The organism is Bradyrhizobium sp. CCBAU 45384, from assembly GCF_028128665.1.
In the GTDB taxonomy this organism is placed as follows: domain Bacteria; phylum Pseudomonadota; class Alphaproteobacteria; order Rhizobiales; family Xanthobacteraceae; genus Bradyrhizobium; species Bradyrhizobium manausense.
Genome location: NZ_LBIZ01000106.1, coordinates 111708 through 168565, shown reverse-complemented (window position 1 = coordinate 168565; position 56858 = coordinate 111708). Strand labels below are relative to the sequence as shown.

Below are 56858 nucleotides of genomic sequence, written 5' to 3'. Positions count from 1 at the left end.
CTTCCTGTGGTGCCGCCTCGCCCACGGACAGGACGCCACCGCGGTTGCGCGCGCTGCGCTCGAAGAGGATGTGGTGCTGGCACCGGGCAATGTGTTCAGCGTGTCGCAGACCGCGCAAAACTTCCTGCGCTTCAACGTCGCGCATATGAATGATCTGCGCATGTGGGATGTGCTGCGGCGGGCGTTGAAGGCGCAAGCTGGTTAGTACCACGGCTCCTCATACACGGGCTCGCCGTCGAGCAGCAGCCGCTTGATCGCGGCGCGGCCCGAGGGGAGCACGGCGGCGACGACGCGCAGCTTCTGCTGGTTGCGGGCTTGCTCGAGCTTTTTGCCCTCGCCTTCCGGCACGAAATAGCTTTCCAGGCCGTACCTGATCGTCAGCCTGTCGCAGAAGATGCGGCCGGTTGAGCCGCAGGAATAGCTGACGCGGCCGCGGATCAACACCTCGGACGCCGTGACCGCGACAGGAGCCGCATGCACCGAGACGGCCCGATAGAGGCCATCGGCATCGGGCGCCAGCTTGACGAACACGACCGGATTGCGCTCGGCGGACGGCTGGCCGGCAAGCGCACCCGCCGGCAGTTGCGTAATGTCGTAGCCGAGCGTGACGTAATCGCCGCGCAGGAGGTCGCGGGGATCGACCGGCCGGGTCTGCAAGGTCACCTCGCGCCCCTCGCGCAGGATCTGCGTGCGATCAGCGACCATCAGGATCAACAGCGCGCATTGCAGCAGGATCGCGCCGCCGAACAGCACGGCTTTCGGGATGCGCTGCCAGAGTGCGGAGAGCTTCATCATCGCCCGGCCCTCGGCAGCATGCGATTGAGCGCTGAGGCGAACACGACGGCGATGACGCCGGCCGCGGCCAGGAAGGCCGAGCGGCGCAGCAGCGAGCCCTTCACGGCCCAGGTGATCCCCGCGATGACACCGGCGATGCCGAGCCAGCCGGCGACGATGCGCGGCCGCACGTCATCGAGCACGCCTGACACGACGAGGCACAGCATGGCAGCGAGCAGCGCGGCATAGGCGAACCAGGGCTCGCCGGCCGCGGACGCCGGCCAGAGCGGCGCGGCGACCAGCACGAGGCCGATGGCACAGGCCGCGAGGATTTCACCTGCGCGCCTTGTCACGCCGGCGGAGGCGAGCGCAAGAACCACGCCGGCCATTCCGCACAGGATCGCCCATGGCGGCTGCGCTGGCGCCGTGCCGGTTCGGAAGCGGAAGATGTCGTCGATTGTCATCACCTCCAGGGAGGCAACGAGGCCAAGCGCAAACGCGCCGTAGATCGACAGCACGCTGCCAAGCCGCTGCGCCCGCGGCGAGGCGTGAGCGGCGATCGCAAGGCCGGCGCCGAACAGCAGAGCCGCACCATCAGCCAGCACGAATGCCGGCTGCATGCCATCGAGATCGAAGCGAAGCGCTGTCGCGATCCACCACGGCAGCAGCGCGATCGCAACGAGATGGGCCGCGACGCGGGAATTCCAGGCGAGCGCAAGCGCGGCGGCGATCAGCCAGAGCAGCAGGAACGGAAGATGCAGGACATCGGGCGCGTCATAGACGCGCATGCAGGTCCAGATGCCGGCGGCGACGAGGGCGACCGCAAGCGCGCCGCGCGAGCCGGTCAGCAGCGCCGCGGCGAATGCGCCAATCGACCACAGCAGCATGCCGCCGGCAAAATCGTCGCCGAGATGATACATCTGGCCGACCAGCGCGATGCCGGCACCGAAGATGATGGCACCGATGCTGGCGCAAAGATCGGCGAGAATATTGCGGCCCGATGCTGCGAACCACGCGCCGAGGCCGCCGGCAACACACATGCCGGCGAGCAGGATCGCAAACCGCAGCAGGCGCGCGATCTCGGTCCAGTGCGCCGCGACGAAGGCGAGGAACGCGGCCGAGATCAAGAGGCCGCCGACGATGGCGACGACGACGGCGATGTTGATGCCTGATGAGAGCGGTGGCAACGCATTGCGGATGGCGCCAGCCGCCGCCGGCGCGATCACGCCATCGGCCTCCCATTGCGCAAGGTCAGCCTCGAGGCGCTGCCGGTAAGCTTTGTCGAACATCGTCGTGGGATCACATGGTCGTGGATCAGCGGGCCGACTGCCGGCCGTGGGCTATTGGTCGGAACGCGGCGGCGGCGGGTTCAAACGGCCACGGCGCCGGAAGCTTCCGTTTGCCGGGCGGAAAGAAAGTCGAAAACAACCCCATGCACAGTAGCCAACCTCCGTCAGGTCAAGGACTTTGGCACACGATTACGGAATTCCAGAAATTGCGCTTGTTCCGTCGGGCAAAACAGGTGCATGATGGCATCATGGCGGGAGGTTCGACAGGCAGGGCGCAATATCCAGCATCCGCTCAGGCGAATTGAGAATATCGGGACAGCTGAAAGAAGGGTTCTGCCTGGTAGGACGGATCGGTGGCAAGGCGAGCGAGCCTTTGCCCGATGGCGGGCGCGAACTTCGCACCATGGCCTGAACACGCGGAGCAGACGATCAGGCGGGACTCCGGCCAGCGATCGATGATGAATTCCTCGCCCGCATCAGGCAGGCGGTCGGCGGGCGCGGTGTTGGTGTAGAGGCAGACGTCTCGATCGATGATGGGCCCAGCCGCGCCGGGGACGAGCGCGGCCAGCGCTTCGCCGATGGGGTGGAGTTCGGCATCGCTGGCCTGCGGACCCCAATCGTCGGGGCCGACCACGGGCCCGTGGTTGTGGGGCGCAGCCTTGACGCCGCGCTGTTCGAAGTCCGGAAAGCCGTAGACCATGTCGTCAGGACCTCGGTCCAGAATGAAGATCGGGAAACGACCTGAAACCACAGTCTCGGGGCGCGCGGGCTTGAACCAGCCGACCGCCTGTCGGGTCACATTGAGCAGCGCGGTGAGTTGCGGGAGGGCCCGACCGAGCCATGGGCCAAGCGCCAGGATCGCGCGCTCGGCGAAGAACTCTTCGCTGGCCGTGCGGATCGACACGCCGTCCGGGTGCGGCGTGAAGCTCGCGTGTTCGCCAATCGCGCGATTGCCGGCGCGTGCGCGCATCAGCTTCATGACTGTAGCGGTGTGCAGAATCGCGCCACCGTCCTGCACGACGACGTCCCAGTCATCAGGCAGGTTGAAAGCCGGAAATTCCTTGTTCGCCACAGAAGCGGTCATCATCGGATCCGGGCGCCCTTTCGCGATCGCCGCCGCGCGCGAGGACGCCACCATGGCGGAGCCGGCGCGGCCGGCCTCCAAAATAGGGGTTTCCGTCAGAACCGTTTGACCGCTTTCGGCCTGCAGCCGGAGCCAGCCGGCATGAGCCTCGTCGCTCAGGCTGGTGTAGTTGGGGTTTTCGAAATTGAAGCGACGGAAAATGCGACATGAACCATGTGACGAGCCTCGATCCGAGCCTGCTGCGACCGGATCGAAGCCGAGCGCATCGACGCCGGCATCCAGCAATGCGCCCAGCGCTGCTCCGCCCATGAGCCCCAGACCCAGCACGGCGACTTCGCATTTTCGCATGAAGACCTCGCGAGCGATGCTACGACGCACCGATCATCCTGATGATTTTGCTGGTTTGCAAGGTCTGCGGGAGGGCGATCACGGTCGGGATCGACAGCGCCGTATCGGATCAATGGGGAAGCAATCAGGGCAGTCAGGTCGGTTCCTGTTGTTGCGGCCTGATCGCGGCGACGGCGCTGGCGCATGATCTGACGTGGTGACCCGGAATGAGAGGCACTTTACGGGCCGGCGGCGAGGGTGATGGAATCCTCTAAGGGGCGGAGATGACGGGAATTGATCCTGGTGCCGACGGGTATCTAGTAACGCGTCTCGTCATTTGATCCGTCGGGCAAACAGACTGCGAGAGAGACTACGCGGGAAGGCACCGCACTAGTTCTGCGGAAACCTTCTCGATTTCTGATGCAGTCAACCCCCCTCGATGGAACGAGCTCGCGGCGATTGCATCTCCGACTTCAGCAAGAACCCTCGGCCTACCCATGTTCATTGCGTCGACTGTGACGACGATCGTCGCCGTCGGCAACTTGATTGGGGTCGCGCGATGGATCACCCCGGGACTCAACGTATAGCATTCCCCAGCTGAATAGGTTTGATCACCGGAACACGCGACGCGGACAACCTGACCGGTAGGAACTAGCGCTGAGTCCCCACTGTAATAGCACACCTCAAAAATCTCGTGGGTTCCGTTGGCGTCGTGCGCGGCTTCGAAGGTCTGATGTCGCAGCTCGCCGGCAACGATGATTGAGGTCAACCTGTAGCTATGATCGTGATCCTCTTTACCCTGTTCGAGCGAGGGCATCAGCCAGTCTTCAGGCCAGAAGTGATATCTCAAGTGCGTGCCCTCGGCTATTTGCTCCGACATGTAGAGAAATCCTAAGGGGTGATGCCGGACGGCGCTCGCAAGCATCGCCTTGAATCGATCCCGGAAGAAGGCCTGCACCTGACGGATGGGCAAGTTAATGGGACTTGCCACCGATTCCGTGGTGAGCAGCTCTATTAATTTATCCCGCATAACGGTGTGATGCGCCCGCCTGAATCGCACTGGCTGCTTTCAGTATCTCCTGATTGACGCGCGGCAACCCGGAGATTGAGTCAAGAAACTCTGGGTCTAGCTCTTGGCCTTCGAGGGGCGGTCCAACCGAATCATCCCACCGAATTTTCCTAGACTGCGACAACTCGTTCTCTAGTGCATCTTTGAACATCTCGAAGAATGGATTTCCAGAGTTGGTGAGGATTGCTGGTAGATCCTTAGCGTCGCGGGTGATCAGCACTCCGGACGTCGAGATGTCAAACCGGAGGACCGGCACACTAGCGCACAGGCCGATTTCGATTGATAGATACGGATTGCGTAGAACTGTCGCCACTGATGTGGCTATAGTTAGGATTACGTTGGCTGCCAGGGTATTGTTGTCGGCATCTTCACCTAGGCCCTTTTTGAAGCTTTTATAGAGCTCTGCACTTCCTTCTCGATCGGGATCGGGAACTATAATCCGAAGCTTGATTCGCTTTCGTTCAGCACGCGCAAGCGAGTCTAGGCGTGGCAGGACCGCCGTGCGGAAGTATGATCCCGTTCGTCCCCAAAACCAATAATCGGAGGCGCCCTGAGGAAGATCGATGATCTCATCGCCGATCTCCACATTTCGTAGCGGAATTACCTCTGCATTACGCAACTCGGGAGACGTCACAAAAATGTAGAAGGCGTACGTACACAGAAATATCGCGACCGTTGCGGCGAAGTTTCCTAGAAAATTTGTGGATGCATCGCGAAGAGACGCTGGCATTGAGCTCGTCGTAATGAGCCAAAGCAAAAGCAAAAGAATTAGCAGCAAAGCGCCGAATATCGCGAAGAAGCGACGGATCGAGTATTTGCTCCGCAAAACGGCACGTACGGAAGGATCAATCATGTCAAACTCGAAATTATGAAACTTTGGTCCGAAGCTGTCCTGCTTAGCAAGGTATCGTGTATCGGATCGAGATACTCAACAGGACTGACGAAGCGCTAGTCCCAATCCTCGAAATCAGCCGATAGCTCCACGCGATCAAGGCTTCCGATCCCCAGGAAATTTCGTCCCCGCTCTGTCACGTTGTCCAGTATCGACCTCCCAAACACATCTTCGTAAATACCTTCCATGATTTTCCGGGTGCAAAAACTCAATTCAGATTGCAGCGCAATGAAGTTGTAGGCGTCTCGATAAGCTCCGAGGTACGCAGAGACGGACCTTGAGAGATCAACTATGGTTTCCTGAAAGTCACTCCCCTCTTTCGATCGGGTTTCAAAGTTGAATTGGTCTTCTAGGGACTCTCTGATCTTTGCAATGTGCGCTCTAGAAATCTTGGAGACGAATTGCTGCTCGGAGGTGAGAAAGACTATTTGGCGCCCCAAGAAATCGACTGGCTGCTGCGGTCCGATGAGGCGGGTCTTCGATCGATCGGCCAGCTCGGGTATCGAGAAGCCGAGGCGATTCAAACGATCCGTTATGAACTTGAGCCCGTCCTTGGCCTTCTGCTCTGTCTCGTAGAAGAGCAAGATGTCGTCCGCGTAGCGTATCATCTCCATCTTCACGGATTGGACATCGTTGTCGAACGGCGACAAGATTAGATTGGCGAGAATTGGAGAGAGCGGCATTCCCTGGCGAAGCCCGACTCCTGGCTTAATACAACGCGTCTTGAGAATCGGACGTAACCGACTTTCCTCGCGGATTTCACAGTCGATGAACTTCTTGACCAAAGGCGCGACGCTACTACGATGCAGAGTGCGGTCTACCTTGTCCTTGAGAGGACCACGAGGAATACGATCGAAAAAGCTTTCTATATCTGTTTTAAGGCACCATCCGAATTGCGGTCTAAGTTCAAGTGCCCGAGTGATCGCTGCCTTCGTGCCGCGCCCTTCGATGAAGCCGTAAGACGAAGAGTTGTAGATCGGGAGTTTCTTTCCCGCGGTGAAGTGCTTCACGAGCGCTCGTTGAACGATCCTATCTTTGATCGTGGGAATGCAGATCAATCTCTTTTCGTTAGACGTTGATTTCGGTATCGCCACTCCTCTCAACTTCGATGGACCATACTGTCGATCGCGGATCGTCTTTGCGAGAGAGGCTATGTTGGTTTCAAGCCGGGCCGCAAATTGAGCTGCAGTGATTCCATCGACTCCTGGGGCGCCAGCTTTGGACGTGCTATCGGGTGACAGCCGCCACGCGTGCATCAGCTTTGATTTCGAAAGGATGCGGCTCGGCGTTGAGGCGGACATCGTTCTCCCAGGCCTAGGGTCGAGCTATGTGGGTGCAGCACCTAAGCCTGATTGAACGGGACGCCAACGCAGCGTCATGGACGCTTGTGCTGGCAGGTGGAGCTTCGCGGCTGCCACGCTGACGCGCGACCCGCTGGGCCCCTGACAGATGACCGTCTGGAGGTCAAGTCGGACCTGCAGACAGGCCATCACCGCCAAGCTCGCGATGAGAACAAATCGCGAACACGTGATGCCGGCTTTCCGTTTCCGCCCCTTCGCCGCCTCGTCGTAAAGGCCCGCAGCCCTGCTCTTATGTTTATGCACCCTGGGCATCGGTCCCTCCGTTGCTCTGTCGCGCCAACGCAGCGTCATGGACGCTTGTGCTGGCAGGTGGAGCTTCGCGGCTGCCACGCTGACGCGCGACCCGCTGGGCAACTGACAGATCACCGTCTGGAGGTCGTCTCGGGTAAGAAACGGCTACCAACGACTCGAAATTAGTGAATGCACTTGGAACAAGCAACCTTCGGTGGAGCCCTTTGCCCAGAAATTTGCCGGGCAACGCATCGAGATACCATTGATGTTCAACGCGAAGGATTTTAGCGATTTGAGAGGAGCATTTCAGTAACTGGCGGAGAGGGAGGGATTCGAACCCCCGATAGGCTTGCACCTATGCCGCATTTCGAGTGCGGTGCATTCAACCACTCTGCCACCTCTCCTGAAGGCGCCATATAGGAGCAGGGCCCCTGTGGTTGGGGGCGTTCATAAGCGAGGATGGCGGGCCAGACAAGGCGCGATTCGGGAAAATCCGCTGCCTGTTTCAGCCCCGCACCAGCTACGCCCCCCTAAAGCGCGATGAGATTGGGTTGAATCGAGCCGTTGCTGGCTTGGTGTACCTCCCGCCCTTTCCTCCGGGGGAGTGTCCCGTTGCGGAGAAACCCTCTCCCCAACCCTCCCCCGCATCCGCCTTCGCCCGAAGGCGGGCTTCGGCGAGACAAGAGCGGGGGGAGGGAGCGCACCTGCCTTGTCGCGGCGAATGAAACCTCATCTCATCATGGTCTAACAGAGCACTTGCCAGCCGGAGGAACTGCCATGGAGCACCTCACCATCTCCGCCAATGGCGCCAAATTCCATGTGGTCCGCGCCGGCAGGGGAAAACCGCTGCTGTTGCTGCATGGTTGGCCGGAGTTTTGGCTGACCTGGGAGCCGGTGATCTCAAGGCTTTCGGACCGTTTCAGCCTGATCGCGCCGGATCTGCGCGGCTTTGGCGACAGCGACAAGCCTGACGGCGCTTACGGGCCTGACGGCCACGCCGCCGACATGCTGGCGCTGATGGATGGGCTCGGCATCGAGCGATTCGGCGTGGTCGGCCACGATGTCGGCGGCGCGGTGATGCAGCCGCTGGCGCGACAGGTGCCGGAGCGGCTGGCCGGGCTGTTCTTGTTCGATTTCGTCTATCCCGGGATCGGGCCGCGGATGGCGGCGCCTGAAAGGCTCAACCACATCTGGTACCAGTCGTTCCAGCAGATGGAGATGGCCCCTCGGCTCGTTGGCGCGAGCCGCGAAAGCTGCCGGCTTTATATCGCGCACTTCCTTAAAGGCTGGGCGCATCGCAAGGACGCCTTCGACGACGTGCTCGATCTGTTCGGCGACACCTACTTCAGGGACGGCAATCTCGCCGGCGGCTTTGCGCATTATCGCGCCTCGCATGCCGGGCGCATCGCGATGATGAAGGGGGAGGCGCCGCGGATGCCGCCGATTCATGTGCCGACCTGCGTACGCTGGGCCGAACACGATCCGCTGTTTCCGTATGAATGGACGGATCGGCTGGGGGAGACGTTCAGCGATCTTGATCTCGCGATGTTTCCCGGCGTCGGGCACTTCCCGCATCGGGAGGATCCGGATCGGGCGGCCGCGGAGATCGCGGGGTTCTTTGAGCGGATCGGGTGGTGTTGAGGGGCGAGGCAACTGGCGAGACGAGTCGAATCGCGTTCGTCTCACACGAGCGCTGTCTCCGTTCCCTCCCCCCTTGTGGGGGAGGGTCAGGGAGGGGGGTGCCACACGGGGATTCTCTCCGTGGCCCACCCTCGCATCGTCAACAACCGGCACCGTTTCCTGGGCCACCCCCCTCCCTAGCCCTCCCCACAAGGGGGGAGGGAACGCACCTGTTTCCGGGCGCGAACCGGCCTCATTCCATCATTGCTTTGAAAACGGGGTGGGACCGCCAGACGCGGTAAACACTGGCGGTCCCGTGCCGCTTCAATCGAAATGCTGGCCAGGAAGGGCGGCTTCGCAGGCCTGCGTGAGGCGACGGTTCCACCCTAGCGTGCGTTTAGGGAACTGCAACGCAAAGTTGTCCTTAACCTAACCAGTCAAGGTTACCCTGGTTGACGCGTTTTCTTGACGCGAACCGGTGTCCAAACGCTGGCTAGTCCGCCTTGGCAGAGTCCTTGTTGTTTTCCTTATTGTTTTCCTTGGGCTTTTTCTTCCCCTCCGCAGCATCCCGGTCCTTGCCGTTATCTTTACCTTGGCCGCTGTCGCGGTGGCGGTTGGTGAAACGCGCATTGCCAAGGCCGGTGCCGATGGTGAGCACGCCCCAGCGATCGACGTCCTGCATGAACGGCACCTCGGAGAGGCCCTGAACCACGCCGTCATTGTGCATCACGATCGCGGTGTCGTGCTCCCCGATCGCAGGAATGCCCTCGATCAAACTCGCCGGCAGGTTGAACTTGCTGCTCTCCCAATTGCCCGGCAGATTCTGTGCGCCTTTTTCGATGGACCCGTCCGCGTTGATCACGCCGGGACAGGCGATGCCGATGAACGGCGCGAGCTTGAAGCCATCGGTGTCAGCTTCGGTGATCAGCCCCTTCAGCATCTTGGTGAGCCGCTTCACCGCGCCCTCGCGCGTCGGCTCGTCGTCGGCATGCCGCCACAGCTCTGACTTCACGACCTTGGCCTTCGAGAGGTCCTTGGCCTTCTTCCAGCCCGTCTCCACCAGGCCGCAACGAATGTTGGTGCCGCCGATATCGACCGCGAGGATGCTGTCATAGGCCTCGAAAATCCACGAGGGCGCCAGATGCAGCGCGCCGATCAGGCCGGCTTCATCGGGGTGATGCCGGATCGGCACCATGTCGATCTTGAAGTCTTCGGCTTTCAGGATGATCTCGGCGCGCGCGATCGCGAGCTCCCCAAGGCGCGAATCGCGAAAGCCGCCGCCGACCACGATGCGCTCGGTCTTGGCCCAGGCTTTGGTCTTCAGGAACCGGCGCGTGACATAAGCGAGCTCCTGGGCGAACTCCTCGATGGCGCTGTGCACCACGGCGGAGGCTTCGACGTCGTCGCTGATCAGGATGGAATCCAGCGTCTTCTTGCTGATGTTCTCCGACGGCTCCTTGCCGAACGGGTCCTCGCCGGTCTTGCGCAGCGGCTTGCGCCAGCGCTCGAGGATCTCGCGGAACGCGCCCTTGCTGGCGCGGTCGCCGAGAAAACCGTCGTCGTCCTTCAACTCGATATTGAAGCTGTCGATATCGACCGATGGCAGCCGCTCGCCGCCGTGATTGGCGATGCCCGTGGTCTTGACCAGTTCGTCCGTTGCCATGAAATGCCCTTGCCCGCGTTTTCGGATTTGGAAAGACAACGGCGAGGGAACCGGTTGGTTGCTCGGCTGCGGCAATTCGGGCGGTCTGGCCAAATCCTTCTAATCCGGGCCTTTTTCGCCCGCTTTTCCTTGACTCTTGGCGACTTGCGGCTATAAGTCCGCACAACCGGCGCGGGGCGTTTCTCGCGCCGCATGTTTTTGCGTGGGTTTTCAAAGGGATAACTCCCGCCCGCACAAAACGCCTAAACCCATAGCGACTGACAAAAAGCCGGCCCCTGGCAGATAGTCATGAGGCCGGGATTGAACACGAAGGAAAAAAACGATGTTCGCAGTCATCAAAACCGGCGGCAAGCAATACCGCGTCGTGCCGGATGATGTCCTGGAAGTTGGCAAGATCGAAGGCGAAGTCGGCTCGATCGTGCAGTTGAATGAAGTTCTGGTGCTCGGCGGCGACACGCCGGTGCTGGGCGCTCCGACGGTGGCCGGTGCCTCCGTTGCGGTCGAGGTGCTCGACCACAAGCGCGGCCCCAAGGTCATCGCGTTCAAGAAGCGCCGCCGCAAGAATTCGCGCCGCAAGCGCGGCTATCGCGACGAGATCACGGTGCTCCGCATCTCCGAGATCCTGGCCGACGGCGCCAAGCCCACCAAGGGCCCGCGTCCGAAGAAGGAAAAGGTTGCCAAGGCGCCTGCAGCGGAAGCTGCCGAGTAAACCTGAAACGATCACGCCCATTCACGAATTGAGGCGTGCGACGTTTTGAAATGATTCCGTCAAGGAATTGACCTAGAAGATACGCAGGATTTCGGAGACGAGCCATGGCTCACAAAAAGGCAGGCGGTTCATCGCGCAACGGTCGCGATTCAAAGGGTAAGCGCCTTGGCATCAAGGTGTTCGGCGGGGAGCGCGTGATTCCCGGCAACATCATTGCGCGTCAGCGCGGCACCACCTGGCATCCCGGCCTCAACGTCGGCATGGGCACGGACCACACTCTGTTCGCCAAGATCGAGGGTCGTGTTGAATTCCAGGCCAAAGCCAACGGACGCACCTTCGTAGCGGTGCTCCCGCTCGCAGAGGCGGCTGAATAGACGGTGGATCATATGGAGTCCGCCGGGTCCTTGACCGAACCGGCGGAGTCCGAAAGATCGAACAGATCGAAGGCTCCAGGGGAGGCAGGGAAACCGGCCTCCCTTTTCGTTTGACCAAATCACTTTTGACTTAGTGACTTCCAGCGGAGCCGGACATGTTGCAGGACTTTCTAGGCGTGACCTTGGCCGAGGCGAGACCCAGCGTCGTCGCCACCGAACGGCTGACCTTGCGACGGCCGACCCTTGCCGACGCCCACACCATCGCCCGCCTCGCCAACGACCGCCGTGTCGCTGAAAACACCCGCCGCCTGCCCCATCCCTATTCGCTGGACGATGCCGTCGCCTTTATCAGGCACATTGCCGCGCTCGGAGCTGAGACCGTGTTCCTGATCGAGCACGACAGCGGGCCGATCGGCATGGTCGGCATCGACCGCTCCACGCCCGACAATGCCGAGCTCGGCTATTGGCTCGGCGTCGAGCATTGGGGCCGGGGCTTTGCCACCGAGGCCGCGCGCGGCGCCATCGATTTCTTCTTCGAGGAGTTCGAGGACGACCATCTCTATGCCGGTGCGCGCGTCACCAATCCGGCCTCGCGCAACGTGCTGGAGAAGTGCGGCTTCCAGTGGAGCGGCGTGCAGCTGCATCGCTTCCTGGCGCTGGGCTCCTCGACCCCGGTCGACTGCTTCCGCCTCTCCCGCGGCGTGTGGTCGTCGCTGAAGAGCTGGAGCAGCGCGAGACGGGTGAGGTAGGCCTGCTGCCTGCTCCATTCACGGTGTCGTCCCGGCGAAGGCCGGGACCCATAACCACGAATGGTCGTGAGGCGAAGGCTCCCACCCCGAGTCTTCGCCAAACCGCTGCCTGGGGGTATGGGTCCCGGCCTTCGCCGGGACGACAGCGGGGTTGTGGCTACACCGGTGGATTCACCTCTTCACTTGCGCGACCCAAATCGCGCTCGCGCAAATAGATATAGAATCCTGCGCCGATGATGACCGCGGCCCCGACGATGGTGGCGATTTCAGGCACGTCGCCGAACACGACGAAGCCGAAGATCACCGCCCAGACGATCATCGAATATTGATAGGGCACCACGACGCTCGCCGGCGCGAGCTTCAGCGAGCGGTTGACGCAGAACAGCGCCGTCACCGAGATGCATCCGGCCAGCACGAAGAACACCAGGCTGCCTGGCGTCGGCGGCACCCAGTGGAAGGCCGACAGCACGGCCCCCAGCGAGAACGTGCCGATGAATTGCGAGGACGCCATCACGATGTCGGGCGTCTTGCGCAGGCTGCGGGTGATCAGCATCAAGGTTGCGAAGGAAAGACTGCCGCCGAGCGCGATCAGCGCCGGCAGGCTCACCGTCTGTGCCGACGGCCGCAGCGCGATCACAACGCCGCAGAAGCCGACCAGGATCGCGGTCCAGCGCCGCCAGCCGACCTTCTCGCCGAGGAAAATGGCCGACATCGCGGTGACGAAAATCGGGCCGGCGAGATAATAGGTGATGACATCAGCGAGCGGCAGGTAGACCGTCGCCAGGAAGAAGGCGGCGACCTCCAGCGTCGACAGCACGACGCGAAACAGCTGCAGGCCCGGCCGCTCCAGATGCAGGAACTGATGACGCTGCCGCCAGATCATCGGCGACAGCAGCAACAGCGCCGCGCTTGCGCGCAGGAACAGGAGCTGCCCCACCGAATACGTCCCGACCAGGAATTTGCCGATGGCGTCGCCGAACGAGAACATCGAGATCGACAGCACCATGAGAGCGATGCCGGCGAGGCGCGCCGAGCGGTCGTCATAGGCGGAGAGTTTCTTGAAGAAGGGCATTGAACGGGCTGCGAAAGGCCGTCATTGCGAGCGAAGCGAAGCAATCCAGAGTCCTTCCGCGGAAACAGTCTGGATTGCTTCGTCGCTTCGCTTCTCGCAATGACGGGGAGAGAGCATCAGGATTCGGCGAATAGCGTTGCTTGAGGTCGTTTTAATGTTGTGAGCCGCCGCGACAAGCCCGCACAAGCCGAATTGAACGGATTGTCGCACCCGTCGCATCGCGGTAGCGATAAGCACCTCACCGAGACAAGAGCTTGCGTCATGATGGATTTCGACCCGGCCCAGCACCGCATGATGCCCGCGCAACGCTGGTTTGAGGATTTCGTTGTCGGCGAGCGCTTCGTGCTGCCGAGCCGGACCCAGACCAGCGCGGTGTTCGCGGCCTTCCAGACCGCGAGCGGCGACACCCACCCGGTGCACTATGATGTGGAATATTGCCGCGCCCGCGGCACGCCGCATCTGCTCGCCCACGGCTTCCAGACGCTGATCCATACCGCGCCCGGCGCCGGGCTGTTTCCATTCATGGTCGAGGAGTCCCTGGTCGGCTTCCTCGAGCAGTCGAGCCGGTTCCTCAAGCCCGTCTTCGCCGACGACACAATCTATCCCGCGCTCGAGGTCACCGAGCTCGTGCCCGGCCGCACCACCGGCACGGTGACGCTTCGCAGCACGGTGTTCAACCAGCGCAAGGAGCTGGTGCTGGAAGGCACCCAGAAATTCCTGATCCGGCGCCGGCCGGCTGGTTAAGCGAGGGGCCTAAATCGCTCAAATTTCGGCCGATTTGCGGGCAAACCCGGGTTGCCCCGGGTGTCAGGCTGGCCTACCTATGGCCCATGAAATTCCTCGACGAAGCAAAGGTCTATATCCGCTCCGGTGACGGCGGCAACGGCTGCGTGGCGTTCCGCCGCGAGAAGTTCATTGAGTTCGGCGGTCCCTCCGGCGGCAATGGCGGCCGCGGCGGCAACGTGATCATCGAGGTCGCCGACGGCCTCAACACGCTGATCGACTACCGCTACCAGCAGCACTTCAAGGCCCAGAAGGGCGAGAACGGCATGGGCTCGGACCGCCACGGCGCCAACGGCAAGAACATCGTGCTGAAGGTCCCCCTGGGCACGCAGATCTTCGACGAGGATCGCGAGACGCTGATCCACGACTTCACCAAGGTCGGCGAGAAGTTCGTGCTGGCCGAAGGCGGCAATGGCGGCTTCGGCAACGCGCATTTCAAATCCTCGACCAACCGCGCGCCGCGCAACGCCAATCCCGGCCAGCCGGGCGAAGAGCGCTGGATCTGGCTGCGGCTGAAGCTGATCGCCGACGCCGGCCTCGTCGGCATGCCCAATGCCGGCAAGTCGACCTTCCTCTCCAAGGTCAGCGCCGCGCGGCCGAAGATCGCGGACTATCCCTTCACCACGCTGCATCCGCAGCTCGGCGTCGTGAATGCCGACGGCCGCGAATTCGTGCTCGCCGACATTCCCGGCCTGATCGAAGGCGCGCATGAAGGCACCGGCTTAGGGGACCGCTTTCTCGGCCATGTCGAGCGCTGCCGCGTGCTGCTGCATCTGGTCGACGCGACAAGCGAGCATGCCGGCAAGGCCTACAAGACCGTGCGCAAGGAGCTCGACGCCTATGGCGGGCTGCTCACCGACAAGATCGAAATCGTCGCGCTGAACAAGATCGACGCGGTCGAGCCGGACGAATTGAAGAAGCAGAAGGACCGGCTGAAGCGCGCCGCAAAGAAGACGCCGCTGCTGATCTCGGGCGCGACGGGCCAGGGCGTCAAGGAAGCGCTGCGCGCGCTGGTCGATGTGATCGGCGAGGCCCCGGTGTCAGCCAAGGCCAAGAGTGCGGCCGAAGCGGAGCCGTGGTCGGCCTGAGATTGGAATGCGTGGCCGAGAGTACGCGCACCGCTGGCTTGTCTTCGCGCCCTCGATAGCGCAGCATCCAACAATCAAGAAATTTCAGGGATGACGCATGGCGCGCGCGAAGAACGTTCTCTGGATCATGTGCGACCAGCTTCGCTACGATTATCTCGGATGCACCGGCCATCCGACGCTGAAGACACCGAACATCGACGCCATGGCCAGGCGTGGCGTGCTCTTCACCAAGGCTTACGTGCAGTCGCCGATCTGCGGGCCCTCGCGGATGTCGTTCTATACCGGCCGCTACATGCGCTCGCACGGCTCGCACTGGAACGGCTGGCCGCTGCGTGTCGGTGAGCCCACGCTCGGCGATCACCTCAACAAGATCGGCGTGCGCAACGTGCTGGTCGGCAAGACCCACATGGCGCCCGACCTCGAAGGCATGAAGGCGCTCGGCATCCCGCCGGAATCCGTCATCGGCGTGCATGTCGCCGAATGCGGCTTCGAGCCCTATGAGCGCGACGACGGATTGCATCCGAGCGGCCGGCCACGCCCGAGATACGACGAATATCTGCGAAAGCACGGTTTTGAGGCCCCCAATCCGTGGGAGCATTGGGCCAATTCAGGCGCAGCCGAAGATGGCTCGTTGCAGAACGGCTGGCTGCTGGTGCATGCCGACAAGGCCGCGCGCGTGCCGGACGAGCATTCCGAGACGCCCTACATGACGCGGCGCGCGATGGATTTCATCCGCGAGGCCGAGACCGATGGCCGGCCGTGGTGCCTGCATCTGTCCTACATCAAGCCGCACTGGCCCTACATCGCGCCCGAGCCCTATGCCAGCATGTATTCGACCGAGGACATGATCCCGGTGATCCGCTCGATGCGCGAGCGGCAAAATCCGCATCCGGTGTTCGGCGCCTACATGGACATGCGCTACTCCCGCAACATGGCGCGCGACGAGGCGAGAGAGAAGGTGATCCCGACCTATATGGGCCTGATCACCCAGATCGACGACCAGATGGGCGTACTGATGAAGTTTCTGCAGGCGCGCGGCCTTCTGGAAACCACCATGATCGTGTTCACCTCCGATCATGGCGACTATCTCGGCGATCACTGGATGGGCGAGAAGGATCTGTTCCACGAGCAGTCCGCAAAGATCCCTCTGATCATCATCGATCCCTCGCAGGAGGCCGACGCGACGCGGGGCACGCGCAGCGATGCACTGGTCGAGGGCATCGATCTCGCGCCGACCTTCGTCGATTATTTCGGCGGCAAGGTGCCGGGCCACATCCTCGAAGGACGCTCGCTGCTGCCGCTGCTCCGCGGCGAGAGGCCAGCCGATTGGCGCAAGGTGGCGTTCTCCGAATACGACTATTCCATGCAGGACGTCCGGCTGAAGCTGAACCAGCCGATCGAGCGCTGCCGCCTGTTCATGGTGTTCGACGGCCGCTGGAAATACATCCACGCCTCCGGCTTCCGCCCGATGCTGTACGACCTCGAAACCGACCCCGACGAATATGTCGATCGCGGCGACGATCCGGAATGCGCTGCGATCATCTCGCGGCTCCAGGCCGACCTGTTCGACTGGGCGCTGCATCCGAACGACCACATCACCACGCCGCGCGAGAGGATCGCGAACTATGCCGACAACCAGCTCCAGGTGAAGGGCGGGATCCTGATCGGCATCTGGGACGAAGCGGAGCTTGCCGCGATCAAGGACGGCATCGCCCAGCGCGCGAAGATGTGAGACGCACCGTCATTGCAAGCGCAGCGAAGCAATCCAGAATCTCTCCGCGGAGGGGCGCTGGATTGCTTCGTCGCATCAGCGCAAAATTGCTACGCAATTTTGTCGCGAGCTCCTCGCAATGACGGGAGGAGAGATTCAATTCTCGATCCTGTACCCCGTCGCCTTCACGATCGGCTGCCATAGTGCGATGTTGGCGGCGAGCTCCTTGGTCAGGGCATCCGCGCTGCTGCCGACCGGGATCAGCCCGATCGCCGTGAGCTTCTCCTTCACCTCGGGCTTGGCAAGCACCGCACTCGCGGCGGCGCCGAGCTTGCTGGCGAATTCCGGCGGGCTGCCGGCGGGAAGCCACATGCCGTACCAGGCATCGGCAACGAGATCGATGCCGCTCTCCTTCAGCGTCGGCACCTCGGGCGCAAACGGCGAACGCTCGGCGCTACTGATCGCGATGATCTTGACGCCCTTGGCGCGATGCTGCGGCAGCGCATCCGCCAATGTCGTAATGCCGAATGAGATATGACCGCCGATGATGTCATTGAGGATCGGCGCGCTGCCGCGATAGGGCACGCGCGTCAGGGCAATGCCGAGATCCTTCTCCAGCTTCGAGCCGGCGAAGTGCGGAATGGTGCCGTTGCTCGGCACGCCGAACGAGGACTTGTCGGGATGCGCCTTCAGCCACGCGACGAATCCCTTGAAGTCAGCGACATCCATGGCCGGGCCAACCACCAGCGCAAACTCGAACCGCGCCAGCAGCGACACCGGCATGAAATCCTTCGCCGTGTCGAAGCTCGGCGTCGTCTCCACCATCGGCAGCAGGTACATGGTCGGCCCCGTGGTCACCAGCACCATGCTGCCGTCGGGGCTCGCGCCCTTCACCGCCTTGATGCCGATCAGGCCGTCGCCGCCGGTGCGGTTCTCGACCACGACGGTCCGCTGCAGCATCGGGGCGATTTCCTGCGCGATCAGCCGGCACAGCGTGTCGCCGCCCGCCCCCGCCGCGAACGGGAAGATGATCTTGGTGAGGCCAGCCTGCGCGTGCGCCTCACCCGCCTGCTGCGCCAGCAGCGGCAGACCGAGACATCCGGCCATGAATTTACGGCGATCCATTCGTTTCCCGTCCAGCCCGCGATTGGTTGGCGGCATTAGAACCGGGCTGGCCGGCAAGACAAGGCCGACCTTCGCCGTTTACCGTTCTGCCCGCCTTGCGCCGGCCATCGTCCTGCTGCAAAAGCGGGCCTCACCCGAACAATTTCCGTAGCGCCAAAACATACGCACATGGCCAGCCCCGAACTCAGTCAATTCCGCCGCATCGTCGTCAAGGTCGGCTCCGCGCTGCTGGTCGATTCCGACAGGGGCGAGGTGCGTGCCTCCTGGCTCGCCGCGCTCGCCGACGACATGGCCAGGCTGCACAGGGAGGGCCGCGACGTCCTCGTGGTGTCCTCCGGCTCGATCGCGCTCGGCCGCAGCCGGCTCAAGCTGCCGCGCGGCCCGCTGAAACTGGAGGAGAGCCAGGCCGCCGCCGCCGTCGGCCAGATCGCGCTGGCGCGGATCTGGTCGGAGGTGCTCGGGGCCCACGGCATCGGCGCCGGACAGATCCTGGTGACACTCCAGGACACCGAGGAGCGCCGTCGCTATCTCAATGCCCGCTCCACCATCGGCAAGCTCCTGGAGTGGCGCGCCATCCCCGTCATCAACGAGAACGATACGGTCGCCACCACCGAGATCCGCTACGGCGACAATGACCGCCTCGCCGCGCGCGTCGCCACCATGGCGAGCGCCGATCTGCTGGTGCTGCTGTCCGACATCGACGGCCTCTACGACGCGCCGCCGAAGAACAACCCGAACGCAAAGCTGATCCCGGTGGTCGAGAGCATCTCCTCGGAGATCGAGGCGGTGGCTGGCGACGCCGAGTCCGAGCTGTCGCGCGGCGGCATGCGCACCAAGGTCGAGGCCGCCAAGATCGCCACGACTGGCGGCACGCATATGCTGATCGCATCGGGCAAGATCGAGCATCCGCTGCAGGCGATCGCCAATGGCGGCCGCTGCACCTGGTTCCTGACGCCAGCCAATCCCATCACCTCGCGAAAACGCTGGATCGCCGGCACGCTCGAGCCGAAGGGGACGCTGACGATCGACGCCGGCGCGGTGACCGCGCTGCGCGCCGGCGCCAGCCTGCTGCCGGCCGGCGTGATCAAGGTCGAGGGCCAGTTCGCCCGCGGCGATGCCGTCATCGTCCGCGGCCCCGACACCAGCGAGATCGGCCGCGGCCTGATCGCCTATGACGCCGAGGTCGCCGAGCGGATCAAGGGCCGCTCCTCGCCTGACGTGATGACCATCCTCGGCATCAGCGGCCGCTCGGAGATGATCCACCGCGATGATCTGGTGGTGGGCGGGTAAGGGCGAACTGGCCGCCAACTATTGCATGTCGTCGGCGCCGATATCCTGCCGGCCGTGCATCACTCGGACAACTTCAACACCGTCAGCTGTGGGTATGTAGAAGATCAAATGGTTGCCGACCGGAAAACTACGCAGCTCGGCGCGTAATTCGCTGCGATCGCGGCCGGCAAATGGTGTGCCTGCCAACATATTGAATGTTGCGTCGATGCGATCAAGCAGCGCGTCGGCCGCTCGCGGATTATCTGCGGCGATATAATCCCAGATCGCCGTAAGGTCGATTTCTGTCTGCGGACTCTTAAGCGGTCTTTTTGCCATTCTTGGCCGCCAGACGTTTCCGACCTTCTGACTTGATCCGCTCGAACATGTCACCGACTTCTTCCATCGGTCCGCTGTCAAACCCCTTCCGGATTTCCTCCCGCAGCACTTCCAGCTTGACCTTGCGCCGCTCCTCGCGCTCCTCGACGAGGCGCAGGCCTTCGCGCATCACCTCGCTCGCGGTGGCGTAGCGGCCGCTCTCGACCAGATTGTCGATCAGGTCCTCGAAATGCTTGCCAATGCTGTAGCTGCTCGCCATGGGACGGCTCCGTTATCAGATAGTGATATTTATTGATATTTGGGCGCCTCGCAAGGCTCCGTCCGAGCTTGCGCATGACCAGGCCATTGGCCGACGTGGCGGCGCCAGCTGGGCCCCTGCCATACCTCCCCACCCTTCGCAAAAGCGGGATTTCCGTGCTAGGACACCGCCTTAGCAGAAGGTTGAACTCCCATGGCCGCCCCCCTCAAAGCCGTTGACGGCAATGCCGATCTTCAGGCGCTGATGTCCGATCTCGCTAGCCGTGCCCGCGTCGCCGCGCGCGTGCTGGCGCTGGCGCCGCCGGAGCAGAAGAACCGGGCGCTGGAGGCCATGGAACGAGCGATCCGCGCCAACGCAGCTGCGATCCTCGCCGCCAATGCCGAGGATGTTGCGGAAGCCCGCGCCTCGGGCGATGCGACCTCCGCCTTCATCGATCGCCTGACGCTGACGCCGGCGCGAGTCGACGGCATGGCCGAGGGCATCGCAATCGTGCGCGGCATCGCCGATCCCGTCGGCATCGTCACCGAGAGCTGGCAGCGACCCAACGGCATGACCATCGAGCGCGTGCGCGTGCCGCTCGGCGTCGTCGGCGTGATCTTCGAGAGCCGACCCAACGTTGCGGCAGATGCCGGCGTGCTCTGTTTGAAATCAGGCAATGCCGTGATCCTGCGCGGTGGCTCGGATAGCTTTCGCTCCTGTCGCGCGATCCACGAATGTCTCGTCCAGGGCCTGCGCGAAGCCGGCCTGCCCGAAGCTGCGATCACGCTGGTGCCGACGCGCGACCGCGCAGCGGTCGGCATGATGCTGTCCGGACTGAACGGCTCGATCGACGTGATCGTGCCACGCGGCGGCAAGAGCCTAGTCGCGCGCGTCGAGCAGGAAGCGCGCGTGCCCGTGTTCGCGCATCTCGAAGGCGTCAACCACGTCTATGTCGATGCCAGCGCCGACCTCGCCATGGCGAAGGAGATCGTGCTCAACGCAAAAATGCGCCGCACCGGCGTCTGTGGCGCCGCTGAAACGCTGCTGGTCGATCGCGCAGCTGCTGGCAAGGCTCTGAAGCCGCTGGTCGAGATGCTGCTCGAGGCCGGCTGCGAAGTGCGCGGTGACGATGCCGTGCAAAAAACCGACGCACGCGTAAAACCTGCCAGCGAAGACGATTGGGACACCGAATATCTCGACGCGATCATCGCCGCAAAGGTGGTCGACGGCGTCGACGGCGCGATCGCGCATATCCAGGACCACGGCTCGCACCACACCGATGCGATCGTGAGTTCGGATGAGGCTGCGGCGAGAAAATTCCTCAGCGAAGTCGATTCCGCGATTGTGCTGCACAACGCCTCGACGCAGTTCGCCGACGGCGGCGAGTTCGGCTTTGGCGCCGAGATCGGCATCGCCACCGGCCGCTTCCACGCCCGTGGTCCTGTTGGCGCCGAGCAATTGACGAGCTTCAAATATCGCGTTCACGGCACCGGACAGACGCGGCCGTAAGCGATGTCGCGAGGCGCGGGGCATTGAGTCAAAATTTCGTCGTGCCGCGCTTCGTGGCGCAAGCGGTCCCGCCCCATACCGTGGGCATGCGCATCGGCCTGCTCGGCGGCTCGTTCAATCCGCCGCATCAGGCGCATCGCGCGATCAGCCGCTTCGCCTTGACGCGATTGCAACTCGATCGCGTCTGGTGGCTGGTGACCCCAGGCAATCCGCTCAAGGAGAACGGCAATCTGCACGAGCTCGGCGAGCGCATGCAGGCGGCGCGCGACGTCGCTGATGACCCGCGGATCGAGGTGAGCTGTCTCGAATCCGTCATTCGCACCCGCTATACTATCGACACGATCAACACCTTGCGCCGCCGCTTCCCGGGCTTGCGCTTTGTCTGGATTATGGGCGCCGACAACCTCGCTCAATTCCATCGTTGGCAGGACTGGCGGCGCATCGCCGCCCAGGTCCCGATGGCAGTGATCGACCGTCCGCCGCAGAGTTTCCGCGCCCTCGCCTCCCCCGCTGCCCAGGCGCTCGCGCGCTATCGCCTGCCGGAGAATGAAGCCGCCTTGCTTGCGGATCGGCCGGCGCCGGCCTGGGTCTTTCTGACCGGATTGAAGCTCAATCTCTCCTCGACGGGCTTGAGGAACCCGGACGGAAGCTGGAAAGGTACGAAGTGAGACGCAATGTGGGGATTTACGGGCTCTCTGGCATATTGAAACCCTTAACCCCACATGATGTAGTGTAGCCAGTGGACGCCGGATTCGCGTTCGCGATACAGTGAAAGGAATGGTCCCTGACCACGTCTGTATTGTCCAAGTCTGTTTTACCCAAGGTTGCCAAGCCTACGCGTAAAACATCGACCCAAGCTGCGGCCTTGAAGGCGCAACCCGACGCCGACAAGACGCTGAGCCTGATCCTCTCCCGCCTCGAGGATATGAAGGCGGAAGAGACGGTCACCATCGACCTTCGCGGCAAATCGGCATACTCCGACTACATGATCGTCACCACGGGCCGTGTGAACCGGCACGTTGGCGCGATCGCGGAGAACGTGACGAAGAGCCTCAAGGAAAGCGGCATCAAGAACATCCATGTCGAGGGCTTGCCCAATTGCGACTGGGTGCTGATCGATTCCGGCGATGTGATCGTGCACGTGTTCAGACCCGAGGTCCGTGAGTTCTACAACCTCGAGCGGTTGTACACGCAGGGCCCAGGGGCGGCGAAGGCGATCTAGGCTCGACCCGGTAGGCCGGCTTGGCCGATTTCGAATCGGCTGACGCGCATGCTAGCGTCGTGCGCGCGCGGAATGCGCGCGGTCATGAAAACACGACTCTGAAGCCTCATGCGTGTTGCAGTCATTGCGGTGGGCCGGCTGAAGCAGGGCCCCGAACGGGAGCTTGCCGACCGCTATTTCGAGCGGTTCGACGAGGTTGGCCGCAAGCTCGGATTCCGCGAGCTGACCATCCACGAAATCCCCGAGAGCCGCGCGCGCGACACCGCAACGCGCATGGCCGAGGAAGCCGCGGCGATATCGGCGCACATTCCCGAAAAATCGATTCTGGTGGCGATGGACGAGCGCGGCCAAAACCTCGATTCCACCGTATTCGCACGGAATCTCGGACGCTGGCGCGACGAGGGCGCCGGTCATACTATCTTCGCGATCGGAGGGGCGGACGGACTTTCGCCCGAATTGCGCCGTAAGGCCAAGCTCACGATCGCGTTCGGCTCTGCGACCTGGCCGCATCAAATGGTCCGCGTCATGCTTCTGGAGCAGCTGTATCGGGCCGCCACCATTCTGGCCGGCCACCCCTATCATCGCGCGTGATTCGCGCCACAACGAGCACCTTGCGCAACAGATGCGAGCGCCGATCCTCAATTTGCTGCTGATGGCGAGCTGCGCCGGCGCAAGCCTCTTCGCTGAAGAAAGCCTCGCGCAAGCTCAGGCGCAAGGTCAGGCAATCGCACCGGCGCCGCAGACCGCGGCGATCTCACCCGACGCGATCAAGCAGCGCGAGCAGGAGCTGGAAGCCGCGCGCGCCCGGCAGAAGAGCGCGGAGGAGGCGCAGGCCAAGCTGAAGGCCGAGATCGCCTCCCTCGGCCAGGACCGCACCCAGCTCAATCAGCAATTGATCGACACCGCCGCCAATGTCCGCACCGTCGAGACCAAGATCGACGAGGCCGAGGCGCGGCTGAAGACGCTGAACGGCCGCGAGCAGCAGGCGCGCGCTTCGCTCGATTCGCGTCGCGCCGACATCGTCGAGGTGCTGGCGGCCCTGCAGCGCGCCGGACGGCGTACGCCGCCGGCGCTGCTGGTGCGGCCCGAAGATGCGCTGCAATCGCTGCGCACCGCGATGCTGCTCGGCGCCGTCGTGCCGGAATTGCGCGGCCGCGCCGAGACGATCGCAAGCGAGCTCGGCGAGCTTGTTGCCTTGCGCAAGACCATCGCGAGCGAACGCGACCAGCTCGCCTCCGACCGCGACAGGATCCGCAGCGACCAGACCCGGCTCACCGCCCTGGTCGATGAGCGGCAGCGCCAGCAGGCCTCGCGGGAAAAGGACCTCGACGCCGAGAATTCGCGCGCCATCACGCTGTCAAAGCAGGTCGGCGATCTCCAGGGGCTGATCGCCAAGATGGAGCAGGACCTGCAAAGCGCCGCCAAGGCGGCCGAGAAGGCCGCCGAGGCCGCCAGGCAGGCCGAGGCCAAGGAGGCCAAAGAGGCCAACGCTGCGGCTGCAAACGCGGCGGCCAATGCCAAACCGGGCCCGGCCATCTTCAAGGACCGCTCCCGGACCAGCCCGGCGATCCTGTTTGCCTCGGCCAAGGGGCTCCTGCCGCTGCCGGTTAACGGTAACAAGATCAGGGACTTTGGCGGTTCCGACGGGGTCGGCGGGGTCCAGAAGGGCATTTCGCTGGCCACCAAGCCCGGCTCCCAGGTCACGACGCCGTGCGACGGCTGGGTGGTCTATGCCGGCCCGTTCCGCAGCTATGGACAACTCTTGATCCTCAATGCCGGGGGCGGGTATCATGTCCTAATCGCCGGGATGGAGCGCATTTCGGTAAACATCGGACAGTTTGTGCTCACGGGGGAGCCGGTCGCGACCATGGGGTCGACATCTCAAGTCGCCTCCATTCTCGCCACCAACGCGAGTCAACCTGTGCTGTATGTCGAGTTCCGCAAAGACGGCACTCCAATCGATCCAGGCCCATGGTGGGCCGCAAATGAAGGCGAGAAGGTTCGCGGATGATGCGCAAGACTTCAGTTATCCTCCTCAGCGCGGCCACCGGTGCGGCGCTGACGCTGTTCGTGACCCAGCCGCGCGCGGTGTTCATGGGCTCCAGCGCGCGAGCCGCGACAGCGGACACCTATCGCCAGCTCAACCTGTTCGGCGACGTCTTCGAGCGCGTGCGCTCCGACTATGTCGAGAAGCCCGACGACACCAAGCTGATCGAATCCGCGATCAGCGGCATGCTCTCGGGCCTCGATCCGCATTCGAGCTACATGGATGCCAAGAGCTTCCGCGACATGCAGGTGCAGACCCGCGGCGAGTTCGGCGGTCTCGGCATCGAGGTCACGATGGAAGACGGCCTGATCAAGGTGGTCTCGCCGATCGACGACACGCCGGCCTCGCGCGCCGGCGTCATGGCCAACGACATCATCACCAATCTCGACGATGAAGCGGTGCAGGGCCTGACCCTGAACCAGGCGGTCGAGAAGATGCGCGGCCCCGTCAACACCAAGATCAAGCTCAAGATCATCCGCAAGGGCCAGGACAATCCGATCGACGTCACCCTGGTGCGCGACAACATCCGCGTCCGCTCGGTGCGCGCGCGCGTCGAGGCCGACGACATCGCCTATATCCGCATCACCACCTTCAACGAACAGACCACCGAAGGCCTGAAGAAAGAGGTCGCCAACCTCTCGAGCCAGATCGGCGACAAGCTGAAGGGCTACATCATCGACCTGCGTAACAATCCGGGCGGCCTGCTCGAGGAAGCCGTCACCGTGTCCGATTCGTTCCTGGAGAAGGGCGAGATCGTGTCGACCCGCGGCCGCAATGCCGAGGAGACCCAGCGCCGCACCGCGCACGCGGGTGACCTCACCAAGGGCAAGCCTGTCATCGTGCTCGTCAACGGAGGTTCGGCCTCGGCTTCGGAGATCGTCGCCGGCGCGCTGCAGGACCACAAGCGCGCGACCATCGTCGGCACGCGCTCGTTCGGCAAGGGCTCGGTGCAGACCATCATCCCGCTCGGAAGCGGCAACGGCGCACTGCGCCTCACCACGGCGCGCTACTACACGCCGTCGGGCAAGTCGATCCAGGCCAAGGGCATCGTGCCTGATATCGAAGTGCTGCAGGACGTGCCTGATGAGCTGAAGGCGCGCACCGATACCAAGGGCGAAGCTTCGCTGCGCGGTCACCTCAAGAACGACGGCGACGAGAAGACCGGTTCGCAATCCTACGTCCCGCCGGACGCCAAGGACGACAAGGCGCTCAAGATGGCCGACGATTTGCTCCACGGTATCAAGAACAGCGCCTCCGCAGCGCCGACGCCTGGCAGCGACAACAAGGCCGCGCCCGCGGACAAGCCCAAGGCAGCGAACTAAGGCAGCGAACTAAGGCAGCCAACCAGGGCGGCGAGCTAGGCACACCTATCCGATCTGACGAAAGGGCGGCTTCAGGAAGCCGCCCTTTTTGCTTGGGAACTCCTGGTCTCCCCGGCCTATCCCGGCCTGCCGCCGCTTGACCTCGACGTGGTATCGTCGGGTCGAGTGATTCGGGATCTCGCATGACTGAAACGGCCGATGATCTGAGCGCGCCGCTCGGACAGGACAAGCCGCGCCGGAAACGGCGGCTGCGGCTGCCGTTCACCGCCATGCAACTGATCGCCGTCATGCTCGGCCTGTTCCTGGTCACCTTTGCCGGCTTTGCCATCTTCAACAAGGACCCGCTCGGCGGCGAGCCGATGATGCGGATCGCGATCCGCGATCCCAAGGCCACCGACGAGAAGCCTGTCGCCTCCGGTCATGGCCAGGAGATCAAGCAGGAAGGCAAGCAGGAGACCAAGGAGGCGCCGAAGCAGGCGAGCGAGCAGAAGACCGTCACCATGATCGACGGCTCCACCGGCGCACGCCATGACGTGGTGATCGGCGCGGGCGAGGCTGCCGACAAAGGCGAGGCGGCTTCCGCAGCCCCGCCCGTCATGAACGGGGGCGATCCAAAGCTGCTGGAGAAGTCCCGCTACGGCATGATCCCCGCCATCTCGGGCGACCTCAAGCCGTTCAACGTCTATGCCGCCGAGGCTGACCGGGCTAAGGCCGCGAAAATGCCTGTGGTGGCGATCGTGATCGGCGGCCTCGGCGTCGGCGCCGCCAAGACCACCGACGCCATCATGAAGCTGCCGGGCGCGGTGACGCTGGCCTTCACGCCTTATGGGTCCGATCCCGGCAAGCTCGCCGAGCGCGCCCGCGCCCAGCGCCACGAGATCTTCCTTCAGATCCCGATGGAGCCCTACGACTTCCCCGACAACGATCCCGGCCCGCAGACGCTGCTGACCTCGCTGACTCCAGACCAGAACACCGACCGCCTGTACTGGCACCTCAGCCGGATGCAGGGCTATGCCGGCCTCACCAATTTCATGGGCGCCCGCTTCATCGCGACGGACGCGGCGATGCAGCCGATCATTCGCGAGGCCAGTAGGCGCGGCCTCGGCTTCTTCGATGACGGCTCCTCGCCCCGCAGCATCGCCTTACAGGCGGCCGGGAGCCTCGCGGTGCCGTTCGGCAGGGGCGACATCGCGCTCGACGCGGTGCCGACCCCGACCGAGATCGACCGCGCCCTCAACAAGCTGGAATCGACGGCGCGGGAGCGCGGCGTCGCCATCGGCACGGCCTCGGCCCTGCCGGTCTCGATCGAGCGGATCGGGGCCTGGATCAAGACATTGAACGACCGGGGTATTCTATTGGTGCCATTGACAACCGCGATGCTGAAATCAAAATCCAGCTAAATCAAAGAATTGGTACGGCAGGGCTTCCCGATGGCCCGGCCGGCAGCACGCGAGAGGTTTGGCGGAATGGCGCGTTATGAGGATCTGCCCTACCGAACCTGCGTCGGGGTGATGCTGCTCAACAAGGAAGGCCTGGTGTTCATCGGTCGCAGAGCCGGCGGCATCGAGCATGTCGACGACAACCATGTCTGGCAGATGCCGCAGGGCGGGGTCGATCCTGGCGAGGACAATTGGGAAGCCGCCAAGCGCGAGCTCTATGAAGAGACCAGCGTGCGCTCGATCGAGCGGCTCGGCGAGGTGCCGGACTGGCTGATCTATGACATCCCGCGCACGGTCGCAGGGCGCGCCTGGAAGGGCCGCTACCGCGGCCAACGCCAAAAATGGTTCGCAGTGCGCTTCACCGGCAAGGACAGCGAGATCAATGTCGCCAATCCCGGCGGCGGCGGCCACAAGGCCGAATTCGTCAGCTGGCGCTGGGAGCCGATGAAGAACCTCCCCTCACTGATCATCCCGTTCAAGCGCCCGGTCTATGAGCGCGTGGTGAAGGAATTTTCCGCGCTGGCGGATGGTTGATCCTTATTGTCGTCCCGGGGCGATGCGCAGCATCGAACCCGGGACCTCGAGATTCCGGGTTCGATGCTACGCATCGCCCCGGAATGACGACGAGAGATATTTGCAAGTGAACGATGAAAAACCCTACCGCCCGAACGTCGGGATCGCGCTGTTCAACGCCGATGGCCGCGTGCTGATCGGGCACCGCTTCAAGGGCGACGGCCCCGAGATCATCCTGCCCGGGCTCGACTGGCAGATGCCGCAGGGCGGTGTCGACGAGGGCGAGAACCTGCGCGATGCGGCCATGCGCGAGCTGTGGGAGGAGACCAGTGTCGTCAGCGCCTGCTATCTCGGCGAGACCGACTGGGTCAGTTACGAATTCCCGCCCTATGACGGACCGCAGACGCACCGGCTGGCAAAGTTTCGCGGCCAGCGCCAGAAGTGGTTCGCACTGCGCTTCACCGGCAGGGACGACGAGATCGACCCGCTGACGCCGCGCAATGACCAGCCCGCGGAGTTTGACGCGTGGCGGTGGGAGCAGCTCGACCGCGTCGCCGACCTCGTGGTGCCGTTCCGCCGCGAGGTCTACCGGACGGTGGCCGAGCAGTTCGCACCCTTCGCCAAATAGCCTCGCTGTATCAATTCATCGGCCCGACCGCGAACGGGCCGATCGCGATGACGTGGCAATCGCTGTCGTGCTTGGCGCAGTCGGCGAGCGCGGTGTTGACCGCGGTCTGCTCGTCGGCGGCTTTCAGGCCGAGACCGGGGCGGCCGGCGGTGCCGACGGCGACCGCATTCCAGCCCGTGCCGTCGCCGAGCTTGCGCACGACCTCGTCGCGCGCATCGGCCACGATCGAGGGATTGGTCGCGGCGTGAAAGAAGCCGGTGACCCTGAGCAGGGTCGGGATCGGCACGACGAACACGTCGTCGACCGCCACGATCATGCAGGCCGAGCCCGCGATCGCGCCGCAGGATTCCAGCGCGCGCCGCGCTGAATCGTCGATCGACGTTCCGCCAAGCCCCATGAAATATTGTCCGGCGGGACCGAGCGCTATCGTGCGCGATTTCGCCGCCGTCATGTAGATGTTTTCGAGCCGGGTCTTGAACTGATCACGCAGCATCGGAAAATCTTTCGGCACGAACGCGCGCTCGGTGATGGCGTCGTGCCGATACCAGGGCTTCGGCGGCATCGGCGGCTCCCCATGGCCGTAGACCACCTTGTTGCCGACGGCATAGAGCTCGCAGCGCCGCTGCGATTGGGCGGCGTCCGCCCGCTTCTGGCATTGGTCGAGCGCGGCGTTGCGCGCCTCCTCCTCGGTCGGCCTATTGAGAGCGGAGCCGAAGAAGCCGCCAATGTTCAGGGCGTAAGCCTTGAAATCCGCGGCCGCCGCATATTCGTTGCTGAGAAATGAACGCTGCCGCTCACCGATGAACGGCACCGCGTCCACCGCGATCTTGCCGGTGGAGGCAGCGGGCGGTGACGACATCGGCGTCGGTGTCGCGGCAGCCGCTTGGGTCGGCGTCGATGTCGGCACCGGCGAAGGCGCCTTCGCCGCCATCGTGGGCGTCGGGCTGGGTGACGGCGCAGTGAGCGAACCCGGCGCGGGTGCCGCGGCAGTGGACGTCGCGGGACTGGACGTGACCCGACTGGTCGTCTCGAGCTTGGTGAAATAGAGGAAGCCGCCGACGCCGATGGCGACAACGGAGACCACGCCAACCACCAGCGGCCACATCCAGTTCGGCGCCGGCGCAGCCTTGATCGTTTTCTTCAGCTGCGGTCTTGCGTAAGTCCCGTCCTCGCGCCGCATCGCGACCATGTAGGCGTGCACCGGCGTCGGGATGTTCTTCACTTCCTGTGCGCCGATATCGGCGAACTGCACCGACAGCTTGTTGGCGACCTGCTCATGCACGGCGCGCGAGATGCAGATGCCGCCGACCTCCGCGAGCCCCTCGAGCCTGGCCGCGATGTTGACGCCGTCGCCGAGCAGATCGCCGTCGCGCTCGACGACGTCGCCGATGGTGATGCCGATGCGAAACGACATCTGCCGGCTCGGCGGATAGGCCATGTTGCGGGTTCGCAAGGACTCCTGGATGTCGATCGCGCAGCGCACCGCGTCGACCGCGCTCGGGAATTCCGCGAGCACGGCATCGCCTGCGGTGTTGAAGATGCGGCCGTTCGCCTTTGCGATGAAATCGTCGATGACGGAGCGATAGGAGGCCAGGCGCCGCAGGGTCTCTTCCTCGTCTTCCGCAACGAGCCTCGAGTAGCCGGCAATATCGGCCGCGAAAATCGCCGCGATCTTGCGCTTCATCTGCGACCTGCCCTGGAACCTCTTCGCCGCGGCAGAATGCCGCTATCGCCGGCGCGGTGCAACAAAGTTTCAGCGCCCGCCACGGTCTGTGGCGAGCGCTGATTTTATTGCGGAATTCTGAAGTGTCGGCGTGACCGCGAGTGCGGCCCGGGCGATCGCAAGTGCGACGGCGGCGATCGCAAGTGCGACGGCGGCGATCGCGAGTGCGACGGCGGCGATCGCGAGTGCGACGCCGGCGATCGCGAGCGCGACGCCGGCGTCAGTGCATCGCGGTCGTGTTGAGCTCCTGCTGGATGCTCTTGTAATGGTCGAGCCGTGCAATCGCGAGATCGAGCTCGGAGCCTTCGTGCTCGGACAGCTTCTCCTGCATTTCCGCGATCTTGTCGGCGAACTGCGCCCGATCGAGCTCGTCCAGCGAGGTCGCGACGTCGGCAAGCACGGTGAGACGATCGTCGGAAACTTCCGCAAGGCCGCCGGTCACGATGACCTTCTGCTTCTGGCCACCGGTGATGATGGTCAGGATGCCCGGCCGCACCGCAGCCACGAAGGGGGCATGCCCGGCGAGCACGCCGAAATCGCCTTCCCAGCCGGGGACGTCGACCTGGTCGACCTCACCCGAGAAGGCGAGCTTTTCCGGAGAGACGAGATCGAAGTGGAAGGTGGCCATGGTGTTTCCGCTTGCTTTGCTGGTCACCCGCGGGCTCGACCCGCGGGTCCATCCATCAAAATTCTCTTTAGATGGATCGCCGGGTCAAGCCCGGCGATGACGAAGTGAAGAGCTTAAGCCGCTTCAGCGGCGAGCTTCTTGCCCTTCTCGACCGCCTCTTCGATGGTGCCGACCATGTAGAAGGCGGCTTCCGGCAGGTGATCGTACTTGCCTTCCACCAGGCCCTTGAAGCCCTTGATGGTGTCGGCGAGGTCGACGAACTTGCCCGGCGAGCCGGTGAAGATTTCGGCGACGTGGAACGGCTGCGACATGAAGCGCTCGACCTTGCGGGCGCGGGCCACGGTCAGCTTGTCCTCTTCCGAAAGCTCGTCCATGCCGAGAATGGCGATGATGTCCTGCAGCGCCTTGTAGCGCTGCAGCACCTGCTGGACCTGACGGGCGACCGCGTAGTGCTCCTCGCCGACGACCAGCGGGGAGAGCATGCGCGAGGTCGAGTCGAGCGGGTCCACCGCCGGATAGATGCCCTTTTCAGCGATCGAGCGCGACAGCGTGGTGGTCGCGTCCAGATGCGCGAACGAGGTCGCCGGCGCCGGGTCGGTCAAGTCGTCGGCCGGAACGTAGATGGCCTGCACCGAGGTGATCGAGCCCTTCTGCGTGGTGGTGATGCGCTCCTGCAGCGCGCCCATGTCGGTCGCGAGCGTCGGTTGATAGCCCACCGCCGAAGGAATACGGCCGAGCAGCGCCGACACTTCCGAGCCGGCCTGGGTGAAGCGGAAGATGTTGTCGACGAAGAACAACACGTCCTGGCCCTGGTCGCGGAAGTCTTCCGCGATGGTGAGACCGGTGAGCGCGACGCGGGCGCGGGCGCCCGGGGGCTCGTTCATCTGGCCGAACACCAGCGCGCATTTCGACTTCACGCTCGGATCCGGATTCTTCGGATCGGCGTTGACCTTGGACTCGATGAACTCGTGATAGAGGTCGTTGCCTTCACGGGTGCGCTCGCCGACGCCGGCGAACACGGAGTAACCACCGTGCGCCTTCGCGACGTTGTTGATCAGCTCCTGAATCAGCACGGTCTTGCCGACGCCAGCGCCGCCGAACAGGCCGATCTTGCCGCCCTTGGCATAGGGGGCGAGCAGGTCGACGACCTTGATGCCGGTGACGAGAATTTCAGCCTCGGTGGACTGGTCGGTGTAGGTCGGCGCTTCCTGGTGGATCGCGCGCAGGCCTGCGGTCTTGACCGGACCGGCCTCGTCGATCGGCTCGCCGATGACGTTGATGATGCGGCCGAGCGTGCCTTCGCCGACGGGAACGCGGATCGGAGCGCCGGTGTCGGTGACTTCCTGACCGCGGACCAGACCTTCGGTGGTGTCCATCGCGATGGTACGGACGGTGGACTCACCGAGATGCTGGGCGACTTCGAGCACCAGGCGGTTGCCGCCGTTCTTGGTCTCGAGCGAGTTGAGAATGGCCGGGAGGTGGCCTTCGAACTGCACGTCGACGACGGCGCCGATGACCTGGGTGACGCGACCGACCTGGGCTGCCATTGAATGTCTCCTTCGATCCGAACTTCTAAGCCGCGATCAGCCTGACCGCGATGTTGCGTGTGATGGGTGTCGATGCGCCGTGATCAGACGGCCTCGGCGCCCGAGATGATTTCGATCAGTTCCTTGGTGATCTGCGCCTGACGCGTGCGGTTGTAGACCAGCGTCTGCTTGCGGATCATCTCACCGGCGTTGCGCGTCGCGTTGTCCATCGCGCTCATCTGCGCGCCGTAGAACGAGGCGTTGTTCTCGAGCAGCGCGCGGAAGATCTGGACCGCGAGGTTGCGCGGCAGAAGACGGGTGAGAATCTCGTCCTCTTCCGGCTCGTATTCGTAGGACGTCGTGCTGGCGGGAGCGCCTTCCTCGACCACCAGCGGGATGATCTGCTGGGCGGTCGGGATCTGCGCGATCACCGACTTGAAGCGCGAGTAGAACAGCGTGCAGACGTCGAACTCGCCGGCCTCGAAACGCGCCAGCACCTTCTTGGCGATGTCCTCGGCATTGACGAAGCCGAGCTGGCGTACGCTGCGCAGATCGAGATGCTCGACGATCTGCTTGTCGAACTGGCGGCGGAGCTGCTCGTAACCCTTGCGGCCGACGCAGAAGAATTTCACTTCCTTGCCCTGGTTCATCAGGGCCAGCGCGCGCTCGCGGGCGAGGCGCACGATCGACGAGTTGAAGGCGCCCGACAGGCCGCGCTCGCCGGTGCAGACCAGCAGCAAATGAACCTGGTCGCGGCCGGTTCCGGCCAGCAGCGCGGGGGCGCCGGGCGAGCCCGCGGCAGCGCTGGCGATGTTGGCGATCACCGCGCTCATCTTGTCGGCATAGGGACGCGCAGCTTCCGCGGCGGTCTGCGCGCGGCGCAGCTTCGAGGCCGCGACCATCTGCATGGCCTTGGTGATCTTTTGCGTCGCCTTGGTGGAGGCGATGCGGACGCGCATGTCTTTAAGTGACGCCATTCTTCGTTCACCCCGGCGGTTCGACGCGATGTCGGACCGCTAGCCTGTCCCTACCGCGATGCCCGGCCGGGCGCCGGGCACGCTTCTTGTTGTTGTGCCTTTCGCGAAACGATCACGGCCGGCGAACCGGCCATGACGGCTCGTGATTACGCGAAGCTCTTCGCGAAGCCTTCGACCACAGCCTTCAGCTTCGCGGCAACGTCGTCGGAGAGATCGCGGCTGTCGCGGATCGCGTTGAGAATGTCGACATGCTTGCCGCGCAGCAGCGAGAGCAGGCCGTCCTCGAACGCCTTCACCTTGTTGAGCGGGAGCGGATCGAGATAGCCGTTGGTGCCGGCCCAGATCACGCAGACCTGCTCTTCCATCTTCAGCGGCGAGAACTGCGGCTGCTTCAGCAACTCGGTGAGGCGCGAACCGCGGTTGAGCAGGCGCTGGGTCGAGGCGTCGAGGTCGGAGCCGAACTGCGCGAACGCCGCCATTTCGCGGTACTGCGCCAGCTCGCCCTTGATCTTGCCGGCGACCTTCTTGGTGGCCTTGGTCTGCGCCGACGAACCGACGCGCGACACCGACAGACCGACGTTCACCGCGGGACGGATGCCCTGGAAGAACAGGTCGGTTTCCAGGAAGATCTGGCCGTCGGTGATCGAGATGACGTTGGTCGGGATGTAGGCCGACACGTCGTTGGCCTGGGTTTCGATCACAGGCAGCGCCGTCAGCGAGCCCGAGCCCTGGTCCTTGTTCAGCTTCGCCGCGCGCTCGAGCAGGCGGGAGTGCAGATAGAACACGTCGCCGGGATAGGCTTCGCGGCCCGGCGGGCGGCGCAGCAGCAGCGACATCTGGCGGTAGGCGACGGCCTGCTTGGACAGATCGTCATAGATGATGACCGCGTGCATGCCGTTGTCGCGGAAGTACTCGCCCATGGTGCAGCCGGTGAAGGGCGCGATGTACTGCATCGGCGCCGGATCGGACGCGGTGGCGGCGACGATGATCGAATATTCGAGCGCGCCCTGCTCTTCCAGCACCTTCACGAACTGCGCGACGGTCGAACGCTTCTGGCCGACCGCGACGTAGACGCAGTACAGCTTGATGTTCTCGTCGGGCTGCGCGTTGAGGGGCTTCTGGTTCAGGATGGTGTCGAGCGCGATCGCGGTCTTGCCGGTCTGGCGGTCGCCGATGATCAGCTCGCGCTGGCCGCGGCCGATCGGGATCAGGGCGTCGATCGCCTTGAGGCCGGTCGCCATCGGCTCGCTCACCGACTTGCGCGGAATGATGCCGGGCGCCTTGACGTCGACGCGCATGCGCTTCTCGGCCTGGATCGGGCCCTTGCCGTCGATCGGGTTACCGAGCGCGTCGACGACGCGACCGAGCAGACCCTTGCCGACCGGCGCGTCCACGATGGCGCGGGTGCGCTTGACGGTCTGGCCTTCCTTGATCTCGCGGTCGGCACCGAAAATAACGACACCGACGTTGTCGGTTTCGAGGTTCAGCGCCATGCCGCGGGTGCCGTTCTCGAACTCGACCATTTCACCGGCCTGGACGTTGTCCAGACCGTAGACGCGGGCGATACCGTCGCCGACGGACAGCACCTGTCCGACTTCGGAGACTTCAGCTTCCTGGCCGAAATTCTTGATCTGGTCCTTGAGGATCGCGGAAATTTCCGCGGCGCGGATGTCCATCAGCCTGCCTCTTTCATCGCGTGCTTGATCGAATTGAGTTTGGTGCGAAGCGAGCTATCGATCATGCGGCTGCCAAGCTTCACGACGAGGCCTCCGATGATCGAGGGATCGATCTTCACGTTGAGCGCGACGTCCTTGCCGGTCACCGACTTCAGGGCAACCTTGAGAGCGTCGAGATTCTTGTCCGACAGCGCCTCCGCGACCGTGACGTCGGCGGTCGCCTCGCCCTTGAACTTGGCGACGAGGGCGCGATAGGCGCGGATGACGTCAACCACCACGAACAGGCGGCGGTTGGCGGTCAGCACTTTGAGGAAATTGGCGGTGATGCCGGCGATGCCGGCCTTGTCCAGCACGGCCGAGAGGGCCTTGGACTGGGCGTCGGCCGCAAAGACCGGGCTGCGGACGAGGCGCTTCAGATCGGCGCTTTCGTTCAGCAGAGCCTCGAACTTGTCGAGATCGGCCTTGACCTCGTCGACCACATTCTGGTCGCGGGCCAGTTCAAACAAGGCCGTTGCATAACGGCCCGACACACCTGAAACGGACGTATCTTCTGCAGCCACAGACGCGCTCTTTTAGCTGTCAAATTCGCAAGGGAAAAACCGTCGCCACGAAGCGGCGCCTAGCGATCCAAGCCCTTGGAATTCAAGCGGGACTTCGATTTTCGACCAGCACGGGAAGTGCCGGGCTCGTTAAAATCGCGGCTTTGCTAACATAGCAGGCGCGCACGTGCAACATGACGCCAAATTAAAGGCACGACCTTCTGTCGCCAGTTCGTCGCACGTCGCGGCCCACCTCACCGCGATCGTTGCGACGATCTGCCATGCCACGGAATCGCCGCGAACCTTTCGTCGGCGGCGTGCTCTTTTGTTCCTGCCGTCAGCGCATAGCGGCCATGAACACGGATCGCTGAGCCGTGTTCAGGTGCGCGCCGTTCCCGCCCGCCGAATACTTACCCAATTCTAAATGCGAAGAGTAACAAACTTCGTTTTACAGTATTCGCAAGTAATCGATCAGTTAATGAATCGTTAAAGAGAAAGATTACGGAACTTTGGGTGAATATCGATTCAGATCACAAGATATTTCATGACGACACGGATCGGAATTACTGCCCAATTCACGCCTCATTGGGAATCGAAACGCCAACTCGCTCACAAACTGATGGGGGCTCCACTTGCCACATATGTGGCATTACTAGCGTAGGGACCATTAAATGCTGTCATTGAAGACGCTGGGAACTGTGACCCGGCCGCGTACGGCGATTGCTTTCGTCGCTGCAACTCTCTTCGTCGGTGGGACTGCCACCGAAGCTTCCGCCAAATCCAGGCATCACCACCGGGGTTCTCACCACCACAGCCACCAGGCCCAGGCTGACACCGTCGCGAATTCCGGTTGGCTCAACGCCAATGCGTCGATGACGCCGTCGCAGGGCACCGGCCACAGCTTCTCCGGCATGGCCTCCTATTACGGCAACGAGTCCGGCAGCCGCACCGCCTCCGGCGCGCGCTTCAACCAGAACGCCATGACCGCGGCGCACCGGACCCTGCCGTTCGGCACCAAGGTTCGTGTGACCCATGGCGGCCAGAGCGTCATCGTCACCATCAATGACCGTGGCCCGTTCGTGCGCGGCCGCGTGCTCGACCTCTCCACGGGTGCAGCCCGCGCCATCGGCCTCACCGGTGCCGGCGTCGGCCGCGTCACCGCGGAAGTCGTCTCCTAACGGCGCGAGAAGCGCCTTCGGCCCACTTGCGCAGTTTTCATCAGTTTTGCTGCGCGAATGAAACAAGCCCGTGGTCTTGGGGGACCACGGGCTTTTTGTTTGACTTCGTCGCCAATATTGACCCGTCATTCCGGGGCGATGCGCAGCATCGAACCCGCAATCCATCGTGCGACAGAGTTGGTGGATGAATGGATTCCGGGTTCACGCTACGCGCGCCCCGGAATGACGACGGAGGATATGGCCGCGGCTTGGCCTTACAAAAAGCTCTGCGGATCGACGTCCACCTCGAGCTTCTGGTTGCCGGTCGGCTTCGGGCACACCGCGAGCCAGTTGCGCAAATAGTCCGACAGATCGAAGCCGCGTGCCGATTTGACCAGGATGCGGAAGCGGTAGCGGCCCTTGATGACGGCGAGCGGGGCTTCGGCGGGGCCGAGCACGACGACGCGCTCGTCGCGCGGCGCGAGTGCAACGAGCTTGCGGCCGAGGCCCTCGGCGCTCGGACGATCGCCGGCGGAGATGATCAGGCTGGCAAGGCGCCCGAACGGCGGATAGAGCGTCTTCTCGCGCAGATCGATCTCGCTGTCGTAGAAGGCCTCGCGGTCGCAGGCGATCAGCGCCTTCATGACGGGGTGATCGGGCTGGTGGGTCTGCAGATAGCCGACGCCGCGGCCCTGCTCGCGGCCGGCGCGGCCGATCACCTGGTTGAGCAATTGCCAGGTGCGCTCTGCCGCACGCGGATCGCCGTTGGAAAGGCCGAGATCCGCATCGACCACGCCGACGAGATTGAGCCGCGGAAAATTGTGGCCCTTGGCGACGAGCTGTGTGCCGATGATGATGTCGACGCGGCCTTCCGCGATCTCGGCAAGCTCGCTGCGCATCGTCTCGATCGAGGTGATGAGATCGCTCGACAGCACCATGGTGCGCGCTTCCGGGAACAGCGCCGCCGCCTCCTCCTGCAGGCGTTCGACGCCGGGACCGACGGCCACCAGCGATTCCTCGGCGGCACAATGCGGACAGGTTGGCGGTCGCGGCATCGAGAAGCCGCAATGGTGGCAGACGAGGCGCTGGCGAAAGCGGTGATCGACCAGCCAGGCATCGCAGATGGTGCAGGCAAAGCGATGGCCGCAGGCGCGGCACAGCGTCAGCGGCGCATAGCCGCGGCGATTGAGGAACAGCAGCGCCTGCTCGCGCTTTTCGATGGCTTTTCTGATCTCGCCCGCCAGGCGCGGCGAGATGTAGCGGCCGCGCGCGGGCGGCTCACGGCGCAGGTCGATGGCCTCGATTTCAGGCATGTGCTGGCCGCCGAAGCGCGAGGGCAGCGCGATGCGCTGATAGCGGTTCTTGCGCGCATTGACCTCTGACTCGACCGAGGGCGTGGCGGAGGCCAGCACGATCGGGATTTTGGCGATATGCGCGCGCACCACCGCCATGTCGCGGGCGTGATAATGCACGCCCTCGTCCTGCTTGTAGGCCTGGTCGTGCTCCTCATCGACCACGATGAGGCCGAGATTGGCGTAAGGGAGAAACAGCGCCGAGCGCGCGCCGACCACGACCGGTGCAGTTCCTTCGGAGATTGCAGCCCAATTGCGCGCGCGGGTGCGCGGCGTCAGCTCGGAGTGCCATTCGATCGGACGCACGCCGAAACGTTGCGCGAAGCGATCGAGGAACTGGCCGGTCAGCGCGATCTCCGGCATCAGGATCAGTGACTGCTTGCCGCGGCGGATGGTTTCCGCCACGGCCTCGAAATAGACCTCGGTCTTGCCGGAGCCGGTGACGCCGTCGAGCAGCGCGACATGGAAGGTGCCGTTGGCCGCGAGCGCGCGCATCGCATCGACGCCGGCGCGCTGCAACGGCGAGAAATCCGGCCGGCCGAACTCCGGATCGGGCGCGGGCGGCGGAGGCGGCGGCGGCATCGGCTCGACCGTGAGCGTGCCCTCATCGACTAGGCCGTCGATCACGCCGGCGGAGACGCCGGCTTCCCTGGCAGCCTCGGACTTGCCGTGCAGCAGCCGGTCCGACAGCACCTCGATCACGCGCGAGCGCGCCGGCGTCAGCCGCCGCGGGGGATCGCCCGTCAGCCGCACGCCGGCGCGGACCCGTTCGGGGCCGAGGTTCTCGCCCATGCGCAGGCACATCCGCAGCACCATGCCGCGCGGGCTCAGCGTATAATTGGCGACCCAGTCGACGACGGCGCGCAGTTCGCCCTTCAGCGGCGGGACGTCGAGCTTCTCGCTGACCTCCTTGAGGCGATTGTGCAGGCGCGGATCGGGATTGGCGTTCTCGCCCCAGACCACGGCGAGCACCTCGCGCGGCCCCAGCGGCACACCGACGAGATCGCCGGCCTTCAGCTCCATGCCCACAGGGACCTTGTAGGAATAGGTCTGGTCGAGCGCGACAGGCACCAGCACGTCGACCATGCGGGTTGCGTTGGCGGGGGCGGTCGAGCTGCGCGAGGTGTGATCCATGAACGGAGAATCGGAACCTTGTGGCGTTCAGGCTAGCGCTGTGGAGCCGCCTTAGCGAACAGTAAACTGGTGGGATGCGATATACTGTGCGGAATCACCACGTCCAGAGCGCATGAGCAAAGCGGCCGCCCCCCACATCGAGCTCGCCAGCGCCGATCCCTCGATCGCGCAGGAGATGGCGCGTTGGCTGTCGCATCTCGGCGCCGAGCGGCGGCTGTCGCCGAAGACGCTGGAAGCCTATGGCCGCGACCTCAGGCAATGCCTGGATTTCCTGTGTAGCCATTGGGGCGAGCGCGTGACGCTGGAACGGTTCGCCTCGCTTGAAGCCACCGACGTGCGCGCCTTCATGGCGATGCGCCGCGCCGATGATATTGCCGGCCGTTCACTGATGCGCGCGCTGGCGGGCCTGCGCTCGTTCGGCCGCTTCCTCGAGCGCGAGGGCAAGGGCAAGGTCGGCGCGCTCTCCGCGATCCGCGCGCCGAAGGTCGCAAAGACCTTGCCGAAGCCGCTGCCGATGGCATCGGCAAAGCGTCTGGCCGACGCCGACGAGCGCGCCGGCGAGGAACGTGAGACCTGGATCCTGGTGCGCGACGCCGCGGTGATGGCGCTGCTTTATGGCTCGGGCCTGCGCATCTCCGAGGCGCTGGGGCTGAAGCGCCGCGAGGTGCCGAAGGTGGGCGAAGGCGACGTTCTGGTCGTCACAGGCAAAGGCAACAAGACGCGCATGGTGCCGGTGCTGCAGAACGTGCTGGCGCTCATCGACGAATATGTCGCGATGTGCCCGCATGCGTTGCCGCAGGAGGGACCGATCTTCGTCGGGGCGCGCGGCGGTCCCTTGAGCCCGCGCATCATCCAGCTCGCGATGGAGCGGCTGCGCGGCGCGCTGGGCTTGCCCGACAGCGCCACGCCGCACGCGCTGCGGCACTCCTTCGCCACGCATCTGCTCTCGCGCGGCGGGGACTTACGCGCCATCCAGGAATTGCTCGGCCATTCCTCGCTGTCGACCACGCAGGTGTATACCGGGATCGATTCCGAGCGGCTGCTGGAAGTCTATGCGAGCGCGCATCCGCGCCGATAATTGCTGACATCAAGCTGTCATGGCTCGCTCCTGGCAAGCATGCCTCTTGCGCGAGCCGCGCGGTTCGGTCAATCGTTGCGGAGCCGCGACAGGAGGGATCATGAGCGCACACGAAAGCATGGAGCACGCCGAGCATGCCGAGCACGCATCGGGCGAGAACAAGAAGATCGCCCTGCTGATCGCGGTGCTGGCACTGTTCCTGGCGATCTCGGAAACGCTCGGCAAGGGCGCCCAGACCGAGTCGATCAGCAAGAACGTCGAGGCTTCCAATCTCTGGGCGTTCTTCCAGGCCAAGAGCATCCGCCGCACCGTGGTGCAGACCGCCGCCGAGCAGGGCAAGCTGACGCTGGGTGCCACCACCGACGACGCCATGAAGGCCGCGGTGCAGAAGCAGATCGACGATTGGACCAAGACCGCGGCGCGCTACCGCTCCGAGCCCGAGACCGGCGAAGGCACCGAGCAGCTCGCCGAAAAGGCCAAGCACGCCGAGCACGAGCGCGACGAGGCGACCGCGAAATATCATCATTTCGAGCTGGCCTCGGCCGCGTTCCAGATCGGCATCGTGCTGGCCTCGGCGACGATCATCACCGGCATGCTGCCGCTGGCCTGGATCGCCGGGCTCTTGACGATCGCTGGCCTCGGCATGACCATGCTCGGCGCCTGGGCGCCGCATCTGCTGCATCTGCATGGGTAGACGGCGCCACGCACACCGCTGTCATGCCCCGGCTTGACCGGGGCATCCAGTACGCCGCAGCACGTCGGTTTTAATCTCGCTGTCTCTGGAATACTGGATTGCCCGCCTTCGCGGGCAATGACACTGAGTGCGTAGCAAGCAGCTCAGCGCGCCTCGTGCACGCTCTTGCGGAAGCGCTGGATCAAACGGAGGGTGCGCGAGGACCAGCCTTCGCCGTTACCCTTGACCAGCTCGCGGATGCGCCGCTTGATCGGCTCGACCAGCTCCGTCGCCTTGGCACGCAGCCGCAGCACCAGCTCGTAGAGCCGCTCGAACCAGTGCATCTCCAGCAGCTTGTCGCGCGTGACGTCGAATACGAAGGCGGTGACGCCGACGCCCAGCATTTTTGCGAACAGGAACGTGGAGACGCCGGTCAGCCAGTATTGATGCGTGAGCAGCCACAGGCCGATCAGCTTGAGCGGAAACAGCGGGATGATCGGCACCACGAACACGATCAGCGTCATCGCCGGGGACAGTGCATCGACGCGGTCGGCCAGCCACTCCTTCACACGGGCGAGCGGGATCAGTGCGACCGCCCGCGCGACGACAGGCTCGAGATGGTCCCACAGCCAGGCTTCGATCAAAAAGATGATCGCAAGCAGGACCCAGACCGGTTGAAGAAGGCGGCGTAGCATGTGATGTCCCGCCCGATTTGGCCCTGGGCGTGACCTACATATGGATGGCCCGCTTGCCGACTGCAAGCGCGGCTTCCTTGACGGCCTCCGAGCGGGTCGGATGCGCGTGGCAGGTACGGGCGAGATCCTCGGCACTGCCGCCAAATTCCATGAGAACGCAGGCCTCATGGATCATTTCGCCGGCTTCGATGCCGATGATGTGCACGCCGAGCACGCGGTCGGTCTTCGCATCTGCGAGAATCTTCACGAAGCCGTCAGTGGTCTGATTGACCTTGGAGCGGCCGTTGGCGGTAAAAGGAAACTTCCCGACGGTGTAGGCGACGCCGGCCTGCTTGAGCTCTTCCTCGGTCTTGCCGACGGAGGACACTTCCGGGGTGGTATACACGACCCCCGGGATCACGTCGTAGTTCACGTGGCCGGCCTGGCCTGCGATGATCTCCGCAACCGCAACGGCTTCATCCTCGGCCTTGTGCGCGAGCATGGGGCCGGCGACGACGTCGCCGATGGCGTAGACGCCCTTCAGGCTGGTGGCGAAATGCGGATCGATCTGGACGCGGCCGCGCGCATCGAGCGCAACGCCGGCTTCCTTCAGCCCAAGGCCCTCGGTGTAGGGCACGCGGCCGATGCAGACCAGCACGACGTCGGCTTCCAGCGTCTCGGCGGCACCGCCGGCGGCGGGCTCGATGGTCGCCTTCAGCGCCTTGCCTGAAGTGTCGACGGCGGTGACCTTGGCGCCAAGCTTGAAGGCAAAGCCCTGCTTCTCGAGGATGCGCTGGAATTGCTTTGCGATCTCGCCGTCCATGCCGGGCAGGATGCGATCGAGGAATTCGACCACGACGACTTCGGCACCTAGGCGCTTCCACACCGAGCCGAGCTCGAGGCCGATCACGCCGGCACCGACGATCAGGAGCTTGCCGGGGACCTTGTCCAGCGACAGCGCGCCGGTGGACGAGACGATGCGCTTCTCGTCGATCTCGATGCCCTTGAGGCGCGCGATGTCCGAGCCGGTCGCGATCACGATGTTCCTGGTCTCGATCAGCTGCGACTTGCCGTCGGCGGAGACCTCGACCTTGCCGGTGCCGAGGATCTTGCCGGTGCCCTTGAGCACGTCGACCTTGTTCTTCTTCATCAGGAACTCGACGCCCTTGACGTTGCCGTCGATGCCCTGCTGCTTGAAGTTCATCATCGCGGGAAGATCGAGCTTCGGCGACGACACCGAGACGCCCATCTTGGCGAAGGAGTGCCCGGCTTCCTCGAACATCTCGGAGGCATGCAGCAACGCCTTCGAGGGCATGCAGCCGACGTTGAGGCAGGTGCCGCCCAGCGTCGCGTTCTTTTCGACCACGGCGACCTTCATGCCGAGCTGGCTGGCGCGCACCGCGCAGACATAACCGCCAGGTCCGGTGCCGATGACGACGAGATCGTAGGTAGCCATGAGAGAAAGTCCCGTAAGTTTAGCGTGATGAGGATGTGTCAGCGTCCGCGCGGCGCGTCAGCGTCCGCCGGACACATCGAGAATGGCTGAGGTGACGTAGGAGGCATCGTCCGACAGCAGCCAGACGATGGCATTGGCAATTTCGTCCGCGGTGCCGACGCGCTTCATCGGCACCAGATGGGCGAGGCGATGATGCCGGTCGGGCTCGCCGCCGGAGGCGTGAATTTCGGTGTCGATCAGGCCGGGGCGGATCGCGGCAACGCGAATGCCTTCGCCAGCGACCTCATAGCCGAGGCCGATGGTGAAGGAATCCACCGCGCCCTTGGACGCGGCATAATCGACATAGGTGTTGGGCGCGCCGAGCTTGGCGGCGACCGACGACAGATTGACGATGACGCCGCCCTTGCCGCCATGCTTGGTCGACATGCGCTTGACCGCCTCGCGCGCGCAGAGGATGGAGCCGGTGACGTTGACCGCCAGCACGCGCTGGATGCGCTCGGCCGACATCTCGTCGACGCGGACGCCGCTCTGGCCGACAATGCCGCCGTTGTTGACGAGCGCCCCTAGCGTGCCGAACTTGTCGGCCTGCTTGAACAGGTCGATGATGTCGCGTTCCTCGGCAACGTCGCACTTCACCGCGATCGCCTTGCCGTTGCTGGCCTCAATCGTAGCTACCACCTCGTCGGCGGCCTTCTTGTTGCTGGCATAGCCGACCACGACGCGATAGCCGCGCGCGGCCGCCGCAAGCGCGGTGGCGCGACCAATGCCGCGGCTGCCGCCGGTGATGACAACGACTTTATCGGTCACGTCCGCCTCCATCATTCGACAAACGCCGTCGCCCATGCGGGCGACGGCGTCTTCAAGGCATCGGGGATCAGAGATCGAGCACCAGGCGTGCCGGATCTTCCAGGCTCTCCTTGACGCGCACCAGGAAGGTGACGGCTTCCTTGCCGTCGATGACGCGGTGGTCGTAGGACAGCGCCAGATACATCATCGGGCGGATCTCGATCTTGCCGCCGACGACCACGGGGCGATCCTGGATCTTGTGCATGCCGAGGATGCCGGACTGCGGCGCGTTCAGGATCGGCGTCGACATCAGCGAGCCGTAGATGCCGCCGTTGGTGATGGTGAAGGTGCCGCCCTGCATCTCGTCGATCTTGAGCTGGCCGTCACGAGCGCGGCGACCGAAATCGGCGATGGCCTTCTCGATGTCGGCGATCGATTTTTGATCGCAGTCGCGCACGACGGGCACGACGAGACCCTTGTCCGTGCCGACGGCGACGCCGATGTGATAGTAATTCTTGTAGATCAGATCGGTGCCGTCGATCTCGGCGTTGACGGCCGGGACGTCCTTCAGCGCCTGCACGACGGCCTTGGTGAAGAAGCCCATGAAGCCGAGCTTGGAGCCGTGCTTCTTCTCGAACGCATCCTTGTAATGCGCACGCAGCGCCATCACGTTGGTCATGTCGACCTCGTTGAAGGTCGTCAGCATGGCCGCGGTGTTCTGCACGTCCTTGAGGCGGCGCGCGATGGTCTGGCGCAGGCGGGTCATCTTGACGCGCTCTTCGCGCGCGGCGTCATCGGCCGGCGACGGCGCGCGGACCTGCACGGCGGCGGCAGGCTGGTTCACCGGGGTCGGCGCGGAGGCCGCACGCTCGATCGCAGCGAGCATGTCGCCCTTGGTGACGCGGCCGTCCTTGCCGGAGCCCGGAACGGTCGAAGCATCGATGCCGCTCTCGGCCGAAATCTTGCGCACGGACGGAGCGAGCGGCGCATCGGCCGGCGGTGCTTTTGGCGCAGCGGCGGCAACCGGAGCGGCAGCGGCAGGCGCCGGAGCAGCTGCAGCAGGCTTGGCAGGTGCGGCGGCGGACTTGGCAGCACCGGCGCCATCGGTGATCTGGCCGAGCAGCGCACCGACTGCGACGGTCGCGCCATCGGCGGCGATGATCTCGCTCAGCGTGCCGGCCGAGGGCGCCGGGACCTCGATGGTGACCTTGTCGGTCTCGAGCTCCACCAAGGGCTCGTCGACGGCGACCGGGTCGCCGGCCTTCTTGAACCAGCGGCCGATGGTGGCCTCGGTGACGGATTCGCCGAGCGTCGGCACACGAATTTCAGTCATGGTCTTTTCCTTAAGGGATCGCAGTCGCGGACAGGAATTCACACGTCATGCCCCGCCTAGTGCGCGATTGCGCACGGGGGGCGGGGCATCCAGTACTCCGCGACGTTCGTGCTGATCACGAGGTTCACGGCGTACTGGATTGCCCGCCTTCGCGGGCAATGACAGTCTTAAAAAAACTTCTCAGCTCAATGCTTCGTCCAGGAACGCCTTCAACTGCGCCTGATGCTTGGACATCAGACCAGTGGCGGTCGCGGCGGAAGCGGCGCGGCCGACATAACGCGGACGCCGGCTCGCACCGTTCACCTGGTTCAGCACCCATTCCAGATAGGGCTCGATGAAGTGCCAGGCGCCCATGTTGCGCGGCTCTTCCTGGCACCAGATCACTTCCGCCTTCTTGAAGCGGGACAGCTCGGCCACCAGCGCCTTCAGCGGCACCGGGTAGAGCTGCTCGACGCGCATCAGGTAGATGTCGTCGATGCCACGCTTCTCGCGCTCCTCGTAGAGGTCGTAATAGACCTTGCCCGAGCACAGCACGATGCGGCGGATCTTCTCGTCCGGAACGAGCTTGATCGGCTCGTTCGGCAGCATCTGGGCGTCATCGTAGAGAATGCGGTGGAAGGTCGTTCCCTTCGCCAGCTCCTCGAGACGCGAGACCGCTCGCTTGTGACGCAGCAGCGACTTCGGCGTCATCATGATCAGCGGCTTGCGGATCTCGCGATGCAGCTGACGGCGCAGCACGTGGAAGTAGTTCGCGGGCGTGGTCGGATAGACCACCTGCATGTTGTCTTCCGCGCACATCTGCAGGTAACGCTCGAGGCGCGCCGAGGAATGCTCCGGTCCCTGGCCCTCATAGCCGTGCGGCAACAGGCAGACGAGGCCGGACATGCGCAGCCATTTGCGCTCGCCCGAGGAGATGAACTGGTCGAACACGACCTGCGCACCGTTGGCGAAGTCGCCGAACTGGGCTTCCCAGAGGGTCAGCGTGTTCGGCTCGGCGAGCGAATAGCCGTATTCGAAGCCGAGCACGGCTTCTTCCGACAGCAGGGAGTTGATGACCTCGTAATGGCCCTGCTCGTTGCCGAGATGGTTGAACGGCGTGTAGCGGCTTTCGTCCTCCTGGTCGATCAGGACCGAATGGCGCTGCGAGAAGGTGCCGCGCTCCGAATCCTGTCCGGAGAGGCGGACGTGGTGGTTTTCGGAAAGCAGCGAGCAGAACGCGAGCGCCTCGCCGGTCGCCCAGTCGATGCCGTTGCCGCTGTCGATCGCCTTGGCACGATTATCGAGGAAACGCTGGATGGTGCGGTGAACGCGGAAGCCGTCCGGCACCTTGGTGATCTTGCGGCCGATATCCTTCAGCGTCGCGATGTCGACGCCGGTGACGCCGCGCCGCGCATCCTCTTCCTGGTCGGCGATCTTGAAGCCGGCCCATTTGCCATCGAGCCAGTCGGCCTTGTTCGGCTTGTAGGAGGTGCCGGCCTCGAACTCGGCATCGAGCCGCGCGCGCCAGTCGGCCTTCAGCTTGTCGACCTCGCCCTCGGTGACCACGCCCTCGGCGATCAGGCGCTTGGCATAGAGCGACAGCGTCGACGGATGCGCCGCGATCCGCTTGTACATGACCGGCTGGGTGAACGCCGGCTCGTCGCCCTCGTTGTGGCCGTAGCGGCGATAGCACCACATGTCGATCACGACCGGCTTGTGGAATTTCTGCCGGAACTCGGTCGCGACCTTGGCCGCGAACACCACGGCCTCCGGATCGTCGCCGTTCACATGGAAAATCGGCGCGTCGATCATCTTCGCGACGTCCGACGGGTAAGGCGACGAACGAGAATAACGCGGATAGGTGGTGAAGCCGATCTGGTTGTTGACGATGAAGTGCACGGAGCCGCCGGTGCGGTAGCCCTTCAGGTCCGACAGGCCGAAGCATTCCGCCACCACGCCCTGGCCCGCGAACGCCGCGTCGCCATGCATGAGCAGCGGCATCACCGAGATGCGCTGGTCCGGCGGATCGCCGTGCTGGTCCTGCTTCGCACGCACCTTGCCGAGCACGACGGGATCGACGATTTCCAGATGCGAGGGGTTGGCGGTCAGCGACAGATGGATGCGGTTGCCGTCGAACTCGCGGTCCGAGGAGGCGCCGAGATGATACTTGACGTCGCCGGAGCCTTCGACCGCGTCGGGATTGGCCGAACCGCCCTTGAACTCGTGGAATAGGGCGCGATGGGCCTTGCCCAACACCTGGGTCAGCACGTTGAGGCGGCCGCGATGCGGCATGCCGAGCACGATTTCCTTCACGCCGAGATTGCCGCCGCGCTTGATGATCTGCTCGAGCGCGGGGATCAGCGCTTCACCGCCGTCGAGGCCGAAGCGCTTGGTGCCGGTGAACTTGGTGTCGCAGAACTTTTCGAAGCCTTCGGCTTCGACCAGCTTGGTGAGGATGGCTCTACGGCCTTCGCGCGTGAAGGAGATTTCCTTGTCGGGCCCCTCGATGCGCTCCTGGATCCACGCCTTCTGCGCGGCATTGCTGATATGCATGAACTCGACGCCGAGCGTCTGGCAGTAGGTGCGCTCGCAGATCGCGGTGATCTCGCGCAAGGTGCCATATTCGAGGCCGAGCACGTGATCGAGGAAGATCTTGCGGTCGAAATCGGCTTCGGTGAAGCCATAGGTGCGGGGGTCGAGCTCTTCGCGGTTGCGCTGGGCTTCGATGCCGAGCGGATCGAGCTTGGCGTGGAAGTGACCGCGCATGCGGTAGGAGCGGATCAGCATCAGCGCGCGGACGGAGTCGCGGGTGGCCTGGAGCAGGTCGGCGGAGGAGATGTCGGCGCCCTTGGCTTGCGCCTTGGCGGCGATCTTGCTGCCGACCGCCTTCTCGACTTCGGCCCAGTTGCCGTCGAGCGCGGAGGTCAGGTCGTCCTTGGGGGTCAGCGGCCAGTTGTCGCGCTCCCAGGACGGGCCTTCGGCGTTCTTGAGGACGTCAGCCGGCTGGTCGTTGAGGCTCTTGAAGAACTCCTGCCATTCGGCGTCGACCGAGGACGGGTCCTTCTCGTAGCGGGCGTAGATTTCGTCGATGTAGGTGGCGTTGGTGCCCTGCAAAAATGATGACAGGGCAAAGGCTGCGTTCGCGTCCTGGCGAGACATACTGGGTTCCTGGCGATTTCGGTTCGCGCATAACAAACAGCGCTGGCGCCGAGCTCCCCGACAGGGCTCGACGCGGCAGGCACCCTTTACCCTATTTGCTGCGAAACTTCGCCCGGAAAAGCACGAAGGAGTGAATTAGCCTTTCAACTTTTCGGCAAGCGTGTGGCCGAGGCGTGCCGGCGACGGCGACACTGTAATACCTGCGGATTTCATCGCTTCGGTCTTGGAACCGGCGTCGCCCTTGCCGCCCGAAATGATCGCCCCGGCATGGCCCATGCGGCGGCCGGGAGGGGCCGTGACGCCCGCGATGAAACCGACCATCGGCTTCTTGCGGCCGCGCTTGGCCTCGTCCTTGAGGAACTGGGCGGCGTCTTCCTCGGCGGAGCCCCCGATCTCGCCGATCATGATGATCGATTCGGTCTTGGGGTCGGCCAGCAGCATTTCGAGGACGTCGATGAACTCGGTGCCCTTGACCGGGTCGCCGCCGATGCCGACCGCGGTGGTCTGGCCGAGGCCTTCCTGGGTGGTCTGGAACACGGCTTCGTAAGTCAGCGTGCCGGAACGGGAGACGATGCCGACCGAGCCGGTCTTGAAGATGTTGGCGGGCATGATGCCGATCTTGCACTCGCCGGCGGTCATGACGCCCGGGCAGTTCGGCCCGATCAGGCGCGACTTGGAGCCGGCGAGCGAGCGCTTCACGCGCACCATGTCGATGACGGGAATGCCTTCGGTGATGCAGACAATCAGCGGGATCTCGGCGTCGATGGCCTCGCAGATCGCATCAGCCGCGCCCGGCGGCGGCACGTAGATCACCGACGCGTCGGCACCGGTCTTCTCCCGCGCCTCGCGCACGGTATCGAACACCGGCAGGCCGAGATGGGTCGAGCCGCCTTTGCCCGGCGAAGTGCCGCCGACCATCTTGGTGCCGTAAGCAATCGCAGCCTCGGAATGGAAGGTGCCGTTCTTGCCGGTGAAGCCCTGGCAGATGACCTTGGTGTTCTTGTCGATCAGGATGGACATGAGGTCTGCTTTCGCGAAACTAACGGAGTGAGAGGGTCAGTGGATGCGGCGGTAGATGCCGGTGAGCACGTCGGCCCAGCCTTCCGCATCCGGCGAGAACTGAATCTTCAACGAGTAAGAGACGTCGTCGATGATCTCGTAGACGTGGCGCGCATTGCCGCGAAGCGAGCCGCGCACCAGCGTCAGGGTGTTGCCGACCCAGCCGCCTGATGCGGGCGAGGGCGGCGTGTAGCCAAGCGAATCGTACCAGAACAATTTGTAGGTCCGGTCGTCGCGGTCGTAGGTGAAGAGGCCGTGGGTGGCGAAGACCTCCTTGCCATCGCGCATCTGCACCGAGTCCTGGATCAGATAGAACCCGTTGAGATCCATGCGCGCGACGGTGCGCGAGGTGGCCGGTCCGCCCGCAGTCCAGCGCGACGGAAAGACCATCTCTTCACCATTCCATTCGCCGGCGAACGCGGCGAGACGCGCATGCTCTGCAAGTGGAGATGATGCGGAGAGATGGTCCTGGGCCATGGCCTTAGCCTCCCTTGACGGCCTTCACGATCTTCTGCGCGGCGTCGTCGAGATTGTCCGCCGGCACCACGTTCAGGCCGGATTCGCGGATGATCTTCTTGCCGAGCTCGACATTGGTACCTTCGAGGCGAACCACGAGCGGTACGCTGAGGCCGACCTCACGAACCGCAGCGGTGACGCCTTCGGCGATCACGTCGCACTTCATGATGCCGCCGAAGATGTTGACCAGGATGCCCTTCACGTTGGGATCGGCGGTGATGATCTTGAACGCGGCCGCGACCTTCTCCTTGCTGGCGCTGCCGCCGACGTCGAGGAAGTTCGCCGGCGCCATGCCGTAGAGCTTGATGATGTCCATCGTCGCCATGGCAAGACCGGCGCCGTTGACCATGCAGCCGATATTGCCGTCGAGCGCGACATAGTTGAGGTCGTATTTCGACGCCTCGATTTCCTTGGCGTCTTCCTCGGTCTCGTCGCGCAGCGCGAGCACCTCGGGATGGCGGAACAGCGCGTTGTCGTCGAACGACACCTTGGCGTCGAGCACGCGGAGCTGACCCTGCTTGGTCACGACCAGCGGGTTGATCTCCAGCATCGACATGTCCTTGGCGACGAAGGCCGCATAGAGCTGCGCGGTGAGCTTTTCCGCCTGCTTGGCGAGATCACCCGAGAGCTTCAGGGCATTCGCGACGGTGCGGCCGTGATGGCCCATGATGCCGGTGGCGGGATCGACCGAGAAGGTCACGATCTTCTCAGGGGTGTTGTGCGCAACGTCCTCGATGTTGACGCCGCCTTCGGTCGAGACGACGAAGGAAACGCGCGAGGTTTCGCGGTCGACCAGGATCGAGAGATAGAACTCCTTGTCGATGTCGGAGCCGTCTTCGACGTAGAGGCGGTTGACCTGCTTGCCGGCCGGGCCGGTCTGCACCGTCACGAGGGTCGCGCCGAGCATTTGCTTGGCGAATTCGGAGACTTCGGCGGCTGACTTGGCGATGCGGACGCCGCCCTTGTCGCCGGCCGAGGCTTCCTTGAACTTGCCCTTGCCGCGGCCGCCGGCGTGGATCTGGCTCTTCACCACCCAGACCGGACCGGGCAGCGCCATGGCTGCGGCAGCTGCGTCCGTGGCACTCAGGACCGGAACGCCCTTGGAGATCGGCACACCGAACTCGCTCAGCAGCGCCTTGGCCTGATATTCATGAATATTCATATGGTCGCTCCCTGAACCCGCGGGCGGTGACCTCATGGGCCCACCTCAGTCTTGTGGCTGGCATACCATATACCACAGGAACTGCAACCCGGATTCTCTCACGTCGGATATCCTGGACCCAGACCCCGCCCAGCCTTCAGCAAGGATTGCATCAGGGGTCCGGAAGTGAAACCGCCGAAGACCGGGTGTCGGTCTTCGGCGGGATTGTTGCGCCTTAACGGCCGAGAAGATCGGGGGCGATCTTCTTGCAGGCATCGACCAGGCCCTGCACGGCGCCGACCGACTTGTCGAAGGCCTCGCGGTCCTTGCCGGCGAGCTCGATCTCGACGACGCGCTCGACGCCCTTGGAGCCGATCACGACGGGCACGCCGACATACATGTCCTTCACGCTGTACTCGCCGTTGAGATAGGCGGCGCAGGGCAGCACGCGCTTCTTGTCCTTCAGATAGCTCTCGGCCATCGCGATGGCCGAGGCGGCCGGGGCGTAGAAGGCCGAGCCGGTCTTGAGCAGATTGACGATCTCGGCGCCGCCGTTGCGGGTGCGGTCGACGATCTCGTCGAGGCGCGCCTGCGAGGTCCAACCCATCTTGACGAGGTCGGGCAGCGGGATGCCGGCGACGGTGGAGTATTTCACCAGCGGCACCATGGTATCGCCATGGCCGCCGAGCACGAAGGCGGTGACGTCTTCGACCGAGACGTTGAACTCGTCGGCCAGGAAGTAGCGGAAGCGCGCGGAGTCGAGCACGCCGGCCATGCCGACGACCTTCTTGTGCGGCAGGCCGGAAGCCTTCTGCAGCGCCCAGACCATGGCGTCGAGCGGGTTGGTGATGCAGATGACGAAGGCGTCGGGGGCGTACTTCTTGATGCCGGCTCCGACCTGCTCCATGACCTTGAGGTTGATGGAGAGGAGGTCGTCGCGGCTCATGCCGGGCTTGCGCGGCACGCCGGCGGTGACGATGCAGACCTTGGCGTTATCGAGAGCCTCGTAGGAGTTGGCGCCGGTGTAATGGGCGTCGAAACCGTCGACCGGCGAGGACTGCGCGATGTCGAGCGCCTTGCCCTGCGGCACGCCCTCGGCGATGTCGAACATCACGACGTCGCCCAGTTCTTTCAGGCCGATGAGGTGAGCCAGCGTTCCGCCGATCTGGCCGGAGCCAATCAAAGCAATCTTGTCGCGCGCCATGTGAACCTGTCCTTTAGACACGTGAGGAGGGGAAAACTGAGAGGGTGGTTATCCCTTTCGCTTCCCCCGTTCAAGTCGGTGGATGCCCATTTGTCGGGCTTGCCGCGCTTCCGGCCAGCACAACCCAGGCCGTCATTCCGGGGCGTCCGCGCCATTGCGCGGGCGAACCCGGAATCTCGAGATTGTCCCGCGAGATTCCGGGCTCGCGCTGACGCGCGCCCCGGAATGACGGAAAGATAGGACTTAAGTCTCGACCAGGCCCTTGGTGGAGCCGCTGGCGGTGGAGTCCTTGCGGCCATGAGGCAACGCCAGATAGGATTCCGAGCTCATCTCGATCAGGCGCGAGGCGGTCCGCTTGAACTCCATCGCCTCGGCGCCCTCATCGGCGATGTAGAGCGAGATCGGATTGGCGTCGGCCGAGGCCATCAGCTTCACGGCATTGTCATAGAGCGTGTCGATCAGCGTGATGAAGCGCTTGGCGGCGTTGCGCTGGGAGAAGTCCATCACTGGAATATGGTCGACCAGGATGGTGTGGTAGTCGTGCGCCAGCCTGAGGTAGTCGGATGCGCCCAGCGGCTTCTCGCAGAGATCGGCGAAGGCAAAGCGCGCGACGCCGTGAGCCGAGCACGGCACGTGCAGGGTGCGGCCCTTGATCTGGATATCGCGCGACTTGCATTTGGCATTGCCTGTCATCTTCGCCCAGGCGCGGTTGAGCGCCGTGTCGGCATCGCCATCCGCCGGCGTCAGCCACATCGGCACGCCCTGGAGCTTTTCCAGCCGGAAGTCGGTGCGCGCGTCGAGCCGCGTCACGTCCATGTGGTCGGTGATCTGCTTGATGAAGGGCAGGAACAGCGCGCGGTTGAGGCCGCCCTTGTAGAGATCGTCGGGCGCGACGTTGGAGGTTGCGACCACGACGGTGCCGAGCTCGAACAGCTTTGCGAACAGGCGTCCGAGGATCATCGCGTCCGCGATGTCGGTGACGTGGAATTCGTCGAAACAGAGCAGCCAGCTCTCCTCGAAGATCGCATGCGCCGTCAGCGCGATGACGTCGCCATCGGGGATCTGTCCGCGCGCGATGCTCTGGCGGTAGTCGTAGATGCGCTCGTGCACGTCGGCCATGAATTCGTGGAAATGCGCGCGGCGCTTGTGCTCGACATTCGAGTGCTGGAAGAACAGGTCCATCAGCATGGTCTTGCCGCGACCGACCTCGCCATGGACGTAGAGCCCGCGCGGCGCCTCGTCCTTGTCGCCGCCGTTGAACAGGCGGGCGAGCAGGCCCTGCTTGCGCTTGGGGCTGTAGTTCGCGAGCCGCAGATCCAGCGCCGTATAGGCTTCGGCGACTTCGGCCTGCGCGGCATCGGCCTCGATCGCGCCGGAGGCGATCTGGGCCTGATAGGCTTCGCTGAAGGAGGAATTTGGGGTGGAGAGCATCGCCCTTTACCGCCAGAGACCGGCGGAAATTGCAAGCCGTGAAATGGTGGACGGGCTATGCGGATTCTTCTCCCTCGCCCCGCTCTTGCGGGGAGAGGTGAAGATAGAACTCACGCACACAGCTCGTAGGCGTCCTCGACCACATAGGGCCCGCCGCCGGTCGATGCGCGCGAGGAGAACAGCACGAACCGTTCGGCCATGAAGGCCTTGCTCGGGAAGTAGCCGCGGATCGAGAGATAGTCGGCGACGTCACGGTCGGTGGCGTCGTGCAGCCGGGCCAGCGTGACATGCGGGATGAATTTGCGCCCTTCCGGATCGAGGCCGATCCGCTGCATCATGCGTTCCAGCTCGGCCTGCAGATCCATCAGCGGCTTGCTCGGTGCGATGGTGGCGACCACGGCGCGCGGCTTGCGGCCACCGAAGCTCTGCAAGCCCTGCACCTTCACTTCGAAGGGCTTGCGATCGATGCGAAACAACATCGATGCGATCTCGTTGGCGGAGGCGCCGTCGATATCGCCGATGAAGCGCAGAGTGACGTGATAATTTTCGGGATCGATCCACCGGGCGCCGGGAAGGCCACCTCTAAGATTGGAAAGCGACTGGCCAATCTCGGCCGGAATTTCCAGACCAGTGAACAAACGCGGCATCGTTTCGCACTCCCGATGCTTGGGTACAGTCCTCAGAGCCAAGGACCCTATCCAAATTAGAGCCGGCGACGAATCACCGGTACTCTGATTCCTATCGCAGTTGTGTGACTCTGCGAAGTGCTGCCAAGGCTACACCCGAAAAACCCTGGGTGTTAGGGTTAGCATTGCCTGCTTTTCAACGGCGTTGCTCGCCGATCGTGCGCACGAATGCCTCCACGGTGGGCAGCATCTTGTCGACGACGATGTCGACGCCTGCAGCGGTCGGATGAATGCCGTCGGCCTGGTTGAGCTTGGCATCGGCCGCGACGCCGTCGAGGAAGAACGGATAGAGCGGCACGTCGAACCGTTTCGCCAGTTCCGGATAAATCGAATTGAAGCGCGCGCCATAGTCCGCGCCGAAATTCGGCGGCGCCAGCATCCCACACAACATCACGGCGATCTTGTGCGCCTTGAGACGCTGAACGATGTCGGCGAGCGCCGCCCGCGTCAAGTCAGGGTCGATGCCGCGCATGGCGTCGTTGGCGCCAAGTTCGACGATCACGCCCTCGGTTCCCTCGGGCACCGACCAGTCGAGCCGGTCGCGGCCGCCGGACGCGGTGTCGCCCGACACGCCGGCATTGGTCATGTCGATCTCTATACCCTTGGCCTGCAAGGCTTTTTTCAGCTTGGCCGGAAACGCATCCGGGGCCGAAAGGCCAAGACCAGCGCTCAAGGAATCGCCGAGGACGACGAGCTTGATCGGCTTTGCCGCGTCCGCCCGGGCGGGACCCGGGAGCGTCATCAAAGCGAGCATCAACACGGCTATGTGCATGAACAATCCGTAACGCCTCTCGACCGCGCTATCGGACTTGCCATATGACCGGACCATGGACATCAGCATCGCTTCCTCGTCGCTCGCCGGTACCACGCCGGACACCATCTCCATCTCCAACGTCAATCTCTCATTGGGGTCGGGGGCGGCACGCGTTCACATCCTCAAGGATATCAGCTTGCGCGTCGGCTCGGGGGAGACGATCGGCCTGATCGGCCCGTCAGGCTCGGGCAAATCCACGCTGCTGATGGTGATGGCGGGGCTGGAGCGTCCTGATAGCGGAGAGGTGGTGGTGGGTGGCACGCCTTTCAATGCCCTCGACGAGGACGCGCTGGCCCGCTTCCGCGGCCGCCAGGTCGGCATCGTCTTCCAGTCCTTCCATCTGATCCCGACCATGACGGCGCTGGAGAACGTCGCGGTGCCACTCGAGCTCGCCGGCAATCCTGATGCCAGCAAGCGCGCGGCAAAGGAGCTGCAATCGGTCGGCCTCGGCGACCGCCTGCATCATTATCCGACGCAGCTCTCCGGCGGCGAACAGCAGCGCGTCGCGCTCGCGCGCGCGCTGGCGCCCGATCCCGCCATCCTCGTCGCCGACGAGCCGACCGGCAATCTCGACGAGGCGACCGGCAAGCAGATCATCGACCTGCTCTTCACCAAGCATGCCGAGCGCGGCATGACCTTGGTGCTGGTCACGCACGATTCCTCGCTGGCGCATCGCTGCGATCGCGTGATCCGCCTGCGCTCGGGCCGCATCGACACGCAGACGACGAACGCATGAGCATCGCCGCCCAACCGTTTGCGAAGCCGAACGGCATCGCGCTGTCGCTGCGCTATGCCTTGCGCGAATTGCGCGGTGGCCTGCGCGGCTTCTACGTCTTCATCGCCTGCATCGCGCTCGGCGTGATGGCGATATCAGGCGTCGGCTCGGTGTCGGCGAGCCTGAGCGACGGCCTCGCGCGCGAGGGGCGCACGCTGCTCGGCGGCGACGTCTCGTTCGTGCTGTTTCAGCGCGAGGCCAAGCCCGAGGAAGTCGCGTTCCTGCGCTCGCGCGGCACCGTCTCCGTGGCTTCGACCTTGCGCGGCATGGCGCGCTCGGGCGACGGCAAGCTGGCGCTGGTCGAGATGAAGGCGGTGGATGACACCTATCCGATGCTCGGGCAGCTGACGCTGGCGCCGCAACTGCCGCTGGCGGATCTGCTCGCGGAGAAGGACGGTGCATTCGGCGCCGCCGCCGACCCGGCGCTGCTGGCGCGGCTCTCTCTCAAAATTGGCGACCGCGTCACCATCGGATCCGCAACCTTCCAGATCCGCAGCGCCGTCGAAGCCGAGCCCGACAAGCTTGCCGGCGGCATCGGCTTTGGTCCGCGCTTCCTGATCAGCGAGGCCGCCTTGCGCGCCACCGGACTGATCCAGCCCGGCAGCCTGGTGCGCTGGGTCTACCGCGTGAAGCTGCCCGACACCGCCAACAGCGACCGCGCCACCGACGGCTTCATCGCGGATGCGCGCAACGCCGCGCCAGAGGCCGGCTGGGAGGTGCGCAGCCGCTCCAACGCCTCGCCGCAGCTCGAACGCAACATCAGCCGCTTCACGCAATTCCTGACCCTGGTCGGCCTCGCCGCACTGCTGGTCGGCGGCGTCGGGGTCGCCAATGCGGTGAAGAGCCATATCGATCGCCGTCTCGAGGTGATCGCGGCGTTCAAGGCCGTCGGCGCCACGGGCCGCGACGTGTTCGGCATTTACCTCGCGCAGGTCATT

53 protein-coding genes and 1 tRNA gene (2 of these 54 cut by a window edge) are annotated in these 56858 nt (G+C 64.1%); 23 read left to right on the top strand and 31 right to left on the bottom strand.

Annotated elements, in window-relative coordinates; translation table 11 throughout:
• Positions 1–205: the end of an aminotransferase-like domain-containing protein gene (locus XH80_RS17540; RefSeq protein WP_442869150.1), read on the top strand. It extends 1160 nt beyond the left edge of the window; only the last 205 of its 1365 coding nucleotides appear in the window; its start codon lies off the left edge, out of view; its stop codon occupies positions 203–205.
• Here the strand turns inward: XH80_RS17540 and XH80_RS17535 are convergent.
• From XH80_RS17535 to XH80_RS17505, 7 genes are all read right to left on the bottom strand, one after another.
• On the bottom strand, positions 202–795 hold the full coding sequence (locus XH80_RS17535; RefSeq protein ID WP_271599638.1) for a GDYXXLXY domain-containing protein: 594 nt from the start codon (positions 793–795) through the stop codon (positions 202–204). The two genes, XH80_RS17540 and XH80_RS17535, sit on opposite strands and share 4 nt — an antisense overlap.
• Positions 792–2063 (bottom strand): DUF2157 domain-containing protein, encoded by a 1272-nt coding sequence (locus XH80_RS17530; protein ID WP_271599637.1) that lies wholly within the window; start codon positions 2061–2063, stop codon positions 792–794. The genes XH80_RS17535 and XH80_RS17530 overlap by 4 nt, the downstream gene beginning before the upstream one ends.
• Positions 2064–2355: 292 nt before the next feature.
• A complete protein-coding gene (locus XH80_RS17525) occupies positions 2356–3495 on the bottom strand; it encodes an FAD-dependent oxidoreductase (RefSeq protein ID WP_271599636.1) in 1140 nt (379 codons plus the stop codon).
• A gap of 349 nt (positions 3496–3844) precedes the next feature.
• A complete protein-coding gene (locus tag XH80_RS17520) occupies positions 3845–4447 on the bottom strand; it encodes a hypothetical protein (RefSeq protein WP_271599635.1) in 603 nt (200 codons plus the stop codon).
• Positions 4448–4493: 46 nt separating this feature from the next.
• Entirely contained in the window at positions 4494–5396 is a 903-nt protein-coding gene (locus XH80_RS17515) for a hypothetical protein (RefSeq protein WP_271599634.1), read from the bottom strand.
• 95 nt (positions 5397–5491) lie between these two features.
• A complete protein-coding gene (locus XH80_RS17510; protein WP_271599633.1) occupies positions 5492–6736 on the bottom strand; it encodes a reverse transcriptase domain-containing protein in 1245 nt (414 codons plus the stop codon).
• A gap of 605 nt (positions 6737–7341) precedes the next feature.
• Positions 7342–7431, bottom strand: a tRNA-Ser gene (locus XH80_RS17505).
• Between the two features lie 373 nt (positions 7432–7804).
• Here XH80_RS17505 and XH80_RS17500 point away from each other — a divergent pair.
• Positions 7805–8668 (top strand): alpha/beta fold hydrolase, encoded by an 864-nt coding sequence (locus XH80_RS17500; RefSeq protein WP_271599632.1) that lies wholly within the window; start codon positions 7805–7807, stop codon positions 8666–8668.
• 472 nt (positions 8669–9140) lie between these two features.
• Here XH80_RS17500 and XH80_RS17495 read toward each other — a convergent pair whose 3' ends face one another.
• Complete coding sequence (locus XH80_RS17495) at positions 9141–10310, bottom strand: ROK family protein (protein WP_271599631.1); 1170 nt, start codon at positions 10308–10310, stop codon at positions 9141–9143.
• 322 nt (positions 10311–10632) lie between these two features.
• On the opposite strand from XH80_RS17495, the gene rplU reads away from it, so the two are divergent.
• From rplU to XH80_RS17480, 3 genes are all read left to right on the top strand, one after another.
• Positions 10633–11019 (top strand): 50S ribosomal protein L21, encoded by a 387-nt coding sequence (gene rplU / locus XH80_RS17490; RefSeq protein ID WP_057740817.1) that lies wholly within the window; start codon positions 10633–10635, stop codon positions 11017–11019.
• 104 nt (positions 11020–11123) lie between these two features.
• Positions 11124–11393 carry a 50S ribosomal protein L27 gene (rpmA, locus tag XH80_RS17485; protein ID WP_092234086.1) on the top strand — a complete coding sequence of 90 codons (270 nt, stop codon included), beginning with the start codon at positions 11124–11126 and terminating at the stop codon, positions 11391–11393.
• 155 nt (positions 11394–11548) lie between these two features.
• Positions 11549–12142, top strand: a complete 594-nt coding sequence (locus tag XH80_RS17480) for a GNAT family N-acetyltransferase (RefSeq protein ID WP_271599630.1) — start codon at positions 11549–11551, stop codon at positions 12140–12142.
• Between the two features lie 157 nt (positions 12143–12299).
• Here XH80_RS17480 and XH80_RS17475 read toward each other — a convergent pair whose 3' ends face one another.
• Positions 12300–13214, bottom strand: a complete 915-nt coding sequence (locus tag XH80_RS17475; protein WP_271599629.1) for a DMT family transporter — start codon at positions 13212–13214, stop codon at positions 12300–12302.
• A gap of 261 nt (positions 13215–13475) precedes the next feature.
• On the opposite strand from XH80_RS17475, the gene XH80_RS17470 reads away from it, so the two are divergent.
• The 3 genes from XH80_RS17470 (at position 13476) to XH80_RS17460 (ending at position 16817) form a co-directional block, all read left to right on the top strand.
• Positions 13476–13958 (top strand): MaoC family dehydratase, encoded by a 483-nt coding sequence (locus XH80_RS17470; RefSeq protein ID WP_271599628.1) that lies wholly within the window; start codon positions 13476–13478, stop codon positions 13956–13958.
• Between the two features lie 86 nt (positions 13959–14044).
• Positions 14045–15085 carry a GTPase ObgE gene (gene obgE / locus XH80_RS17465; protein WP_057740805.1) on the top strand — a complete coding sequence of 347 codons (1041 nt, stop codon included), beginning with the start codon at positions 14045–14047 and terminating at the stop codon, positions 15083–15085.
• 97 nt (positions 15086–15182) lie between these two features.
• Positions 15183–16817: an alkaline phosphatase family protein gene (locus XH80_RS17460; protein ID WP_271599627.1), complete on the top strand. Its 1635-nt coding sequence runs from the start codon at positions 15183–15185 to the stop codon at positions 16815–16817.
• Between the two features lie 135 nt (positions 16818–16952).
• Here XH80_RS17460 and XH80_RS17455 read toward each other — a convergent pair whose 3' ends face one another.
• Positions 16953–17921: a Bug family tripartite tricarboxylate transporter substrate binding protein gene (locus XH80_RS17455; RefSeq protein ID WP_271599626.1), complete on the bottom strand. Its 969-nt coding sequence runs from the start codon at positions 17919–17921 to the stop codon at positions 16953–16955.
• A 168-nt stretch (positions 17922–18089) separates the two neighbouring features.
• Between XH80_RS17455 and proB the strand changes: the two genes are divergently transcribed.
• The gene (gene proB / locus XH80_RS17450) at positions 18090–19211 is read left to right on the top strand and encodes a glutamate 5-kinase (RefSeq protein WP_271599625.1); all 1122 of its coding nucleotides are present in this window, start codon (positions 18090–18092) and stop codon (positions 19209–19211) included.
• Positions 19212–19229: 18 nt separating this feature from the next.
• On the opposite strand, the gene XH80_RS17445 is transcribed toward proB, so the two are convergent.
• Together XH80_RS17445 and XH80_RS17440 are read right to left on the bottom strand one after the other, a co-directional pair.
• A complete protein-coding gene (locus XH80_RS17445; protein WP_271599624.1) occupies positions 19230–19526 on the bottom strand; it encodes a type II toxin-antitoxin system RelE/ParE family toxin in 297 nt (98 codons plus the stop codon).
• Positions 19507–19785, bottom strand: a complete 279-nt coding sequence (locus XH80_RS17440) for a type II toxin-antitoxin system ParD family antitoxin (protein ID WP_271599623.1) — start codon at positions 19783–19785, stop codon at positions 19507–19509. Before XH80_RS17440 ends, XH80_RS17445 begins: the two co-directional genes overlap by 20 nt.
• Positions 19786–19977: 192 nt before the next feature.
• Between XH80_RS17440 and XH80_RS17435 the strand changes: the two genes are divergently transcribed.
• From XH80_RS17435 to XH80_RS17395, 9 genes are all read left to right on the top strand, one after another.
• Positions 19978–21273 carry a glutamate-5-semialdehyde dehydrogenase gene (locus XH80_RS17435; protein WP_271599622.1) on the top strand — a complete coding sequence of 432 codons (1296 nt, stop codon included), beginning with the start codon at positions 19978–19980 and terminating at the stop codon, positions 21271–21273.
• A gap of 23 nt (positions 21274–21296) precedes the next feature.
• Entirely contained in the window at positions 21297–21941 is a 645-nt protein-coding gene (locus tag XH80_RS17430; protein ID WP_271599621.1) for a nicotinate-nucleotide adenylyltransferase, read from the top strand.
• A gap of 197 nt (positions 21942–22138) precedes the next feature.
• Positions 22139–22495, top strand: a complete 357-nt coding sequence (gene rsfS / locus XH80_RS17425) for a ribosome silencing factor (RefSeq protein ID WP_057740788.1) — start codon at positions 22139–22141, stop codon at positions 22493–22495.
• Positions 22496–22603: 108 nt separating this feature from the next.
• Complete coding sequence (gene rlmH / locus XH80_RS17420) at positions 22604–23086, top strand: 23S rRNA (pseudouridine(1915)-N(3))-methyltransferase RlmH (RefSeq protein ID WP_271599620.1); 483 nt, start codon at positions 22604–22606, stop codon at positions 23084–23086.
• 31 nt (positions 23087–23117) lie between these two features.
• Complete coding sequence (locus XH80_RS17415) at positions 23118–24506, top strand: murein hydrolase activator EnvC family protein (protein ID WP_271599619.1); 1389 nt, start codon at positions 23118–23120, stop codon at positions 24504–24506.
• Positions 24503–25864 (top strand): S41 family peptidase, encoded by a 1362-nt coding sequence (locus XH80_RS17410; protein WP_057740782.1) that lies wholly within the window; start codon positions 24503–24505, stop codon positions 25862–25864. The genes XH80_RS17415 and XH80_RS17410 overlap by 4 nt, the downstream gene beginning before the upstream one ends.
• A 182-nt stretch (positions 25865–26046) precedes the next feature.
• Positions 26047–27264 (top strand): divergent polysaccharide deacetylase family protein, encoded by a 1218-nt coding sequence (locus XH80_RS17405; RefSeq protein ID WP_271599618.1) that lies wholly within the window; start codon positions 26047–26049, stop codon positions 27262–27264.
• Positions 27265–27330: 66 nt separating this feature from the next.
• A complete protein-coding gene (locus tag XH80_RS17400; RefSeq protein ID WP_057740778.1) occupies positions 27331–27837 on the top strand; it encodes an RNA pyrophosphohydrolase in 507 nt (168 codons plus the stop codon).
• Positions 27838–27943: 106 nt separating this feature from the next.
• Entirely contained in the window at positions 27944–28444 is a 501-nt protein-coding gene (locus tag XH80_RS17395) for an RNA pyrophosphohydrolase (RefSeq protein WP_271599617.1), read from the top strand.
• 10 nt (positions 28445–28454) lie between these two features.
• Here XH80_RS17395 and XH80_RS17390 read toward each other — a convergent pair whose 3' ends face one another.
• From XH80_RS17390 to XH80_RS17365, 6 genes are all read right to left on the bottom strand, one after another.
• Complete coding sequence (locus XH80_RS17390; protein ID WP_271599616.1) at positions 28455–30128, bottom strand: adenylate/guanylate cyclase domain-containing protein; 1674 nt, start codon at positions 30126–30128, stop codon at positions 28455–28457.
• Positions 30129–30387: 259 nt separating this feature from the next.
• Positions 30388–30795: a F0F1 ATP synthase subunit epsilon gene (locus XH80_RS17385; RefSeq protein ID WP_271599615.1), complete on the bottom strand. Its 408-nt coding sequence runs from the start codon at positions 30793–30795 to the stop codon at positions 30388–30390.
• A gap of 113 nt (positions 30796–30908) precedes the next feature.
• The gene (atpD, locus tag XH80_RS17380) at positions 30909–32342 is read right to left on the bottom strand and encodes a F0F1 ATP synthase subunit beta (protein WP_057740772.1); all 1434 of its coding nucleotides are present in this window, start codon (positions 32340–32342) and stop codon (positions 30909–30911) included.
• Between the two features lie 83 nt (positions 32343–32425).
• The gene (locus XH80_RS17375) at positions 32426–33298 is read right to left on the bottom strand and encodes a F0F1 ATP synthase subunit gamma (protein WP_271599614.1); all 873 of its coding nucleotides are present in this window, start codon (positions 33296–33298) and stop codon (positions 32426–32428) included.
• A 146-nt stretch (positions 33299–33444) separates the two neighbouring features.
• Complete coding sequence (gene atpA, locus XH80_RS17370; RefSeq protein ID WP_271599613.1) at positions 33445–34974, bottom strand: F0F1 ATP synthase subunit alpha; 1530 nt, start codon at positions 34972–34974, stop codon at positions 33445–33447.
• On the bottom strand, positions 34974–35534 hold the full coding sequence (locus XH80_RS17365) for a F0F1 ATP synthase subunit delta (RefSeq protein WP_271599612.1): 561 nt from the start codon (positions 35532–35534) through the stop codon (positions 34974–34976). The genes atpA and XH80_RS17365 overlap by 1 nt, the downstream gene beginning before the upstream one ends.
• 650 nt (positions 35535–36184) lie before the next feature.
• Between XH80_RS17365 and XH80_RS17360 the strand changes: the two genes are divergently transcribed.
• A complete protein-coding gene (locus XH80_RS17360; RefSeq protein ID WP_271599611.1) occupies positions 36185–36691 on the top strand; it encodes a septal ring lytic transglycosylase RlpA family protein in 507 nt (168 codons plus the stop codon).
• A gap of 254 nt (positions 36692–36945) precedes the next feature.
• On the opposite strand, the gene XH80_RS17355 is transcribed toward XH80_RS17360, so the two are convergent.
• Entirely contained in the window at positions 36946–39156 is a 2211-nt protein-coding gene (locus XH80_RS17355) for a primosomal protein N' (protein ID WP_271599610.1), read from the bottom strand.
• Positions 39157–39268: 112 nt separating this feature from the next.
• Between XH80_RS17355 and XH80_RS17350 the strand changes: the two genes are divergently transcribed.
• Together XH80_RS17350 and XH80_RS17345 are read left to right on the top strand one after the other, a co-directional pair.
• The gene (locus XH80_RS17350) at positions 39269–40234 is read left to right on the top strand and encodes a tyrosine recombinase XerC (protein ID WP_271599609.1); all 966 of its coding nucleotides are present in this window, start codon (positions 39269–39271) and stop codon (positions 40232–40234) included.
• Positions 40235–40334: 100 nt separating this feature from the next.
• Positions 40335–40928, top strand: coding sequence for a DUF4337 domain-containing protein (locus tag XH80_RS17345; RefSeq protein ID WP_271599608.1), 594 nt, complete (start codon positions 40335–40337; stop codon positions 40926–40928).
• Between the two features lie 143 nt (positions 40929–41071).
• On the opposite strand, the gene XH80_RS17340 is transcribed toward XH80_RS17345, so the two are convergent.
• The 12 genes from XH80_RS17340 to XH80_RS17285 all read right to left on the bottom strand — a co-directional run bounded on the left by XH80_RS17340 (position 41072) and on the right by XH80_RS17285 (position 55103).
• On the bottom strand, positions 41072–41602 hold the full coding sequence (locus tag XH80_RS17340; protein ID WP_271599607.1) for a hypothetical protein: 531 nt from the start codon (positions 41600–41602) through the stop codon (positions 41072–41074).
• Positions 41603–41636: 34 nt separating this feature from the next.
• Positions 41637–43037 (bottom strand): dihydrolipoyl dehydrogenase, encoded by a 1401-nt coding sequence (gene lpdA, locus XH80_RS17335; RefSeq protein ID WP_271599606.1) that lies wholly within the window; start codon positions 43035–43037, stop codon positions 41637–41639.
• Positions 43038–43094: 57 nt separating this feature from the next.
• Positions 43095–43856 (bottom strand): SDR family oxidoreductase, encoded by a 762-nt coding sequence (locus XH80_RS17330; protein ID WP_442869151.1) that lies wholly within the window; start codon positions 43854–43856, stop codon positions 43095–43097.
• A gap of 55 nt (positions 43857–43911) precedes the next feature.
• Entirely contained in the window at positions 43912–45156 is a 1245-nt protein-coding gene (gene odhB, locus XH80_RS17325; protein ID WP_271599604.1) for a 2-oxoglutarate dehydrogenase complex dihydrolipoyllysine-residue succinyltransferase, read from the bottom strand.
• Between the two features lie 180 nt (positions 45157–45336).
• Entirely contained in the window at positions 45337–48294 is a 2958-nt protein-coding gene (locus tag XH80_RS17320; RefSeq protein ID WP_057740750.1) for a 2-oxoglutarate dehydrogenase E1 component, read from the bottom strand.
• A gap of 135 nt (positions 48295–48429) precedes the next feature.
• Entirely contained in the window at positions 48430–49314 is an 885-nt protein-coding gene (gene sucD / locus XH80_RS17315; protein ID WP_220004973.1) for a succinate--CoA ligase subunit alpha, read from the bottom strand.
• A gap of 36 nt (positions 49315–49350) precedes the next feature.
• Positions 49351–49830 carry a DUF1579 family protein gene (locus XH80_RS17310; RefSeq protein WP_057740743.1) on the bottom strand — a complete coding sequence of 160 codons (480 nt, stop codon included), beginning with the start codon at positions 49828–49830 and terminating at the stop codon, positions 49351–49353.
• 4 nt (positions 49831–49834) lie between these two features.
• Positions 49835–51031, bottom strand: a complete 1197-nt coding sequence (gene sucC, locus XH80_RS17305) for an ADP-forming succinate--CoA ligase subunit beta (RefSeq protein ID WP_057740740.1) — start codon at positions 51029–51031, stop codon at positions 49835–49837.
• A gap of 214 nt (positions 51032–51245) precedes the next feature.
• The gene (gene mdh / locus XH80_RS17300) at positions 51246–52214 is read right to left on the bottom strand and encodes a malate dehydrogenase (RefSeq protein ID WP_027572983.1); all 969 of its coding nucleotides are present in this window, start codon (positions 52212–52214) and stop codon (positions 51246–51248) included.
• 243 nt (positions 52215–52457) lie between these two features.
• Positions 52458–53645 (bottom strand): cell division protein ZapE, encoded by a 1188-nt coding sequence (gene zapE / locus XH80_RS17295; protein WP_271599603.1) that lies wholly within the window; start codon positions 53643–53645, stop codon positions 52458–52460.
• Between the two features lie 110 nt (positions 53646–53755).
• Positions 53756–54292 (bottom strand): RNA 2',3'-cyclic phosphodiesterase, encoded by a 537-nt coding sequence (gene thpR, locus XH80_RS17290; protein ID WP_220004977.1) that lies wholly within the window; start codon positions 54290–54292, stop codon positions 53756–53758.
• Between the two features lie 175 nt (positions 54293–54467).
• A complete protein-coding gene (locus XH80_RS17285; RefSeq protein ID WP_271599650.1) occupies positions 54468–55103 on the bottom strand; it encodes an arylesterase in 636 nt (211 codons plus the stop codon).
• 55 nt (positions 55104–55158) lie between these two features.
• Between XH80_RS17285 and XH80_RS17280 the strand changes: the two genes are divergently transcribed.
• Positions 55159–55881, top strand: a complete 723-nt coding sequence (locus XH80_RS17280) for an ABC transporter ATP-binding protein (RefSeq protein ID WP_271599602.1) — start codon at positions 55159–55161, stop codon at positions 55879–55881.
• Positions 55878–56858 carry the start of an ABC transporter permease gene (locus XH80_RS17275; protein ID WP_271599601.1) on the top strand. Its footprint extends 1590 nt past the window's final position, so only the first 981 of its 2571 coding nucleotides appear in the window; the start codon lies at positions 55878–55880; its stop codon lies off the right edge, out of view. Before XH80_RS17280 ends, XH80_RS17275 begins: the two co-directional genes overlap by 4 nt.

Coding starts and splice junctions, on each gene's coding strand:
- XH80_RS17435 (WP_271599622.1), top strand. CDS start 19,978: ATGGCCGCCCCCCTCAAAGCCGTTGACGGCAATGCCGATCTTCAGGCG.
- XH80_RS17415 (WP_271599619.1), top strand. CDS start 23,118: ATGCGAGCGCCGATCCTCAATTTGCTGCTGATGGCGAGCTGCGCCGGC.
- XH80_RS17515 (WP_271599634.1), bottom strand. CDS start 5,396: ATGATTGATCCTTCCGTACGTGCCGTTTTGCGGAGCAAATACTCGATC.
- rlmH (WP_271599620.1), top strand. CDS start 22,604: ATGCGTGTTGCAGTCATTGCGGTGGGCCGGCTGAAGCAGGGCCCCGAA.
- XH80_RS17400 (WP_057740778.1), top strand. CDS start 27,331: ATGGCGCGTTATGAGGATCTGCCCTACCGAACCTGCGTCGGGGTGATG.
- XH80_RS17350 (WP_271599609.1), top strand. CDS start 39,269: ATGAGCAAAGCGGCCGCCCCCCACATCGAGCTCGCCAGCGCCGATCCC.
- XH80_RS17280 (WP_271599602.1), top strand. CDS start 55,159: ATGGACATCAGCATCGCTTCCTCGTCGCTCGCCGGTACCACGCCGGAC.
- XH80_RS17340 (WP_271599607.1), bottom strand. CDS start 41,602: ATGCTACGCCGCCTTCTTCAACCGGTCTGGGTCCTGCTTGCGATCATC.
- XH80_RS17310 (WP_057740743.1), bottom strand. CDS start 49,830: ATGGCCCAGGACCATCTCTCCGCATCATCTCCACTTGCAGAGCATGCG.
- mdh (WP_027572983.1), bottom strand. CDS start 52,214: ATGGCGCGCGACAAGATTGCTTTGATTGGCTCCGGCCAGATCGGCGGA.
- obgE (WP_057740805.1), top strand. CDS start 14,045: ATGAAATTCCTCGACGAAGCAAAGGTCTATATCCGCTCCGGTGACGGC.
- XH80_RS17385 (WP_271599615.1), bottom strand. CDS start 30,795: ATGGCCACCTTCCACTTCGATCTCGTCTCTCCGGAAAAGCTCGCCTTC.
- XH80_RS17495 (WP_271599631.1), bottom strand. CDS start 10,310: ATGGCAACGGACGAACTGGTCAAGACCACGGGCATCGCCAATCACGGC.
- atpD (WP_057740772.1), bottom strand. CDS start 32,342: ATGGCAGCCCAGGTCGGTCGCGTCACCCAGGTCATCGGCGCCGTCGTC.
- XH80_RS17405 (WP_271599618.1), top strand. CDS start 26,047: ATGACTGAAACGGCCGATGATCTGAGCGCGCCGCTCGGACAGGACAAG.
- XH80_RS17390 (WP_271599616.1), bottom strand. CDS start 30,128: ATGAAGCGCAAGATCGCGGCGATTTTCGCGGCCGATATTGCCGGCTAC.
- XH80_RS17360 (WP_271599611.1), top strand. CDS start 36,185: ATGCTGTCATTGAAGACGCTGGGAACTGTGACCCGGCCGCGTACGGCG.
- XH80_RS17460 (WP_271599627.1), top strand. CDS start 15,183: ATGGCGCGCGCGAAGAACGTTCTCTGGATCATGTGCGACCAGCTTCGC.
- rplU (WP_057740817.1), top strand. CDS start 10,633: ATGTTCGCAGTCATCAAAACCGGCGGCAAGCAATACCGCGTCGTGCCG.
- XH80_RS17480 (WP_271599630.1), top strand. CDS start 11,549: ATGTTGCAGGACTTTCTAGGCGTGACCTTGGCCGAGGCGAGACCCAGC.
- XH80_RS17285 (WP_271599650.1), bottom strand. CDS start 55,103: ATGCACATAGCCGTGTTGATGCTCGCTTTGATGACGCTCCCGGGTCCC.
- zapE (WP_271599603.1), bottom strand. CDS start 53,645: ATGCTCTCCACCCCAAATTCCTCCTTCAGCGAAGCCTATCAGGCCCAG.
- XH80_RS17330 (WP_442869151.1), bottom strand. CDS start 43,856: ATGGAGGCGGACGTGACCGATAAAGTCGTTGTCATCACCGGCGGCAGC.
- XH80_RS17510 (WP_271599633.1), bottom strand. CDS start 6,736: ATGTCCGCCTCAACGCCGAGCCGCATCCTTTCGAAATCAAAGCTGATG.
- XH80_RS17475 (WP_271599629.1), bottom strand. CDS start 13,214: ATGCCCTTCTTCAAGAAACTCTCCGCCTATGACGACCGCTCGGCGCGC.
- XH80_RS17500 (WP_271599632.1), top strand. CDS start 7,805: ATGGAGCACCTCACCATCTCCGCCAATGGCGCCAAATTCCATGTGGTC.
- XH80_RS17530 (WP_271599637.1), bottom strand. CDS start 2,063: ATGTTCGACAAAGCTTACCGGCAGCGCCTCGAGGCTGACCTTGCGCAA.
- XH80_RS17455 (WP_271599626.1), bottom strand. CDS start 17,921: ATGGATCGCCGTAAATTCATGGCCGGATGTCTCGGTCTGCCGCTGCTG.
- atpA (WP_271599613.1), bottom strand. CDS start 34,974: ATGGACATCCGCGCCGCGGAAATTTCCGCGATCCTCAAGGACCAGATC.
- XH80_RS17345 (WP_271599608.1), top strand. CDS start 40,335: ATGAGCGCACACGAAAGCATGGAGCACGCCGAGCATGCCGAGCACGCA.
- XH80_RS17445 (WP_271599624.1), bottom strand. CDS start 19,526: ATGGCAAAAAGACCGCTTAAGAGTCCGCAGACAGAAATCGACCTTACG.
- XH80_RS17535 (WP_271599638.1), bottom strand. CDS start 795: ATGATGAAGCTCTCCGCACTCTGGCAGCGCATCCCGAAAGCCGTGCTG.
- XH80_RS17525 (WP_271599636.1), bottom strand. CDS start 3,495: ATGCGAAAATGCGAAGTCGCCGTGCTGGGTCTGGGGCTCATGGGCGGA.
- XH80_RS17440 (WP_271599623.1), bottom strand. CDS start 19,785: ATGGCGAGCAGCTACAGCATTGGCAAGCATTTCGAGGACCTGATCGAC.
- lpdA (WP_271599606.1), bottom strand. CDS start 43,037: ATGGCTACCTACGATCTCGTCGTCATCGGCACCGGACCTGGCGGTTAT.
- XH80_RS17320 (WP_057740750.1), bottom strand. CDS start 48,294: ATGTCTCGCCAGGACGCGAACGCAGCCTTTGCCCTGTCATCATTTTTG.
- XH80_RS17470 (WP_271599628.1), top strand. CDS start 13,476: ATGATGGATTTCGACCCGGCCCAGCACCGCATGATGCCCGCGCAACGC.
- sucD (WP_220004973.1), bottom strand. CDS start 49,314: ATGTCCATCCTGATCGACAAGAACACCAAGGTCATCTGCCAGGGCTTC.
- XH80_RS17375 (WP_271599614.1), bottom strand. CDS start 33,298: ATGGCGTCACTTAAAGACATGCGCGTCCGCATCGCCTCCACCAAGGCG.
- rpmA (WP_092234086.1), top strand. CDS start 11,124: ATGGCTCACAAAAAGGCAGGCGGTTCATCGCGCAACGGTCGCGATTCA.
- odhB (WP_271599604.1), bottom strand. CDS start 45,156: ATGACTGAAATTCGTGTGCCGACGCTCGGCGAATCCGTCACCGAGGCC.
- XH80_RS17410 (WP_057740782.1), top strand. CDS start 24,503: ATGATGCGCAAGACTTCAGTTATCCTCCTCAGCGCGGCCACCGGTGCG.
- proB (WP_271599625.1), top strand. CDS start 18,090: ATGGCCAGCCCCGAACTCAGTCAATTCCGCCGCATCGTCGTCAAGGTC.
- thpR (WP_220004977.1), bottom strand. CDS start 54,292: ATGCCGCGTTTGTTCACTGGTCTGGAAATTCCGGCCGAGATTGGCCAG.
- XH80_RS17355 (WP_271599610.1), bottom strand. CDS start 39,156: ATGGATCACACCTCGCGCAGCTCGACCGCCCCCGCCAACGCAACCCGC.
- sucC (WP_057740740.1), bottom strand. CDS start 51,031: ATGAATATTCATGAATATCAGGCCAAGGCGCTGCTGAGCGAGTTCGGT.